Source organism: Actinomadura fulvescens (assembly GCF_039533225.1).
Classification (GTDB): Bacteria; Actinomycetota; Actinomycetes; order Streptosporangiales; family Streptosporangiaceae; genus Spirillospora; species Spirillospora fulvescens.
Map to the genome: position 1 here is coordinate 1 of NZ_BAAATD010000015.1, position 56,926 is coordinate 56,926.

50 protein-coding genes (1 of these 50 cut by a window edge) are annotated in these 56,926 nt (G+C 71.0%); 24 read left to right on the forward strand and 26 right to left on the reverse strand.

Annotated elements, in window-relative coordinates; genetic code table 11:
- The first annotated feature begins 186 nt into the window (after nt 1-186).
- Entirely contained in the window at nt 187-576 is a 390-nt protein-coding gene (locus ABD333_RS39220; RefSeq protein WP_344547688.1) for a helix-turn-helix domain-containing protein, read from the forward strand.
- On the opposite strand, the gene ABD333_RS39225 is transcribed toward ABD333_RS39220, so the two are convergent.
- A complete protein-coding gene (locus tag ABD333_RS39225) occupies nt 563-1,384 on the reverse strand; it encodes an IclR family transcriptional regulator (RefSeq protein WP_344547689.1) in 822 nt (273 codons plus the stop codon). The genes ABD333_RS39220 and ABD333_RS39225 overlap by 14 nt on opposite strands.
- Before the next feature lie 245 nt (nt 1,385-1,629).
- Between ABD333_RS39225 and ABD333_RS39230 the strand changes: the two genes are divergently transcribed.
- From ABD333_RS39230 to ABD333_RS39240, 3 genes are all read left to right on the forward strand, one after another.
- Complete coding sequence (locus ABD333_RS39230; RefSeq protein ID WP_344547690.1) at nt 1,630-3,579, forward strand: acyl-CoA dehydrogenase family protein; 1,950 nt, start codon at nt 1,630-1,632, stop codon at nt 3,577-3,579.
- A gap of 431 nt (nt 3,580-4,010) precedes the next feature.
- The gene (locus ABD333_RS39235; RefSeq protein WP_344547691.1) at nt 4,011-4,823 is read left to right on the forward strand and encodes a class I SAM-dependent methyltransferase; all 813 of its coding nucleotides are present in this window, start codon (nt 4,011-4,013) and stop codon (nt 4,821-4,823) included.
- Nucleotides 4,824-4,949: 126 nt separating this feature from the next.
- A complete protein-coding gene (locus tag ABD333_RS39240) occupies nt 4,950-7,283 on the forward strand; it encodes an ATP-binding protein (RefSeq protein ID WP_344547692.1) in 2,334 nt (777 codons plus the stop codon).
- Nucleotides 7,284-7,520: 237 nt separating this feature from the next.
- Here the strand turns inward: ABD333_RS39240 and ABD333_RS39245 are convergent, their stop codons facing one another.
- A complete protein-coding gene (locus tag ABD333_RS39245; protein WP_344547693.1) occupies nt 7,521-10,436 on the reverse strand; it encodes a helix-turn-helix transcriptional regulator in 2,916 nt (971 codons plus the stop codon).
- A gap of 92 nt (nt 10,437-10,528) precedes the next feature.
- On the reverse strand, nt 10,529-11,569 hold the full coding sequence (locus ABD333_RS39250) for a CaiB/BaiF CoA transferase family protein (RefSeq protein ID WP_344547694.1): 1,041 nt from the start codon (nt 11,567-11,569) through the stop codon (nt 10,529-10,531).
- A 184-nt stretch (nt 11,570-11,753) separates the two neighbouring features.
- Between ABD333_RS39250 and ABD333_RS39255 the strand changes: the two genes are divergently transcribed.
- From ABD333_RS39255 to ABD333_RS39275, 5 genes are all read left to right on the forward strand, one after another.
- Entirely contained in the window at nt 11,754-13,490 is a 1,737-nt protein-coding gene (locus ABD333_RS39255; protein WP_344547695.1) for an LLM class flavin-dependent oxidoreductase, read from the forward strand.
- Nucleotides 13,491-13,587: 97 nt separating this feature from the next.
- A complete protein-coding gene (locus tag ABD333_RS39260; RefSeq protein WP_344547696.1) occupies nt 13,588-13,911 on the forward strand; it encodes a DUF1330 domain-containing protein in 324 nt (107 codons plus the stop codon).
- 73 nt (nt 13,912-13,984) lie between these two features.
- On the forward strand, nt 13,985-14,620 hold the full coding sequence (locus ABD333_RS39265; RefSeq protein WP_344547697.1) for a maleylpyruvate isomerase family mycothiol-dependent enzyme: 636 nt from the start codon (nt 13,985-13,987) through the stop codon (nt 14,618-14,620).
- A gap of 101 nt (nt 14,621-14,721) precedes the next feature.
- On the forward strand, nt 14,722-15,375 hold the full coding sequence (locus tag ABD333_RS39270; RefSeq protein ID WP_344547698.1) for a hypothetical protein: 654 nt from the start codon (nt 14,722-14,724) through the stop codon (nt 15,373-15,375).
- Between the two features lie 7 nt (nt 15,376-15,382).
- On the forward strand, nt 15,383-15,511 hold the full coding sequence (locus ABD333_RS39275; RefSeq protein ID WP_344547699.1) for a hypothetical protein: 129 nt from the start codon (nt 15,383-15,385) through the stop codon (nt 15,509-15,511).
- Nucleotides 15,512-15,566: 55 nt separating this feature from the next.
- Here the strand turns inward: ABD333_RS39275 and ABD333_RS39280 are convergent, their stop codons facing one another.
- The 3 genes from ABD333_RS39280 to ABD333_RS39290 all read right to left on the reverse strand — a co-directional run bounded on the left by ABD333_RS39280 (nt 15,567) and on the right by ABD333_RS39290 (nt 18,059).
- On the reverse strand, nt 15,567-16,175 hold the full coding sequence (locus ABD333_RS39280; RefSeq protein ID WP_344547700.1) for a hypothetical protein: 609 nt from the start codon (nt 16,173-16,175) through the stop codon (nt 15,567-15,569).
- Between the two features lie 100 nt (nt 16,176-16,275).
- Nucleotides 16,276-17,172: a helix-turn-helix domain-containing protein gene (locus ABD333_RS39285; RefSeq protein ID WP_344547701.1), complete on the reverse strand. Its 897-nt coding sequence runs from the start codon at nt 17,170-17,172 to the stop codon at nt 16,276-16,278.
- A gap of 83 nt (nt 17,173-17,255) precedes the next feature.
- On the reverse strand, nt 17,256-18,059 hold the full coding sequence (locus ABD333_RS39290; RefSeq protein ID WP_344547702.1) for an SAM-dependent methyltransferase: 804 nt from the start codon (nt 18,057-18,059) through the stop codon (nt 17,256-17,258).
- A 198-nt stretch (nt 18,060-18,257) separates the two neighbouring features.
- Here ABD333_RS39290 and deoC point away from each other — a divergent pair, with 198 nt between their 5' ends.
- The 3 genes from deoC (at nt 18,258) to ABD333_RS39305 (ending at nt 21,629) form a co-directional block, all read left to right on the forward strand.
- Entirely contained in the window at nt 18,258-19,211 is a 954-nt protein-coding gene (deoC, locus tag ABD333_RS39295; RefSeq protein ID WP_344547703.1) for a deoxyribose-phosphate aldolase, read from the forward strand.
- Nucleotides 19,212-19,235: 24 nt separating this feature from the next.
- Entirely contained in the window at nt 19,236-20,666 is a 1,431-nt protein-coding gene (locus tag ABD333_RS39300; protein WP_344547704.1) for an aldehyde dehydrogenase family protein, read from the forward strand.
- Between the two features lie 96 nt (nt 20,667-20,762).
- Entirely contained in the window at nt 20,763-21,629 is an 867-nt protein-coding gene (locus tag ABD333_RS39305; RefSeq protein ID WP_344547705.1) for an aldehyde dehydrogenase family protein, read from the forward strand.
- Nucleotides 21,630-21,730: 101 nt separating this feature from the next.
- Here the strand turns inward: ABD333_RS39305 and ABD333_RS39310 are convergent, their stop codons facing one another.
- Nucleotides 21,731-23,002, reverse strand: coding sequence for a hypothetical protein (locus ABD333_RS39310; RefSeq protein WP_344547706.1), 1,272 nt, complete (start codon nt 23,000-23,002; stop codon nt 21,731-21,733).
- A 158-nt stretch (nt 23,003-23,160) separates the two neighbouring features.
- Here ABD333_RS39310 and ABD333_RS39315 point away from each other — a divergent pair, with 158 nt between their 5' ends.
- On the forward strand, nt 23,161-23,406 hold the full coding sequence (locus ABD333_RS39315) for a DUF2630 family protein (RefSeq protein WP_344547707.1): 246 nt from the start codon (nt 23,161-23,163) through the stop codon (nt 23,404-23,406).
- An 84-nt stretch (nt 23,407-23,490) separates the two neighbouring features.
- Here the strand turns inward: ABD333_RS39315 and argS are convergent, their stop codons facing one another.
- The 7 genes from argS to ABD333_RS39350 all read right to left on the reverse strand — a co-directional run bounded on the left by argS (nt 23,491) and on the right by ABD333_RS39350 (nt 31,622).
- A complete protein-coding gene (gene argS / locus ABD333_RS39320) occupies nt 23,491-25,254 on the reverse strand; it encodes an arginine--tRNA ligase (RefSeq protein WP_344547708.1) in 1,764 nt (587 codons plus the stop codon).
- 30 nt (nt 25,255-25,284) lie between these two features.
- Nucleotides 25,285-27,666, reverse strand: a complete 2,382-nt coding sequence (locus tag ABD333_RS39325) for an HAD-IC family P-type ATPase (RefSeq protein ID WP_344547709.1) — start codon at nt 27,664-27,666, stop codon at nt 25,285-25,287.
- Nucleotides 27,667-27,718: 52 nt separating this feature from the next.
- Entirely contained in the window at nt 27,719-28,933 is a 1,215-nt protein-coding gene (gene plsX / locus ABD333_RS39330; RefSeq protein ID WP_410558615.1) for a phosphate acyltransferase PlsX, read from the reverse strand.
- Between the two features lie 140 nt (nt 28,934-29,073).
- Nucleotides 29,074-29,517 carry a hypothetical protein gene (locus tag ABD333_RS39335; RefSeq protein WP_344547710.1) on the reverse strand — a complete coding sequence of 148 codons (444 nt, stop codon included), beginning with the start codon at nt 29,515-29,517 and terminating at the stop codon, nt 29,074-29,076.
- Nucleotides 29,518-29,599: 82 nt separating this feature from the next.
- Nucleotides 29,600-29,971 (reverse strand): hypothetical protein, encoded by a 372-nt coding sequence (locus ABD333_RS39340; RefSeq protein ID WP_344547711.1) that lies wholly within the window; start codon nt 29,969-29,971, stop codon nt 29,600-29,602.
- Nucleotides 29,968-30,897 carry an alpha/beta fold hydrolase gene (locus tag ABD333_RS39345; protein ID WP_344547712.1) on the reverse strand — a complete coding sequence of 310 codons (930 nt, stop codon included), beginning with the start codon at nt 30,895-30,897 and terminating at the stop codon, nt 29,968-29,970. Before ABD333_RS39345 ends, ABD333_RS39340 begins: the two co-directional genes overlap by 4 nt.
- Nucleotides 30,894-31,622 carry a DUF998 domain-containing protein gene (locus tag ABD333_RS39350; protein WP_344547713.1) on the reverse strand — a complete coding sequence of 243 codons (729 nt, stop codon included), beginning with the start codon at nt 31,620-31,622 and terminating at the stop codon, nt 30,894-30,896. The genes ABD333_RS39345 and ABD333_RS39350 overlap by 4 nt, the downstream gene beginning before the upstream one ends.
- A 308-nt stretch (nt 31,623-31,930) precedes the next feature.
- Between ABD333_RS39350 and ABD333_RS39355 the strand changes: the two genes are divergently transcribed.
- Nucleotides 31,931-33,247, forward strand: a complete 1,317-nt coding sequence (locus ABD333_RS39355; protein ID WP_344547714.1) for a KamA family radical SAM protein — start codon at nt 31,931-31,933, stop codon at nt 33,245-33,247.
- Nucleotides 33,248-33,304: 57 nt separating this feature from the next.
- Here ABD333_RS39355 and ABD333_RS39360 read toward each other — a convergent pair whose 3' ends face one another.
- From ABD333_RS39360 to ABD333_RS39395, 8 genes are all read right to left on the reverse strand, one after another.
- Nucleotides 33,305-35,281 carry an ABC1 kinase family protein gene (locus ABD333_RS39360; RefSeq protein WP_344547715.1) on the reverse strand — a complete coding sequence of 659 codons (1,977 nt, stop codon included), beginning with the start codon at nt 35,279-35,281 and terminating at the stop codon, nt 33,305-33,307.
- Between the two features lie 87 nt (nt 35,282-35,368).
- Nucleotides 35,369-35,884 carry a YbhB/YbcL family Raf kinase inhibitor-like protein gene (locus ABD333_RS39365; protein ID WP_344547716.1) on the reverse strand — a complete coding sequence of 172 codons (516 nt, stop codon included), beginning with the start codon at nt 35,882-35,884 and terminating at the stop codon, nt 35,369-35,371.
- Nucleotides 35,885-35,937: 53 nt separating this feature from the next.
- Nucleotides 35,938-36,840, reverse strand: coding sequence for a carbohydrate ABC transporter permease (locus tag ABD333_RS39370; RefSeq protein ID WP_344547717.1), 903 nt, complete (start codon nt 36,838-36,840; stop codon nt 35,938-35,940).
- Nucleotides 36,837-37,811, reverse strand: a complete 975-nt coding sequence (locus ABD333_RS39375; RefSeq protein ID WP_344547718.1) for a carbohydrate ABC transporter permease — start codon at nt 37,809-37,811, stop codon at nt 36,837-36,839. Before ABD333_RS39375 ends, ABD333_RS39370 begins: the two co-directional genes overlap by 4 nt.
- On the reverse strand, nt 37,808-38,887 hold the full coding sequence (locus ABD333_RS39380; protein ID WP_344547719.1) for an ABC transporter ATP-binding protein: 1,080 nt from the start codon (nt 38,885-38,887) through the stop codon (nt 37,808-37,810). Before ABD333_RS39380 ends, ABD333_RS39375 begins: the two co-directional genes overlap by 4 nt.
- Before the next feature lie 27 nt (nt 38,888-38,914).
- Nucleotides 38,915-40,312 (reverse strand): ABC transporter substrate-binding protein, encoded by a 1,398-nt coding sequence (locus ABD333_RS39385; RefSeq protein WP_344547720.1) that lies wholly within the window; start codon nt 40,310-40,312, stop codon nt 38,915-38,917.
- Nucleotides 40,313-40,446: 134 nt separating this feature from the next.
- Complete coding sequence (locus ABD333_RS39390; protein ID WP_344547854.1) at nt 40,447-41,238, reverse strand: ABC transporter ATP-binding protein; 792 nt, start codon at nt 41,236-41,238, stop codon at nt 40,447-40,449.
- A gap of 22 nt (nt 41,239-41,260) precedes the next feature.
- Nucleotides 41,261-42,235, reverse strand: coding sequence for an ABC transporter permease (locus tag ABD333_RS39395; RefSeq protein WP_344547721.1), 975 nt, complete (start codon nt 42,233-42,235; stop codon nt 41,261-41,263).
- A 151-nt stretch (nt 42,236-42,386) separates the two neighbouring features.
- On the opposite strand from ABD333_RS39395, the gene ABD333_RS39400 reads away from it, so the two are divergent.
- On the forward strand, nt 42,387-43,976 hold the full coding sequence (locus ABD333_RS39400; protein ID WP_344547722.1) for a bifunctional phosphatase PAP2/diacylglycerol kinase family protein: 1,590 nt from the start codon (nt 42,387-42,389) through the stop codon (nt 43,974-43,976).
- An 11-nt stretch (nt 43,977-43,987) separates the two neighbouring features.
- On the opposite strand, the gene ABD333_RS39405 is transcribed toward ABD333_RS39400, so the two are convergent.
- Nucleotides 43,988-45,187 carry a cytochrome P450 gene (locus ABD333_RS39405; RefSeq protein ID WP_344547723.1) on the reverse strand — a complete coding sequence of 400 codons (1,200 nt, stop codon included), beginning with the start codon at nt 45,185-45,187 and terminating at the stop codon, nt 43,988-43,990.
- A complete protein-coding gene (locus tag ABD333_RS39410; RefSeq protein ID WP_344547724.1) occupies nt 45,184-45,627 on the reverse strand; it encodes a 2,4'-dihydroxyacetophenone dioxygenase family protein in 444 nt (147 codons plus the stop codon). Before ABD333_RS39410 ends, ABD333_RS39405 begins: the two co-directional genes overlap by 4 nt.
- A 125-nt stretch (nt 45,628-45,752) precedes the next feature.
- Here ABD333_RS39410 and ABD333_RS39415 point away from each other — a divergent pair, with 125 nt between their 5' ends.
- Entirely contained in the window at nt 45,753-45,974 is a 222-nt protein-coding gene (locus tag ABD333_RS39415) for a DUF6158 family protein (protein WP_344547725.1), read from the forward strand.
- On the opposite strand, the gene ABD333_RS39420 is transcribed toward ABD333_RS39415, so the two are convergent.
- Nucleotides 45,971-46,588: a TetR/AcrR family transcriptional regulator gene (locus tag ABD333_RS39420; RefSeq protein WP_344547726.1), complete on the reverse strand. Its 618-nt coding sequence runs from the start codon at nt 46,586-46,588 to the stop codon at nt 45,971-45,973. The two genes, ABD333_RS39415 and ABD333_RS39420, sit on opposite strands and share 4 nt — an antisense overlap.
- Before the next feature lie 125 nt (nt 46,589-46,713).
- Between ABD333_RS39420 and ABD333_RS39425 the strand changes: the two genes are divergently transcribed.
- From ABD333_RS39425 to ABD333_RS39450, 6 genes are all read left to right on the forward strand, one after another.
- Nucleotides 46,714-47,496, forward strand: coding sequence for an acetoacetate decarboxylase family protein (locus tag ABD333_RS39425; protein WP_344547727.1), 783 nt, complete (start codon nt 46,714-46,716; stop codon nt 47,494-47,496).
- On the forward strand, nt 47,489-48,340 hold the full coding sequence (locus ABD333_RS39430; RefSeq protein ID WP_344547728.1) for an SDR family NAD(P)-dependent oxidoreductase: 852 nt from the start codon (nt 47,489-47,491) through the stop codon (nt 48,338-48,340). Before ABD333_RS39425 ends, ABD333_RS39430 begins: the two co-directional genes overlap by 8 nt.
- Before the next feature lie 14 nt (nt 48,341-48,354).
- Complete coding sequence (locus tag ABD333_RS39435) at nt 48,355-49,650, forward strand: amidohydrolase family protein (RefSeq protein WP_344547729.1); 1,296 nt, start codon at nt 48,355-48,357, stop codon at nt 49,648-49,650.
- Nucleotides 49,647-50,864: an amidohydrolase family protein gene (locus ABD333_RS39440; protein ID WP_344547730.1), complete on the forward strand. Its 1,218-nt coding sequence runs from the start codon at nt 49,647-49,649 to the stop codon at nt 50,862-50,864. Before ABD333_RS39435 ends, ABD333_RS39440 begins: the two co-directional genes overlap by 4 nt.
- 123 nt (nt 50,865-50,987) lie before the next feature.
- The gene (locus ABD333_RS39445; protein WP_344547731.1) at nt 50,988-51,968 is read left to right on the forward strand and encodes a VanW family protein; all 981 of its coding nucleotides are present in this window, start codon (nt 50,988-50,990) and stop codon (nt 51,966-51,968) included.
- A gap of 9 nt (nt 51,969-51,977) precedes the next feature.
- Nucleotides 51,978-52,514 carry a YceI family protein gene (locus ABD333_RS39450; RefSeq protein WP_344547732.1) on the forward strand — a complete coding sequence of 179 codons (537 nt, stop codon included), beginning with the start codon at nt 51,978-51,980 and terminating at the stop codon, nt 52,512-52,514.
- A 10-nt stretch (nt 52,515-52,524) separates the two neighbouring features.
- Here the strand turns inward: ABD333_RS39450 and ABD333_RS39455 are convergent, their stop codons facing one another.
- On the reverse strand, nt 52,525-54,222 hold the full coding sequence (locus tag ABD333_RS39455; protein ID WP_344547733.1) for a proline--tRNA ligase: 1,698 nt from the start codon (nt 54,220-54,222) through the stop codon (nt 52,525-52,527).
- Between the two features lie 76 nt (nt 54,223-54,298).
- Between ABD333_RS39455 and proS the strand changes: the two genes are divergently transcribed.
- On the forward strand, nt 54,299-55,747 hold the full coding sequence (gene proS, locus ABD333_RS39460; protein ID WP_344547734.1) for a proline--tRNA ligase: 1,449 nt from the start codon (nt 54,299-54,301) through the stop codon (nt 55,745-55,747).
- Between the two features lie 222 nt (nt 55,748-55,969).
- Nucleotides 55,970-56,926: the 5' portion of a S8 family peptidase gene (locus ABD333_RS39465; protein ID WP_344547735.1), read on the forward strand. 255 nt of this gene lie beyond the right edge of the window; 957 of the gene's 1,212 nt are visible here — the first part of the coding sequence; the start codon lies at nt 55,970-55,972; its stop codon lies off the right edge, out of view.

The window sequence follows — 56,926 nt, forward strand, 5'->3', positions numbered from 1 at the left end:
CCCAGGCACGCACCTCGCGGAGTTGTCGTCAGTCGACGGCCAAACCCGGGCCGACTCCCTCCTCCGCCCCCGCGATGCACGCACCTGGACGCCGCTCGCTACGGGCGCCGACTTCGAGACACGCCCTGGGCGACACCGTCTTCGCCTCCGGGACCTGCGCGGGTGCGCGTGGTTGAGTGATCGACCATGCCCGTGCTTGAGAGAAGAGCCGCGCTGCCCGTCGACGACGAGCACGCCCCGCTGTACTCCGTGGGCCAGGTCGCCGCGATGTTGCAGGTCCGGCAGGCGTTCCTGCGCCGGCTCGACGAGTACCAGGTGGTCTGCCCCCGCCGTACGGAGGGCGGACAGCGACGCTATTCGCGGTCCGAGATCAGCCTCGTGCAGTACGTCGTGGAGCTGGTCGGGGAGGGCATGACCCTGGCCGCGATCCGTCGTGTGCTGCAGCTGGAGCAGCGTGTCCGTGACCTGGAACGCCGCCGGGAGGACGACACGCGGCGCATCCGTGATCTCGAATCGCGCCTGCGGGGCCGCCGCGCCTCGGTGCCGCCGATGGAGGCGGCGGTCAGGTCAGGGTGAGGCTCAGGGTGCGCTGGATGCGGGCCGCGGTGGCCTGCATGCGGTGCACCGAAGCCTCGATCTTGGGCAGCTTGCTCGTCCGGCAGGAGATGGCGAGCGCGCCGACGACGCTGCCGGTCGCGTCGGTCACCGGGACGGCGGCGCAGCCGGTGCCGATCGCGTACTCCTCGTGGTCGAGGGAGAGCCCGGACGACTTGGCGAGCGTGCGCAGGAGCTGCTGCCGGTCGGTGATCGTGTGCGGGGTGAGGTCGACCAGCGGATGCCGGGCGAGGTAGTCGCGGCGGCGTTCGTCGTCGAGCTGGCCGAGCATGCACTTGCCGATGGCGGTGGCGTGGGCGGCGTCGTCGAAGCCCACCCAGAGGTCGACGCGGGGCGTGCGGGGGCCGTCGGCGATGTCGACGATGCGGATCTCGTCGTTCTCGTGGAGGCCGAAGTAGGCGGCGACGCCGAGCTCGTCGCGCAGGGCGGCCAGGGCGGGGCGGACGCGGGCGAGCAGCTGCTGGGTCTTGCTCTGGCCGTGCAGCGACTGCACCCGGTCGCCGAGCACCCAGACACCGTCGGACAGGCGCATCGCGTAGCCCTCGTGGGCGAGGGTGCGCAGGAGGTGGTAGGTCGTGGCGAGCGGCAACCCGGCCTCACGGGCCAGCTGCTTGGCGGGCGCCCCGTTGGGATGCGATGCCACTGCCTCCATCAGGTGCAAGGCACGTTGCACTGAGGCGATGAGAGTTGGTCTCCGTGTCTCATCCATCACGCACAGCGAACCCCTCTGGCCTCGTTGGGTCAAGGCCTTTGGCGATACTGGGCCCATTGGATCAGTTCTCGCGCGGTCACGTACCGGGTTCGCGCAACTCCGCTGCTCAATTGAGTAAGTGGAACGGTCCTTTATCGTCGCCTTTCCACATGGCGAGATCCTTGTTCCCACGGGCAGCGTAAGTGCACTCCAATCACATTGGCCTGGGCTTGACCCGCACGGCCGTTCGCTGGGCCTACTCAGGGGTACAACCCGGGAGTAACTTCGCAGGGGACACGCGGAAGCTACTCCGAGGAGCCGGTATGACCCAGCCGAGCCGCGTAGACGAGCGCACCGCCCGCAAGGTCGCCGAAGAGGCGCGCGAGACCGAATGGCGGCTTCCGAGCTTCGGAAAGCAGCTGTTCCTGGGCGACTTCCGTCTCGATCTCATCCACCCCCACCCGCGGCTCGACCCGGAGGCGGCGCGCAAGGGAGAGGAATTCCTGGCGCGGCTGCGGGAGTTCTGCGCGACGAAGGTCGACTCGGCCGCGATCGAGCGCGACGCGCGTATTCCGGACGAGGTCGTCAAGGGACTGCGCGCGCTGGGCGCGCTCGGCATGAAGATTCCGGAACGGTACGGCGGCCTCGGGCTCGGCCAGTACCACTACGGCCGGGCTCTTATGATCATCGGCTCGGTCAGCCCGGCGCTCGGCGCCCTCGTCTCGGCGCACCAGTCCATCGGCGTCCCGCAGCCGATCAAGCTCTTCGGCACCGACGAGCAGAAGAACACCTGGCTGCCGCGCTGCGCCAACGAGATCAGCGCGTTCCTGCTGACCGAGCCGGACGTCGGCTCGGACCCCGCGCGGCTGCGCACCACCGCGGTGCCCTCCGAGGACGGCGGCGAGTACGTGCTGAACGGCGTCAAGCTGTGGACCACCAACGGCGTCGTCGCCGACCTCGTGGTCGTGATGGCGCGGGTGCCGAAGTCCGAGGGGCATCGCGGCGGCATCTCCGCGTTCGTCGTCGAGGCGGGCTCGCCGGGCATCACCGTCGAGCACCGCAACGCCTTCATGGGCCTGCGCGGCATCGAGAACGGCGTGACGCGCTTCCACGACGTGCGCGTTCCCGCCGCGAACCTGATCGGCAAGGAGGGCGCCGGGCTCAAGATCGCGCTGACCACGCTCAACACCGGCCGCCTGTCACTGCCCGCGATGTGCGCGGCGGCCGGCAAGTGGTCGACCAAGATCGCGCGCGAGTGGTCCAAGGAGCGGGTCCAGTGGGGCCGCCCGGTCGGCGAGCACGAGGCGATCTCCAAGAAGCTCGCGTTCATCACCGCCACGTCGTACGCCCTGGAGGCCATGCTCGACCTGTCCGGCCGGCTGGCCGACGACGAGCGCAACGACATCCGCATCGAGGCGGCGCTGGCCAAGCTGTGGTCCTCCGAGATGGCCTGCAAGATCGCCGACGAGCTGATCCAGGTCCGCGGCGGCCGCGGCTACGAGACCGCGGCGTCACTGGCGGCCCGGGGCGAACGCGGCGTGCCCGCCGAGCAGGTCCTGCGCGATCTCCGGATCAACCGGATCTTCGAGGGCTCGACCGAGATCATGCATCTGCTGATCGCCCGCGAGGCCGTGGACGCGCACCTGTCGGTGGCCGGCGACATCATCGACCCGGACGCCTCGCGCGGGCAGAAGGCGCGTGCGGCGGCCCGCGCCGGCGGCTTCTACGCCCGGTGGCTGCCGACGCTGGTCACGGGCGCGGGCCAGCGGCCAGGCGCGTACGCCGAGTTCGGTCCGCTCGCGCGGCACCTGCGTTATGTCGAACGCGCCTCCCGCAAGCTGGCCCGTTCGACCTTCTACGCCGCGGGACGCTGGCAGGGCAAGCTGGAGTACAAGCAGGGCTTCCTCGGCCGCATGGTCGACATCGGCGCCGAGCTCTACGCGATGAGCGCCGTCTGCGTACGGGCCCTGGAAGACGGCGGGGAGACGGCCGGACGGCAGTCCGAGGGCGAGACGGCACGTCCGCCCGGGGTTTCCGCGATCAGGCTGGCCGACGCGTTCTGCAGGCAGGCCCGCGTACGGATCGAGGAGCTCTTCGAGGGGCTCTGGCGCAACACCGACGCCCTGGACGCCAAGCTCGCCAGGCACGTCCTCTCCGGCGACTTCACCTGGCTGGAGGAGGGCGTCCTCGACCCGTCCATCCCCGGTCCCTGGATCGCCGACGCGACGCCGGGCCCGTCCGACAAGGAGAACGTCCACCGTCCGGTCGGCTGACGAGCGCCCTGCTCCTGACCGGGGATCATCGCGCTGTGTCACCATCTGAAAACTGTCCGCCTGTGCCTTCGGCCAAGTGCGGATAGGTTGCACTCACCCGCTGTTACCGCCGTGATGACGGAGCCCCCGTTCCGGAGTGCGGCCCGACCTCGACGCGCTCGTGGCCCACGGCTGTCGAAGGTTCGGCCTCCCGGCCGCCGCACTCCGGGACGGGACCGACCGGCGGTCATGGAGCGGCAGGCGTGAGCGAGCTCACCCGGTGCCGTCGGCGCCGGAAAGCCCACGATCGGCTCATGGGCGGCAGCCGTCCACTAGACTGACCCGACCTTGCGCTAGAGATCGGCCCGCCTCGCAGTCCAGGTCGGCACGCCGGTCCGGCGAGCGCCAGCCGATTCCAGGCGACCGACAACGCACTCCAGCGAGCGGGAAGTATGCATTCACCAGGTCAGAAGAATTCCATTGCCGGCACGCTGCTCAAGCTCCTCAGCAGCAGGACGCGGCCCGCCGTTCCCACCGCCGGCGACGGCGAACTCGTCCAGCCCGCCGCGGGCGAGGGCGCCCTGGAAAACCACCTGGGCGGCGACGAGGCCCGCAACTACCGCAAGTACGAGTACGACATGGTGGCCCCGCACGTGGGCCGTTCCCTGCTGGAGATCGGCTCCGGCCTCGGGCACTTCTCCGAGCAGTTCGCCGGGCGGCTCGACTACCTGGCCGTGAGCGACAACGACCCCTACTGCGTGGGCGAGCTCCGCAACCGGTACGCCGACGACGACGACGTCGAGGTGCTCGACCTGGAGCTGCCGGCCGAGATCGACATCCGGCAGAAGGTCGACACCGTCGTGATGATGAACGTCCTGGAGCACATCAAGGACGACGTCCAGGCGCTGCGCGACCTCGCCTCGGTGACCAAGCCCGGCGGTCGCATCGTCATCTGGGTGCCCGGCTACATGCAGCTGTACGGCGACTTCGACCGCAAGGTCGGCCACGTGACCCGGTACACCCCGGCCACCCTGGAGGCCTCGGTCCGCGAGGCCGGGCTCGTCCCCGAGGTGCTCAAGCCGATCAACTTCCTGGGCGGCATCGCCTGGTGGGCGGCCGTCCGCCGCGGCGGCGCCGGTTACCCGGACCCGCGGCTGGTGAAGATCTACGACCGGACGGTCATCCCCGCCACCCGCGCCATCGAGCGCCTCGTGCGGCCGCCGTTCGGCCAGACCGTCTTCTGCGTGGCCCGCGTTCCCGGCTGAGGCGGCGAGGGCGACCGCGCTCGCGGTAGGTAATCGGGCCCTCTCAGGTCGTGGTCGGGCGGGTACGATGCCGGAAGACCCTCCGATACGCCGGTCGAGCACCGGCGATGCGACCCGAGGCGGCCCGTGGCGAGCGTTGCGCTGGAACGGCGGGCGGGCTGGCTGCCCGCAGAGGTGACCAGGTTCGTCGGACGAAAGCGTGAGCTCTCCGAGGGCAAACGGCTCCTGGAGGCGTCACGGCTGGTGACGCTGACCGGGGCGAGCGGGGTCGGCAAGACCCGGCTGGCGCTCCACCTGGCGGCGGAGGCCCGTCCCGGCTACGCCGACGGCGCGTGGTTCGTCGATCTGTCGGCGCTGCGTGACGCCGAACTGCTCGCGCACACCGTGGCCGAGGCGCTGCACGTGCCCGACCAGTCCACGCGCGACCGGCTCGACATGCTGGCCGACCATCTGGCCGACCGCCAGCTGCTGCTCGTGCTCGACACCTGCGAGCACCTGGTGGACGCCTGCGCGATGCTGGCGGAGGTGCTGCTGCGGGCGGCGCCGCGCCTGCACCTGCTGGCGACCAGCCGCGAGCCGCTCGACGTGCTGGGCGAGCACACGATGGTGCTGCCGCCGTTGAGCCTCCCCGACGCCGAGGGACCGGGCGCCGAGGGCGTCGCCGAGGCGATCGCGATGTCGGACGCGGTGGCGCTCTTCGCCGACCGCGCCGCGGCGGTCGTGCCGGGCTTCACGCTGAGTGAGAACGATCTGGGCGCCGTGGCCCGGCTGTGCCGGCGGCTGGACGGCATCCCGCTCGCGATCGAGCTGGCCGCCGTACGGCTCCGCGCGCTGTCGGTCGAGCAGCTCGTCGAGCGGCTGGACGACCGGTTCCGGTTGCTCGGCACCCATCGCGCGCAGCGGGCCGGGCGTTCCCGCCACCAGACCCTGCGGGCGGCGGTGCAGTGGAGCCACGAGCTGTGCACGCCGCGGGAGGCGTTGTTGTGGGCCCGGCTCACGGTCTTCCCCGGCGGGTTCGATCTCACCGCGGCCGAGCACGTGTGCGCCGACGCGGAGAACGCGGCGACCGGCCTGCCCGCCGACGCGGTCTACGAGACGCTCGCGCGCCTCGTCGAAAAGTCGATCGTGCTGCGCGAGGAGGGCGGCCGCCGTTACCGGATGCTCGACACGCTCCGCGAGTACGGCGGCGACCTGCTGGCGGGGCTGGGCGAGAAGGAACGGCTGCGGCGCAGTCACCGCGACTGGTTCCTGAGCCTCGCCATCCGCGCCGAGGCCGAGGCGTTCGGCGCCGACCAGCCCGAACGCCTCGACCGTCTGATGCGTGAGCACGCCAACCTCCGCGCCGCCCTCGACTACTCGGTCACCACGCCCGGCGAGGCCGCGCAGGCGAGGCGGATGACGGTGGCGCTGGCGCAGTTCTGGTTCTCCGCGGGGCTGCTCGGCGAGGGGCGCCTGTGGCTGGGCAAGGCCCTCGACGCGGACGGCGGCCACGACGCCACGTCCGATCGCGCCAAGGCGCTCTGCCTGGCCGGACTGCTGGCGGTGCTCCAGGGCGATCTTGAGGCGGCTGAGCGTTTCCAGGCCGCGGCGGTGCCGCTGGCGTCGGACGGCTTGGAGCGCGCCTACACGGTCGAGCTGGCCGGGCTCGTGGCGTTCTTCCGCGGCGATCTGGAGACGGCCCTGCCCCTCCTGGCGGAGCCCGCTCCGGACGGCGACATCTGGACGATGTTGCGGCTGCCGCTGCTCGCCGCGGTGCACTGCCTCACCGGCGAGATCGACCGGGCCCTGGAGTTCTGCGAGGAATGCCAGGTCGTCAGCTCCGAGTGCGGCGACCAGTGGTGCCTGGCGTACGCGACGTGGGTACGCGGGCTCGCGCACTGTCTCCGTGGTGACCCTGAGGCGGCGACGGTGGAGGCGCGGCGCACGCTGGGGCTCATGCGCGACCTCAACGATCGGCTCGGCGGCGCGATGGCGCTGGATCTGGCCGCGAGCTGCGCGGGCTTCACCGGATCGTACGAACGGTCGGCGCGGCTGTTCGGCGCCGCCGAGCGAATGTGGCGGATGGTGGGCGCGCCGATGTTCTTCGGCCCCGCCTACCTCTCGTTGCGCGAGGTCGTGCTCGCGGAGGTGCGCGGTTCGCTCGGGGAGCGCTGCTGGCAGGTCTTCCATGACGAGGGGCTCCGGCTCGGTCTCGACGAGGCCGTGGAGCACGCCATGGACGAGCGTCCCGGCGTCAACGCGCATGACGTCGATCCCTGGGAGCCCCTCACCCGCCGCGAACGTGAGATCGCGGCCCTGGTGGCGCAGGGGCTGTCCAACCGGGAGATCTCCGAACGCCTGGTCATCGCCAAGCGCACGGTCGACTCCCACTTGGAGCACATCCTCGCCAAGCTGGAGATGGCCTCCCGGACACAGATCGCCGCCTGGGTCACCGAACGTCGTCGTCCGGCCCGCGACTGATTTTTAGGTACGGCTATCGGGATGTCTCCCGATGCGTAGGCGGGCCCCTATCCGGAAGACTAAGTACTCGCTGAAAGGGCCACGTGCCGCCTCTCCGAGCGGAGAAGTGCCGCGTACTTCCGCGGACCGTGTCCTGGCAGGCAACCACTGAAGTTCCCGTGTGGTCCGACGGTTCGGCGGCTGGAGCCCGGGAGGGGAGGCTCCCGTCGCCGGATCCACACCGTGCGGCGCCTCGTCTCAGGCGCGACGGATCGGGAAGAGAGCCAGGCGGTGCGCGGTGGCCGCGGCTTCGCCGCGGCTGGCGACCTCCAGCTTGGTGAGAATGTTCGAGACGTGGACGCTCGCCGTCTTGGCCGAGATGAAGAGCACCTCGGCGATCTCGCGGTTGCTCTGGCCGTCGGCGACCAGGCGCAGCACTTCGAGCTCGCGCGGGGTCAGGCCGAGCGGCGGGCCGGCGGGGGCGGGCTCGGTGGCCGGCCCGGCCGCGCGGCCGAGGCGGGCGCGGCGGCGGAGATCGTCGAGATGCGCGGAGAGCGGCTTGGCTCCAAGCCGGTCGGCGAGGTCGGCGGCGCGCCGCAGACGGTCGGCGGCGGCGTCGCGGTCGCCGTCGAGGATCGCCGCCTCACCGGCGCGGGTCAGCGCGGTGGCGAGCGGATAGCGCTCGCCGAGCCTCTCCCACGCTGCCGCGGCGGTGTCCCAGGCCGCCAGGTCGTGCACGCCCCGGGCGCGGGCGGCCTCCGCGAGGAACGTGAGGCGGTGCGCCTCCTGGGCGGGGCCCAGCACCTTGAGATCGGCGGCGCGGGCCTCGATCTGCGGCAGCGCCGGCGTTCCGTCGATCGTCGCCTGGTCGCCGAGGGCGGCGCAGGCGGTGGCACCGAGCACCATGATCGGCCAGGCGTAGCGGCTGTCGTCCGGCAGGCCCGTGGTCGGGATCACCGGGCCGACGGCCTCCAGCGCCTCCTCGTACCGGCGGGCCGCGATCCGGAGCCGGGCCTTCAGCCGGAGCGTGGCGAAGTAGTCCTGGGTCTTCAGCCACTCCATCTTGAGATCCATGATCTCGTCCGAGGCGTCGAGCCAGGCCTGCGCGGCCGGCAGGTCGCCGCGCGCCGCCGCGACCTCGCCGAGCAGCACCAGCAGGGAGGTGCGGATCGTGATCGCCGGGTCCTGCTCCAGAGCCTGGCCGAGCACGGCGAACGCCTCGTCCCAGCGGCCGAGCGACACCAGCGGCTCGGCGAGGTTGATGCCGAGGAACGTGCCCTGCGTACGGGCGACGCCGAAGTCCTCGGCCCGCTCCATGCCGCGCCGGGCCACCTCGACGGCCTCCTCATGCCGCCCGCAGCCCTCCAGGAAGTGCGACTTGATCACGGCGAGGCGCAGCAGCACGCGGTGGCTTCCCGAGCGCAGCGCGGCCTCCTCGGCGGCGGCGAGCATCTCCTCGTCGCCGTCGTAGTCGATGTCGACGCAGAACAGCGTGATCAACGCATCGGCCTCGGCGATGACGTCGCCGAGCGCACGGGCGATCTCCATCGACTCGACGGCGGCGCTCCGGGCCTCCTGGGTGTCGGTCGTCAGCCGTACGTACTGCGCCAGCGTGGCGAGCGTACGGGCGCGGATCACCGAAGGCTCGGCCGGCAGGCAGCGCACCGCCTCGCGCAGGTCCTCGACGAACCCGGGCCGGGCCATCTGGTGGCGCATCCGGCCACGCAGCTCCAGCAGCGCGGCCCGCCGCGTGCTCGGGCCGCCGGACTCCTCGACCTCGCGCAGCGCCGCGGTGGCCAGCTTGATGCCGATCTCGTACTCGCCGGCAAGGTCGGCGGCGGCAGCGGCCTGCTCCAGCACGTCGGTGTGGTCGGCGCCGATCCGCTGGGCGGCGTCCGGTACCCGCTCCCACAGCTCCAGGACGCGCGACAACATCGCCAGCGACTCGGCGTAGGCCAGGGCCTTGTGGGCGTCACCGGCCGCGCGGCTGGAACTGACGAGCGCCCACGTGGCGTCGTGCGCGGCGTTCCAGTGGTGGCTGAGTTCGACCCACAGGCGACCCGGCGGCACCAGGCCGGGGTCGTCTTCGAGGGCCTGGGCGTAGCGCGTATGGAGCCGGGTGTGCTCGCCCGGCAGCAGGTCGTCGTGGAGCGCCTCGCGGATCAGGGCGTGCCGGAACGCGTAGCCGTCGCCGTCCACGACCAGGACATTGGCGGCCACGGCGGGCCGCAGGACGCGGGTCAGCGTGGTGTCGTCGAGCCCGGAGACGGCGGCGAGCAGGGCGTGCTCGATGCGGGTTCCGCCGCCGCTCGCGTCGCGCAGGACGTCCTGGGTCTCCTCCGGAAGCCGCTGCACGCCCGCGAGCAGCAGGTCGCGCAGCGACTCGGGGAGCTCGCTGGCGAGCGTCCCGTCGCTGTCGAGCAGCGCCTCGACGAACAGGGGGTTGCCCTCGCTGCGCGCGTGGATCCGGTCCACCAGCCGCGGCTGGGGCTCGGTCCCGAGGATCCGGGCGGCCTGCTCGGCGACCTCGGCGCGCGACAGCCGGGTCAGCTCGATCCGCCGGACCTTGTCGCTGCGGTCCAGCTCGGCCAGCAGCGGCCGCAGCGGATGGGTGCGGTGCAGCTCGTCGACGCGGTAGGTGACCACGATCAGCAGCGGTGCGGAGAAGGTGTTGCGGACCAGGAACGCCAGCAGGTCACGGGTGGACCGGTCGGCCCAGTGCGCGTCCTCGATCACCAGTACCAGCGGCTGCCGTTCGGCCAGCCGCTCCAGCAGGGTGAGCACCAGCTCGAACAGCCGGGCGCGTTCCTCGCCGGAGGGCGTGTCGCTCTCGGGCTCGCCGAACTCGGGCAGCAGGCGCGCCAGGCCCCGGGTGTCGCCGCGCGGCAGCAGCTCGGCGATCCCGTCGATGCCGATGTCGCGGACCAGCCCGCGCAGCACGGTGGTGAACGGGGCGAACGGCAGGCCGTCGGAGCCCAGCTCCAGGCAGCCGCCGACCAGCAGCCGGGCGCGGGGCGTCCCGTCCACGTCCTCCACCGTCCGGGCGAACTCCCGGACGAGCCGGGTCTTGCCGAGGCCCGCCTCACCGCCGACGAGCACGGCGCCCGGCGCGGCGGCCAGCGCCTCGTCAAGATCACCGAGCTCCGCCGAACGGCCCACCAGGACCGGACTCATCACGCGTACGCTCACGCACCAAGGATGCCCTATGAATACGACAAAACCATCCAAATATCACCCTGTGAGATCGCCCGGAGCCCACGGCGGGCTCAGGGGCGCCAGCCCTGGTCACGGTGCTGGTCGAGCTCGGCCACGGGACCGGCCGGGAGCGGCGGATGGGCCGCCGTCCGGACGGGGCTCCCCACCGTCTCGGCGTCGATCACTCCTCGTTCCCGGAAGTGCTCGTGGGCCATCATCTCGGCGCGCGCCAGCAGCGGGGCGACGGGGGCGCCGGCCGCTCCGAGCCGCTCGACCGCCTCGTCCCGGGTGAGCCCGGCGACCGCCGCCGCGACGGCCCCGTCGAGCTCGCGCACCCGCCCGAGGCGTTCGAGGAACGGCACGGCCGCGAGATCATCCAGCTCCAGGGCCTCGCACGTGGCGGCCCAGAGACGCTCCTCGGACACCACCCCCAGCGTGATCTTCTCGCCGTCCCTGGTCGGGTAGACCCCGTAACCGGGCACCGGCCCCGCGCCGCCGTTCCGGGTGATCGCCGTCGGCACGGTACCGACCCAGTTGGCCAGGACATCGGCCATGCCGAGGTCGATCCGGTCGCCGATCCCGGTCGCCCGTGCCTTGAGGCACGCGGCCGTGATGGCGAACGCGGCCATCGTCGCGGCGGCCATGTCGGCCACGGGCAGGTCGTCGGCGTCGGGAGAAACGGCCTCAGCCCCCAGAGCGGCCGCGTACGCCCGGTAGTTGACGTCATGGCCGGGCACCGCCGCCAGCGGCCCCTGCGCCCCGTACCCCGAGATCGAGCAGTACACCAGCCCCGCGTTGAGCGTCCGCAACGCCTCGTACCCGACTCCCAGCCTCTCGGCGACGCCGGGGCGGAACCCCTCCACGAAGACCTCGGCCCCGCTCGCCAGCTCCAGGCAGCGCGCCCGGTCCCCGTCGTCCTTGAGGTCGAGGACGAGGCTGCGCTTGTGCTGGTTGAGCAGGTCGAAGTGGCTCCGGAACCCGCGCATCGGCTCGCCGCCGGGCGGCTCCACCTTGATCACGTCCGCGCCGAGCTGGGCGAGCAGCTGCGTGGCGTACGGCCCGGGCCGCCACATGGTCAGATCCAGTACCCGCAACCCGTCCAGCAGCGCCATCCGTACCCGCTCCCCTCGATCGTGGTAGGCCCCACCGTGCCGCCGGGCCATCATCAAGTCAAGCGAGCGCTTGGTCGATGACTGGCGGTGTGTTGACTCGAAGTCCGGCAGGGGTGACGCTGGCCGGGTAGCGGGACACATCGTCGTCTGTTCTCCCTGGTCAGAGAGTGGAAGGAGCATAAAGGTGCGTTTCGGGATCTTCTACGAGCATCAGCTTCCGCGGCCTTGGGATCATGGGGAGGAGCACCGGCTCTACAAGGACGCGCTGGAGCAGATCGAGATCGCCGACCGCGTGGGGTTCGACTACGTGTGGGAGGTCGAACACCACTTCCTGGAGGAGTACAGCCACTCGTCGGCGCCGGAGGTCTTCCTCGCGGCGGCGTCGCAGCGCACCAAACGGATCCGGCTGGGGCACGGGATCGTCCAGCTGCCGCCCGACGTCAACCACCCGGCACGGGTGGCCGAGCGGATCGCGACGCTGGATCTGGTCTCGGACGGGCGGGTCGACTTCGGGACGGGGGAGGCCAGCTCCAGCGCCGAGCTGGGCGGCTTCGGGGTGCGGCGCGCCGGGAAGCGGGCCCAGTGGGAGGACGCGATCGACGCGATCACCCGGATGTTCGTGGAGGAGCCGTTCGCCGGGTGGGAGTCTCCGCACCTGCGGATGCCGCCCCGGAACGTCATTCCCAAGACCCTGCAGAAGCCGCATCCGCCGTTGTGGGTGGCGTGCTCACGGCGGGAGACCATTCATTTCGCGGCCCGGAACGGGATCGGGGCGCTGTCGTTCTCCTTCGTGGAGCCCGAGGACGCGGCCAAATGGACGGGCGAGTACTACCGGATCATCGAGTCGGACGAGTGCGTGCCGGCGGGGTTCGCGGTCAATCCGAACGTGACGGTCGTCCTGCCGATGATGCTGCACGAGGACGAGGCCACCGCGATCGACCGCGGGATCGACGGGGCGCACTTCTTCGGATTCGCGCTCGCGCACTACTACGGGACGACCCCGCACGATCCGGGGCGCACGGACGTCTGGGCCGAGTTCCAGGAGCGGCGGGCGCGCCAGGGGTTCGACCGGGAGCAGATCATCGCCAACGCCGAGGCGCTCAACGTGAACGTGGGGTCGCTGCGGGGCGCGGTCGGCACGCCCCAGCAGGTCGCCGATCTGGTGCGGCGGTACGAGACGGCGGGAGTCGACCAGATCGTCTTCGTGCTCCAGGCGGGCCCCAACAAGCATGAGCACATCTGCGAGAGCATCGAGCTCTTCGGCAAGGACGTGCTGCCTCGTTTCGCCGAGGGGCGGGAGGAGCGGGAGGCCGCCAAGGCCGAACGGCTCGCGCCCGCGGTCGAGGCGGCACTCGCCCGGCGGGCTCCGGCTCGGAAGTCGCCGCCCGGATACCGCATCGATGAGGACGCCGAGCTCGCCAGGGCGCGGCGCGCCCGCAGGTCGGGGCGTCCGGCGGGGCTCCGCCCGGCGTTGGCGTCGGTGCGGGACGAGGCGCGCGCGACGACGCGGCGGCGCGTCCAGCAGGGGTTCTCGCGGTTCGTCCGCGGTCGGTCGGACGCCGAGATCGAGCGAACGTTCGGGCCCCGGGCGCAGCGCGTCTTCTTCGCCGCGATGGCGCGGCAGTTCGACCCCTCGACGGCGGCGGGCTTCGAAGGCGAGCTGGAGTTCCGGCTGAACCGTACGGACGGCACCCAGACCGCGTGGACCGTCCACGTCCGCGGCGGGAAGGCCCGGGCAAGGCAGGGCGAGGCCCGCGAGCCCGCCATCACGATCCTCACGGGCACCGCCGACTTCCTGCGCACGTTCACGGGCGACGCCAACCCCGCGTCGCTGCTGATGGACGGCCGTCTGAAGATCCGCGGCAACCTTGAGCTGGCACCGAAGATCAGCGAGATGTTCGGCGGCCCGTCGCCGTACTGAGGTAGTCGCGCGCATTACCTGCCGCGTAATCGCCTCGGGTGGGTCCTGACCGGCATCGTTGGGGCGTCGGGAGAGACCCACTGATGGAGGGGACGTCATGTCTGCGTACGGCGTAGGGCACCTGCACGAGGTCACCATGGGGCCGGGGATCGTGGAGTACCTGGAGCGGATCGACGCGACGCTGGAGCCGTTCGGCGGGAAGTTCATCGTCCACGGGGCCAAGGCGGAGGTGAAGGAGGGGGACTTCCGGGGCGACCTGATCGTCATCGAGTTCCCCGATCTCGACCGGGCCCGGGAGTGGTACGACTCGGCGGCCTACCAGGCGATCATCCCGCTGCGGGCCGACAACTCGGTCGGCGACATCTTCCTGCTGGACGGCGTCGACGGTGATCATGTGGCGACCGACGTCCTGGCGACGTGAGAGCGCGAGGCGAGGAGCCTTGACGACTGGCCGCCGCGTGTCACGGTGGTAGAGACCTGGACGGGGGATCGTCATGGACCGTGACGAGATCTGGCGAACGATCGACGAGCAGCGGCGCGGCCTGGCCGACCTCTTCGACGATCTGACCGAGCGTGAGTGGGAGACGCCGTCCCTCTGCGCGGGCTGGCGCGTGCGCGACGTCGCCGCCCACCTCACGCTGGCCCAGACGGGGGTGTTCCCGGCTCTGCGAGCCCTGGTCCGGGCCCGTGGCAGCGTCAATCGCATGATCCGTGACTCGGCCCGGCGGCAGGCCGAGCTGCCGGTCGACGGCTACGCCCCGATGCTGCGCGCCATGGTCGGTTCGCGCGTGACGGCGCCCGGGCTTTCGGAGCTGGAGCCGCTCATCGACGTTCTCGTGCACGGTCAGGACATCGCCGTCCCGCTCTCACGTACCCGCCCCATGCCGACCGAGGCGGCGGCCGTCGCCGCGTCGCACGTCTGGCCCGCGCTCTGGCCCTTCCGTGCGGAACGCCGGCTGCGCGGGGTCAGGCTCGTGGCGACCGACCACACGTGGACCGCGGGAGAAGGGGCCTTGGTGGAGGGCCCGATCTCGGCGATCCTCCTGCTCATCACGGGCCGCCCTGTCGCGCTTCCGCTCCTCGCCGGTCCGGGCGTTCCCGAGCTGGAGGCCCGCCTGAGCGCACGCTGAGGTCCCCGAAGCGTGGCCATAGGGCCCATGGGCCCTATTTGCAGCAATGACAAATTCATAGCGTGCCGGGTGCCATCGCTCCTTTTCAGAGGGGAATCCTCATGAAGGTCCGCTATCTCGCATCCGGCGGAATCGCCACGGTCGTCGCGGCGGGAACGCTCGCGGGCGGCATCGCCCTGTCGGCGCAAGACTCCCAACCCGGCACCACCAGAGTCGCCGCCTCCGTTCAGGACGCCTCCACCGCCGCACCCAACCGCTACACCATCATCCAGACCTTCGCGGCAGGGGGTGCGGGGCGCAAGCTCCGCAAGGTTCCGCTGCGGCGCGGCTACTTCAAGCGCTCGGAACCGGCGAAGGGATTCGGCTTCGCCAAGATCGCGCTCAAGCACGGATTCACGAAGTACTCGCACATCGCGAAGATGACCAAGGTCGCGTCGTGGCGGCACACGACAGGGACCAACTACAACCTCTCCATCACCGCACGGGAGTTCACGTGCGGCAAGAGCGGCTGCCGGATCAAGCGCAAGCAGGTCGTCCGGCAGGTCGTCGACACCCGCATCACCCGGGGAAAGCCGTTCGGGCTCGTGACCATGTACTGCCCGGGGACCGGGGACCGCTGCCCGTCCTGGGTGATGAAGACCTTCAGCTGCCCGAAGATCGAAAAGGGCCTGCCCTGCAAGGCGCACGGCGCCGGGACGAAGGCCGCCCTCCTCGGCACGACGACCCGCTTCGACCTGGTCCCCGGCCGCGTCTGAGACGTTCATGCTGAAGGCGGAAGACGTCAAGCTGCGGGACCATCTCGTCGACCTGTCCGACATCCAGTACGACGGGACCCGGCTCGGCCTGCTGCTGAGCTGGGCCTCGTTCGTCAGGCTACGCCAACGCCTGTAAAACCAAGGAACCGGTCACCTCCTCTTTGCGAGGTGACCGGTTCTTCTGTTCGGGATCAGACTTGGCGTACCCGGGAGTCGAAGATCCAGAATTTGTAGGCGGTTCCGGTGCCGACCCAGTGATCGGGCTTCTGGTCCCAGACGCACCGGACGGCGGTCGGCGTGAAGAAGCGCACCTTTCCGCGCCTCTCGTACACGTTGAACTTGTAGGCCTTGTAAACGCGTCCCATCTGCAGCTGGTAATGCAGCTTCTTCTTCTTGGGGCCGTACGGAAGCTTCCCGCTGGAGGCGGTCATGGTGTCCTCCCATGACTTTTCCACGGAGAAGCCGACGGTGTTGCTGATCGCCTTGATGGTGACGCCGAAGGTGGCGGTCACGGAGTTCTTGACGCCGACCTTCTTGGAGATGTCCAGGCGCTGCCCGCTGTATCCGGCGATGCGGTGGACGGGGTCGTTGGGCCAGGTCTTCTTCGTTCCGACGAACTTGCGATACTTGGAGTAGCGTGCGAGAGAGCAGGGGCGTTCGGCCTTTTTGGCGGTGGCGGCGGAAACATTTCCGGCCTTGACCTCGCCGGAGTCCATGAGGGCCCAGCCGGCGGGCACCAAGGTTCCGGTTGCCAGCGTCGCCGCGATCGCGAGCCGCCCGGCTCGCGTGATACGTGCCATTGTGCGCTCCAATACCGTCGACCATTTTCGAACGACGGTATTGAGCGTGGTCACCGGCCCGACAGGGCCCTAGGGCCTTGCCAGGGGCCCCAGCCTGGAGTCACATTTCGTCGAGGACGTTTTGGAGGATCTTGGGCGTCGAGGTGGCGGGGGCCGAGTGCACGGCGAGCCGGTTCATCACGTCGGTGTAGTGGAAGACGTCGGCCGGCTTGTCGGGATAGAACGCGTTGGTGAGCTGCTCCAGGTAGATCACGTCGGGCAGGTCGGCGGCGGGCAGGCGCAGGATGCTGATCGGGCCGCCCGCACCGTGGCCGCCCGCGCTGAACGGGCTGATCTGCACCGTGACGTGCGGCAGCTCGTTGAGGGCGATGAGCTGCTTCAGCTGGGCGCGCATGGTGGCGCGGCCGCCGAAGGGACGGCGGATCGCGGCCTCGTCGAGGACGGCCCAGAACCGCACCGGGTCGGGCCGGGTGAGCACCTGGTGCCGCGCCATCCGCAGCTCGACGCGGCGTTCGATCTCGTTGTCGGACGCGCTCGGCATGCCGGCCCGGACCACGGCATGGGCGTAGGCCTCCGTTTGGAGGAGACCTGGCACGAACTGGACCTCGTAGCAGCGGATCATGCTGGCGCCCTGCTCCAGCCCGAGATAGGCCTCGAACCAGGGGGGCACCAGGTCGCTGTAGGCCTGCCACCAGCCCGCCGCGCTGGCCTGCTTGGCCATCTCCAGCAACGGCAGCCGGTCGGCCAGGTCGGTGACGCCGTACAACGTCAGCAGGTCGGAGACGTCACGGTCCTTGAACCGGACCCGTCCGAGCTCCATCCGGCTGATCTTCGACGCGGAACCGCGGATCTCGTAGGCGGCCTGCTCGGCGGAGATGCCGCTGAGCTCGCGCAGCCGTCGCAGCTGTGCCCCCACGACCAACCGCAGCACGGTCGGTCCCGCACGCCCGTGCGTCAGCGCACTGGGCGGCATGTCCTCGACACGTTCGGTGCCCACTCCCACTCCCGAAAAATCACAAGCGACGCCGAACCCCGGTCAAGACTGACATCCGCCACCGGCGGAGACAACCGTGCGGGGCTCTACGCCTGGCGTTTACGTGCGACGCCGCACAGAGTGGACGTCTTGGTGATGTCTTCGAACGGGGTGGGTTCGGGACGCCACGACTCGCAGGCCACCACGCCGGGCTCGACCAGGTCGAACCCGTCGAAGTAGCCGACGATCTGCTCCGGTGGGCGCAGCCGGTAAGGGACCGCGCCAGTGTCGTCATACCCCTGCTGGGCCTTGTTATGGGCGTCGTCGGTGTCGGTGTCGTCGTACAGGGCCAGGTAGCTGCCCTCGGGAAGCCCCGACATCAGGCTCCGGATGATGGACAGGACCTCTTCGTAGGAGTCGACGTGGCCGAGGACGCCCATGAGCATCAGGGCGATGGGACGGTCGAAGTCGAGCTTCTTCTGGGCGATGCTCAGGATGTCATCGGGCCTGCGCATGTCGGCCTCGATGTAGCTCGTCGCGCCCTCGGCCGAGCTTGTCAGCAGGGCGTGCGCGTGGACGAGCACGAGGGGGTCGTTGTCGACGTAGACGATGTGGGATTCGGGAGCCACCCGCTGGGCGACCTCGTGGGTGTTGTCGACCGTCGGCAGCCCGGTGCCGATGTCGAGGAACTGCCGGATGCCGGCCTCCTCGGCCAGGTGGCGGACGGCGCGGGCGAGGAAGTGCCGGCCGACGCGCGCGATGTCCACGATGCCCGGATAGACCTGGACGTAGGCGTCCCCGGCCTCGCGGTCGATCGGATAGTTGTCCTTGCCGCCGAGCCAGTAGTTCCAGATCCGGGCGGAGTGCGGCACTGTGGTGTCGATCTGCGGAGGCACCGGGTCGTCAGCCATGGCGCAGCGGGCTCCTCTACACGGTCCACGCCCCGGAGGGCGTGTCGGGGGGTGTGAGACGTCGTCCCCCGGGGGACGTCTCCGCGTGTTCAAATTTCCCGACCAAGATAGACGACTTGTAGGTTATTTGCACCCTCTGGCCGTTTTGTGCAGGTGCCGGGCGTGCGCGATGCTGGAGACGTGTCAACGGAGACTCTTGTGAGCGCCACTGAGCTGCGCGCCTTCCTGCACGGGCTGCCGGGCGTCGACCAGGTCGGGGCGGAGGAGCGGGCCGCGCGGCTCGCCACGCGTTCGATCAAGACCTCGGCCAAGGCCCAGGCCATCGACCTGGCGATCACCATGGTCGACCTCACCACGCTGGAGGGCGCGGACACGCCCGGGAAGGTGCGCGCCCTGTGCGCCAAGGGCCTGCGGCCCGATCCGGGTGACCCGGGAGTGCCCCGGGTGGCGGCCATCTGTGTCTATCCGGACATGGTCGCGACGGCGGTGGAGGCCCTCCGGGGCTCCGGGGTCGGGGTGGCGAGCGTGGCCACCGCGTTCCCCTCGGGACGGGCGCCGATGGAGGCCAAGCTGGCCGACACCCGGGCCGCGGTCGAGGCGGGCGCCACCGAGATCGACATGGTGATCGACCGCGGCGCGTTCCTGGCCGGCGACTACCTCAAGGTGTACGAGGAGATCGTCGCGACCAAGGAGGCCTGCGCCGCGACCTCCGTGGACGGCGGGAAACGTGCGAACGACGGGCACGGCGCGCACCTCAAGGTGATCTTCGAGACCGGCGAGCTCGTCACCTACGACAACGTGCGGCGTGCCTCCTGGCTCGCCATGCGGGCCGGTGCCGACTTCATCAAGACCTCCACCGGCAAGATCTCCCCGGCCGCCACGCTGCCGGTGACGCTGGTCATGCTGGAGGCCGTGCGCGACTACCGGGCCGAGACCGGGCGGATGGTCGGGGTCAAGCCCGCGGGCGGCATCCGCACCACCAAGGACGCGATCAAGTACCTGGTCCTGGTCAACGAGACGGCCGGGCCCGACTGGCTCACCCCGGACTGGTTCCGCCTCGGCGCCTCCAGCCTGCTGAACGATCTCCTCATGCAGCGCCGCAAGCTGGCCACGGGTGTCTACTCCGGCCCCGACTACTTCACGCTCGACTGACTCGACTCACTGGAATGGCTGATCATGGACTTCGAGTACGCGCCGGCACCCGAGTCGCGGGCCGTCGTCGACATCAGGCCCTCCTACGGGCTGTTCGTCGACGGTGAGTTCCGCGACGGGCACGGCGAGCCGTTCAAGAGCATCGACCCGTCGAACGAGGAGCCGCTCGCCGAGATCGCCGCCGCCGACGCGGCCGACGTGGACCGCGCGGTGGCGGCCGCCCGGCGCGCCCACGACAAGGTCTGGGGCCCGATGCCGGGCCGCGAGAGGGCCAAGTACCTCTACCGGATCGCGCGGATCGTCCAGGAACGGTCGCGCGAGCTGGCGGTGCTGGAGTCGATCGACAACGGCAAGCCGATCCGCGAGTCACGGGACGTCGACCTGCCGCTGGTCGCCGCGCATTTCTTCTACTACGCGGGCTGGGCCGACAAGCTGGCGTACGCGGGCCTCGGGCCGGATCCGAGGCCGCTGGGCGTGGCCGGTCAGGTCATCCCGTGGAACTTCCCGCTGCTGATGCTGGCCTGGAAGATCGCGCCGGCGCTGGCGTGCGGCAACACGGTGGTGCTCAAGCCCGCCGAGACCACGCCGCTGACCGCGCTGGCGTTCGCCGAGATCTGCCGCCAGGCCGACCTGCCGCCGGGCGTGGTCAACATCATCACCGGCGCGGGCGAGACCGGCCGGCTGCTGGTCGAGCACACCGGCATCGACAAGATCGCGTTCACCGGCTCCACCGAGGTCGGCAAGCAGATCGCGCGTGCCGCGGCCGGCACCACCAAGAGGCTGACGCTGGAGCTCGGCGGCAAGGCCGCCAACGTGATCTTCGATGACGCGGCGCTGGACCAGGCCGTCGAGGGCGTCGTCAACGGGATCTTCTTCAACCAGGGCCACGTGTGCTGCGCCGGGTCGCGGCTCCTCGTCCAGGAGTCGGTGGCGGAGGAGCTGCTCGACCGGCTCAAGCGGCGGATGGCCACGCTGCGCGTCGGTGACCCGCTCGACAAGAACACCGACATCGGCGCGATCAACTCCGGCGCCCAGCTGGAGAAGATCCGGATGCTGTCGGAAATCGGCGAGCAGGAGGGCGCCGGCCGCTGGTCGCCGCCGTGCGAGCTGCCGCAGCGCGGATTCTGGTTCGCGCCCACGATCTTCACCGACGTCGCCCAGTCGCACCGCATCGCCCGCGAGGAGATCTTCGGGCCGGTGCTGTCGGTGCTGACGTTCCGTACGCCCGCCGAGGCCGTCGAGAAGGCCAACAACACGCCGTACGGGCTGTCGGCCGGGGTCTGGACCGAGAAGGGCTCGCGCATCCTGTGGATGGCCGAGCGCCTGCGCGCGGGCGTCGTCTGGGCCAACACGTTCAACAAGTTCGACCCCGCGTCGCCGTTCGGCGGCTACAAGGAGTCCGGCTACGGCCGCGAGGGCGGCCGGCACGGGCTGGAGGCCTACCTCGATGTGTGAGCGGGCGCGCGGCGTCTGGACTGAGGAGCGAGGAACGAGCGACGAGGGAAGACGTCGCGTGAAGGCGGCCGTGAACCGCCGAACGGAGTGAGGCAAATGAGCACAGAGCGATCTGAGCGGCTCGCCGTGCGCAAGACCTACAAGCTGTTCATCGGGGGCGCGTTCCCCCGGTCCGAGTCCGGCAGGTCGTACGTGGTGAACGACGGCAAGGGCACCTTCCTCGCCAACGCCTCCCAGGCGTCCCGCAAGGACGTCCGGGACGCGGTGACCGCCGCTCGCAAGGCGTTCGGCGGCTGGGCCGGGCGTACCCCCTACAACCGGGGGCAGATCCTCTACCGGATCGCCGAGATGCTGGAGGGCCGGCGGGCGCAGTTCGTCGAGGAGCTGCGAGCCGCCGGGCTCGCCAAGGCCGCCGCCAACGCCGAGGTGGACGCGGCGATCGACCGCTGGGTCTGGTACGCGGGCTGGGCCGACAAGATCGGCGCGGTCGGCGGCTCCGCCAACCCCGTCGCCGGGCCGTTCTTCAACTTCTCCACGCCGGAACCGACCGGCGTCGTCGGCGTCGTCGCGCCGGACTCCCCGCTGCTCGGCCTGGTGTCGGTCGTCGCACCGGCGATCGTGGCGGGCAACACGTGCGTCGTCATCGCGTCCGAGCCGGCTCCGCTGCCGTCGATCACGTTCGCCGAGGTGCTGGCGACGTCCGATCTTCCGGGTGGTGTCGTCAACGTGCTGACCGGCCGCCGCGACGAGCTCGCGCCGTGGCTCGCCGCGCACATGGACGTGAACGCCATCGACCTGGCCGGGGTGGCCGAAGACCGCGTCAGGGCCCTGGAGGAGGCGGCCGCGGAGAACCTCAAGCGGGTGCTGCGACCCGGTATGGCCGACTGGTCCGCGGAGCCCGGAACGGAACGCATGACCGCCTTCTTGGAGACCAAGACGGTGTGGCATCCGGTGGGTCTCTGATCCGCTCAAGTAACAGAGCGTGTGTAGAGCGTCAACAAATGTGGAATAGATCTCCCCGTAACTGATCACACGGGGGGGAGATCAGTGGCTACCAAGACTGCTCAGCGCGCGACGTCCAGCCGAGGTACGGCTAGTCGCGCGAAAAGCTCGACCGCGAAGAAGACCACTGCGCGCAAGTCGGCCACGAAGAAGGCGGCGACCAAGAAGGCGACCACCAAGAAGGCGACCACGAGGAAGCCGGCCGCCAAACGTGTCAGCGCCGCCGCGAAGACCTCGTCGCCGCGTACCACGGTCAGCCGTTCGATGGCCAAGAAGGGCACCGCCAAGAAGTCCACGACCGGCAGGAAGTCCACGGCCGGCAAGCGGACGACGGGGACCAGGTCGGCGGCCAAGAAGACGACCACGCCCCGGAAGTCCACTTCCGCGGCGCGCAAGTCGTCCACCGGCAGGTCGACCGCCACGAAGTCGACGGCCAAGAAGTCGACGGCCAGGAAGTCGACGGCCAAGAAGTCGACCGCGAGGAAGTCGACGGCCAAGAAGTCGGCCGCCAAAAAGTCGACCAGCAGGTCGACGGCGAAGAAGTCCACCGCCAGGAAGACCACGGCGGGAGGCAGGGGCACGTCCGCCGCGCGGAAGTCGACGTCCCGCGCCACGGCCACCGCGAGCCGGTCGTCCTCGGGGGCGGCCACCAAGGCCAAGACCGCCGCCACCAAGGCGACATCGGCCGCCAAGCAGATGAAGTCGGCGACCAGCAAGGCCTCGGCGTCGGTCAAGGCCATGACCGCCATGACCAAGGCGATGGCGACCGCGACCAAGGCGATGAACGACGCCGCCAAGGCGATGAGCACCGCCGCCAAGGCCGTGTCCAAGGCCCCGAGCGGGTCCGGCACCGCCCGGAAGGCGAGCGGCTCCCGCAAGTCCACGTCGGCCAGGAAGTCGACGTCCTCGGGCCGCAAGTCGACGTCGTCGGCGAGGAAGTCGACCTCGGGGGCCCGCAAGTCGACCGCGAAGCGGACGACCGCGAGCAGGTCGCCCGCCCGCAAGTCGACCACGGCGGGCACCACCGGGGCGGGTTCGACGACCGGGCGGTCCACGACGGCCCGCAAGAGCACGGCTCGCAAGAGCACGGCCCGCAAGTCCACGACCGCGCGCAAGTCGACCGCCAGGAAATCGACCACGTCCGGGGCCAGGAAGTCGCCCACGCGTTCGGTGGCGGCACGCAAGTCCACCACCACCAGACCCAAGGCGACCAGGCCCAGGGCCACCACGACGCGGCCCCGCAAGTCCGCGGCCACGTCGAAGCGGTCGACCACACGTCCACCGGAGTCCTCGGGGGCCTCGTCCGCGGCTCTCGTCGAGCCGAAGACCGACATGGGCTCGTTGCAGCACTCGACCACCGGCGACGGCGGCTTCCTGTCCGGCGTGACGGGCAGCGGCGTTTCCCGCGGTTGACCGCCGGGTACCCGGCGGCGGAGCCCCTTCCCCGCGCGGGGACGGGGCTCCGCCGGATCACCGAGGGAGTGGAGGGTCCGTGGACGACGACACGATCCTGTCGAACATCGACGCGTACGTGGCCGAGGAGCACCGGCTGCGCGAGCGCCGCCAGCGCGGTGAGCTCACCGGCGAGGAGGAACGCCGGCGGCTGCGGGAGCTGGAGGTGGCCCTGGACCAGTGCTGGGACCTCCTCAGGCAGCGCAGGGCCCGTCACGACGCGGGCGAGGACCCCGAGGCCGCGAAGGCCCGGCCGCCGGACGAGGTGGAGGGCTACCTGCAGTAGGTTCGCACGCACGAGAGAGCCGGTCCCGGAACGCTCCGGGACCGGCTCTCCGTCATGCCGTGCGGACGACCGTGAGCCGCGGGACTACATCCGCTCGGGCACCGGGATGCCGAGCAGGTCGAGCCCAGTGGTCATGGTGCGCAAGGTGGCCGCGCTCAGTGCCAGCCGCGATCCTCGGGTCTCCTCGTCGGGAGCGTTCAGCACCGGGCAGTTCTCGAAGAACGACGTGAACGCCTGGGCCAGCTCGAACAGGTAGCCCGCCAGCCGGTGCGGCTCGCTCAGCTCACCGGACTGCTGGACGACGGCACCGAAGTCCAGGAGCTTCAGCGCCAGCGCACGCTCGGCCTCGTGCCCGATCTTGATCGGGTCGGTCGCCGTCTCGGGGTCCACCCCGCCCTTGCGGAAGATCGAGCGGATCCGGACGGTGGCGTACTGGAGGTAGGGACCGGTCTTGCCGTTGAACAGGGTCATCCGGTCGATGTCGAAGATGTACTCGCTGTCGAGGGCCACCGACAGGTCGGCGTACTTCACCGCGCCGATGCCGACCTTCTCGACGATCTCGTCGCGGGTCGCGGCGTCGAACTCCGCCTGGTGCTCGACCGCGTCGAACCGTTCACCGGCCCGTTCGACGGCCTCGTCCAGCAGTTCGGAGAGCTTGACGGTGCCGCCCGCCCGGGTGCGCAGCATCTTGCCGTCGGTGCCCAGCACGTTGCCGATCTGGGCGTGCTCGGCCCTGACGCCGTCGTTCAGCCAGCCGGCCATCCGGGCGACCGCGAACACCATCTGGAAGTGCAGCGCCTGCGGCGCGCCCACCACGTAGATCATGCGGTCGACGTGCTCGGTGTCGACCCGGTAGCGGACGGTCGCGAGGTCGCTGGTGGAGTAGTTGTAGCCGCCGTCGCTCTTGCGGATGATCACCGGCAGCGGCTCGCCCTCGCGGCCGGTGAAACCGGGCGGGAACGCGCACAGCGCGCCGTCGCTGAGGACCGCGATGCCCTTGTCCTCAAGCTCCTGGACGGTGGGCGCGAGCAGGTCGTTGTAGAAGCTCTCGCCCTTGATGTCGTCGTCGGTGAGCGTGACGCCCAGCCGCCTGTAGACGGTGTTGAAGTAGCGCTTGGACACGTCGACCAGGACCTGCCAGAGCCGCAGCGTCTCGGGGTCGCCCGCCTGCAGCTCCACGACCCGCCTCCGGGCGCGGTCGGCGAACTTCTCGTCGCTGTCGAACTTCTCGCGGGCGGCCTGGTAGAACGCGGTCAGGTCGCTGACGGAGGAGTCGTCGTCGGCGGCCTTCTCCTCGCCGATGTCGAGCAGGTGCTCGATGAGCATGCCGAACGGGGTGCCCCAGTCGCCGACGTGGTTGTCCTTGATCACCTCATGGCCGAGGAAACCCAGGATCCGGGCGAGCGCGTCGCCGACGATCGTGGTGCGCAGGTGCCCGACGTGCATCTCCTTGGCCACGTTGGGCGAGGAGTACTCCACGACGACGCGCTGCGGCGTCTCGGTCTCGGGTACCGCGAGCCGCGGCTCGGTCAGGACCCGCTGGGCCTGCGCCGCGATCCAGTCGTCCCGCAACGTGAGGTTGATGAAGCCGGGACCGCTGACCTCGATCTTGTCGATCAGGTCGCCCCGGTCGAGCTTCGCCACGATCTCCTGCGCGATGCCGCGCGGGTTCTGCTTCTCGCCTCGCTCCGCCGTCAGCGGCTTGACCAGCGACATGGCCACGTTGGCCTGCAGGTCGGCGAACTGGGACGGTCGGATGACCGGGTCGGTGCCGGCGTAGGACGGCCCGAAGGCGGCGGTCAGCGCCTCCTGGACCCGGGCGGTGAGTGCGAGTTGCGGATCGGGCATGTCCCAAGGTTATCGGGGCCACGGCGAGGATCAGGTATTGCTTTTCCCGTATTGCTGACCGGAAGGATCGCGGAGCCTGGTCAGCCACTTGTCCCAGCGCAGCGCGACCGTGAGCAGGACGCCGGCGCCGGCGGCGATCGCGAGCGCGGTCACGTCGTTGCGGACGTTGTCGGGCCGCAGCGCGAAGAACTCCCGCAGCCACGGGACCGCCAGAACGATCAAGAACGCCGCCCCCATCGCGGCCACGAGCCCGAGCCGCCACCAGTTCCACGGCCGGGCGATCAGGGCCAGCACCCAGAGGGTCAGGAGGAAGAGGGCGAGGGTGGCGGTGGAGCTGTTCTCGGCGAACGGGCTGCGGGTGTACTCGGTGGCGAGGTAGTACCCGGCGAACGTGGCGATGCCGCACGCGAGCCCGGCGGGCACCGCGAAGCGCAGCACCCGCGGGACGAAACCGGACCGGGCCCGCTCCAGGTTGGGCGCCAGCGCCAGGAAGAACGCGGGGATGCCGATGGTCAGGCTGCTGATCAGCGTGAGATGCCGGGGCAGGAACGGAAAGCGGATGTGCACGAGCCCCACCAGCACGGCCAGGATGATCGAATAGACCGTCTTGGTGAGGAACAGGTTGGCGACGCGTTCGATGTTGCCGAGCACCCGGCGGCCCTCGCCCACCACGTACGGCAGCGTCGCGAAGCTGTTGTCGAGCAGGACGATCTGCGCCACGGCCCGGGTGGCGCCGCTGCCCGAGCCCATCGACACGCCGAGGTCGGCGTCCTTGAGCGCGAGCACGTCGTTCACCCCGTCGCCGGTCATCGCGACCGTGTGGCCGCGCGACTGGAGCGCCTTGACCATGGCGCGCTTCTGCTGGGGGCCGACGCGGCCGAAGACCGAGTTGTCCTCCAGGACGTCCGCCATGGCGGCGAGGTCGCCCGGAAGCGTGCGGGCGTCCACCGGGCGCTCGGCCTTGGGCAGGTTCAGGGAACGGGCGATGGCGCCCACCGAGGCCGGGTTGTCGCCCGAGATCACCTTGACCGCGACGCCCTGCTCGGCGAAGTACTCCAGCGTCTTCGGGGCCTCGGCGCGGATCCGCTGCCGGAGCACGACCAGCGCGGCGGGCCGTACCGGTCCGGTCTTCCGGTCCGGCGAGGCCAGGGCGCCGTCGGGGACGCGGGCCAGGACCAGGACGCGCAGGCCGGTGGAGCCGAGCTCCTCCGCGCGCCGCCGGCCCGGCGCGCCGGGCTCCAGCAGCACGTCGGCGGCGCCGAAGAGCCAGGTGCCGTGCCCGTCGAACGCGACGCCGCTCCATTTGCGGGCCGAGGAGAACGGGACGGTCTCGGTGACCTCCCAGCCGGGCGCGGGCTCGTCCAGCCCCTCCCTGACCGCCAGCATGGTCGCGTTGGGGTCGGGATCGGCGTCCGCCGTCGCCGCCAGCGCCGGGCGGGCGGGCAGGTCGTCGTCGAGCACGATGATCTCGTCCAGGTCCATGCCGGGCTCGGTCAGCGTGCCGGTCTTGTCCACGCAGAGCACGTCCACCCGGGCCAGGCCCTCGATCGCGGGCAGCTCCTGGACCAGGCAGCGGCGCCGCCCGAGCCGCACCACGCCGACCGCGAAGGCGATGCTGGTCATCAGCACCAGCCCCTCGGGGATCATCGTGACCACGCCCGCCACCGCGCCCACGATCGCCTCGCCGGTGGTGTCGGCGCTGCCGAGCTGGCTGGCGAACAGCAGGACCGCGGTCGGAATGATCAGCCAGGTCACGTACTTGAGGAACCGGTTGATGCCCGCCATCAGCTCCGAGTGCGACAGCGAGAACTGGCTGGCCTCCTCGACCAGCCGCGCCGCGTAGGCCTCCCGGCCGACCTTCTCGGCGGTGAACGTGCCGCCGCCCGCGACCACGAAGCTGCCCGACATGACCTTGTCGCCGGGCGCCTTGTGCACCGGGTCGGCCTCGCCGGTGAGCAGCGACTCGTCGACCTCCAGGCCCTGGGACGCGGCGACCGTCCCGTCCACCACGATCCTGTCGCCGGTGCCGAGCACGATCAGGTCCCCGAGCACGACCTCCCGCTGCTCCAGCTCGGCGAGTTCGCCGTCCCGCCTGACCTTGACGGGCGTCTCGCCGACCACGGCCAGCCTGTCGAGCGTGCGCTTGGCGCGCAGTTCCTGGATCACGCCGATCGCGGAGTTGGCGAGGATGATGCCGCCGAACAGCCCGTCCTGCCACTCGCCGAAGATCATCACCAGCACGAACAGGGTGCCGATGAGCGCGTTGAACCGGGTGAGCACGTTCGCCCGGACGATGTCGGCCGCCGACCGGCTGGACCGCCGCGGCACGTCGTTGGTCTGGTGCGCCGCGACGCGTTCGCGGACCTGCGCCGCGGTCAGCCCCGGCGCGGGGCTCTGCCGTACATCCGTCACCTGGGCCCCCGTTGGACGCAGCATTCCCCAAGATCTTGCGGACAACCTCAGACTACGGGGCGGGGGGTTCGCCGCGGCCGGACGCGATGTCGGCCCCGTCCGGAGGCGTCGTGGCCGTGTCGTGCGGCCGTTCCTCGGCGGGGCGCTCGGCCGCCGGCCGGTCGACCGGCCGGTCGGGACTGGTTTCGGCGGGGTCGCGGTCGACGTGCATCAGGCGGCCGAACCTGGACGGTGTCCGCGTGGCCGCGATCTGATCCCTGGTCCGCTCGATGATCCGGCCCGCGGCGAGCTCGTGCGCGAGCCGGCACGCCGAGGTGACGGCCCGGGCCTGCGAGGCGCCGTGCGCGATCACCACGGTGCCGTTCAGGCCGAGCAGCACGCCGCCGCCGTAGGTCTCGGAATCGAGCCGGTCGCGCAGGTCGGTGAACTGGCGGCGCTGCAGGAAGCTGCCGAGCTTGGCGGTGCGGCTCCCGGTCATGGCCTCGCGGACCTCGGCGAGCGCCATCCGGACCGTGCCCTCCATGGTCTTGAGGGCGACATTGCCGGTGAAGCCGTCGGTCACCACCACGTCCACCACGCCCTCCAGCAGGTCGTGGCCCTCGACGTTCCCGGCGAAGTGGAGGCCGTGGCGGCCGTTCGCCAGCAGCTCGTGCGCGTTCCTGGTCACCTTGTCGCCCTTGGCGGGCTCGGCGCCGATGCTCAACAGGCCGACGCTCGGACGCTCCATCCCCAGCCGGATCTGGGCGTAGGCGGTGCCGAGCGCGGCGAACTGCACGAGTGTCTCGGGCTTGACGTCGGCGGTCGCCCCGGCGTCCAGCAGCACGGTGGGGCGCGGCCGAGTGGGCAAGGTCACAGCGATCGCCGGGCGCAGCACGCCCTGCTGGCCCTTGAGCCGCAGCCGCGCGGTGGCCACCACCCCGGCGGTGGAGCCCGCCGACACCAGTGCCGACGCCCGGCCCTGCTTGATCAGGTGGCAGGCGATCGCGACCGACGAACGGGGCTTGCGCCGGCTCGCCAGCGCGCCCTCGGCCATGTCCAGCGCCTCCTCGGCGTGGACGATCGGGATCTCGCCGGAGATGCCGAATCGGTCCAGCTCACGGCGGATCCGCGGGGCCTGCCCGACCAGCACGAGCCGGACGCCGTGGTCACGGACGGCCGCGACCGCCCCGGCGATGATCTCCGCCGGGGCGTGGTCGCCGCCCATGGTGTCCACCGCGATCGGCGCGGGCCGAGCCGGCGCCGCGCGCGACTCGCCTTTGCCGGTCATGGGGCTCCTGGTCGGGTCAGGGAACGATGGCCGCAAGAGTGCAGCTCATCGCATCGTATGGCGTCCCTTTACCCGTCCTGACGGCGGAGCCTCGCGGGCCGGCCGGCGGAGCCTCGCGGGCGGCCTCGTGATCCGGCGGTTCAGCCCCGTTTGCGGCAGTCGGGGCCGAGGCAGGGCGCGTTCTCCACGATGGGGCGCCCGTTCACGAGGATCGTGTAGTAGTGCTCCTTCTTCGCGCGCTCGCCCGAGGCGAAGACCTGGACGGCCTTCTTGTCGGCCGTGGTCCCGGTGCAGGACACGCGCATCTTGGCCTTGGTCCAGCCGGGCATGTGCCGGCAGCTGAGCGCGGTGCCCAGGGTCATGCCCCGGGTCTGGAGCTCGGCGCCCGCGATCGCGCCCGTCGAGGCCAGGAGCTTCGACTGCGACCGATAGCGGAGCTCCTTGGTGTCGACGAGGGTCGCGTAGGCGATGACGGCGGCGGCCGCGCCCGCGACGACGAGGGCGACGATGCCGAGGACGATCATCCTCACCCGGTTGTTCCTGGCGGCGGCCTTGAGCCGGTCGGTGTTCACAGCGGCGTTCACACGCGTAGCGTCACCGGGGACGGCCCCGTGTGCGCGCAGCGCGGGCCGGGTTTTCCCTGGCCCAGGCGAAAGCGTTGCCCGATCACGGGGATGCGGAGGGGCAGCCGAGGCCCAGGCACTCCTGCTCGACCACCGGCCTGCCGCCGACGGTGATCACGTACTGCTCGCGGGGGTGCTCGGTGTCGGCCCGGGTCGCCTCGCCCGACACCACGACCGGAGCGCCGTCGGTGGTCTCGCCCGTGCACCGCACGCGGACGAGCGCCTCGTTCCCGGTCGCCGGCATCTCGCACGACGGGCGGCCGTCCAGCCGGATGCCCCGCTCGCCCAGCTCGGCGACGGCGCCGTCGGCGACCGCGTTGCGGTACGCGCCGTCCGAGATCCGCTGCATGAGCTCGCATCCGCTCAGCGTGCAGACCAGCACCGCCGCCAGCAGACCGGCGCGGAGGGCCTTCACGACGTCTCCTGGGCGGCGCCCGGACCGCCCAGCACGGCCTCCACGGCGTCGGCTACGGCGTCGGGCCTGTCCAGCTGCACCATGTGCCGGGTGTCCGGGAGCACCACCTGGCGGCCGTAGGGGCTCATCTCTGCGAGACGCCGGTGCCCTTCGCTCCACTTCCGGCGATCGGCCTCGGACTGGCCCGGGTGGTCACCGAGCGCGGTCAGCACGACCAGCGGGACGGGCGGGAACGGCCTCCGCTCCCGCAGACGATCGAGGTCCTCGGCCACCTCCCGGTAGGCGAGCTCCTCGGAGAGGAACGTGCCGAGCACCGTGCCCCGCCCGTACACCGAGCGGACGGTCTCGGCCGGGACGGGCTCACCGCGGTCGCTCGTGCACCGCAGGACCAGCCGCCGTCCGGCCGGGCCGACGATCTTCGACAGCCGGGTGAACCCGAGCGCGGCGCCGAACGCCTTGGCCGCCGGGTCGAGCACGGAGGCGAGCCGGACACGGGCGCGGGGGTCGCGTTCACAACTCGGATCCACGAGGACGAGCCCGCGGACGAGCTCGGAGCGCAGCCGGGCGAACGCCTCCGCGTGGAAGCCGGCCATCGAGTGGGCGACGACGATCACCGGGGCGCCGGCCCGTTCGGCGAGCCCGGTCAGGATCGCGACCTCGCGGCGCAGGCTCGGCGCGCCGGCCGCCGGCGGGCTCAGCCCGAGCCCGGGCCGGTCGAAGTTGAACACCCGGTACGTGCCCGCCAGCAGGTCGACCGACGGCCGCCAGTCGAACCACGCTCCGCCGAGCCCGCCGCTGAGCAGCAGCGGCGGCCCGTCCGGCGGGCCGCTCGTGACCAGATGGATCTGCTCCCCGGCGACGTTCTCCAGGGCGATCCCCGGCTCTGGCGTGGTGGCCGGCGGCTCTGGCGTGATTCCCGGCGTCATAGGCGCGTCGTCTCCCGTTCGGGCCGGTCACCTGCGGCCGACCGGCGAGATCGCCGCCGCTCGTCGTACAGGGCCCAGGCGATGGTGCCGAGGCCGAGGACCAGGATGCTGATCTGCACGCGCTGGATGATGCCCAGCCAGCGGCCGAGGAGCATCGCCAGGACCGTGCTGAGCGCGAACGTGGTCTCCGCGACCGCGAGCGGCAGGCCCCAGCGCGCGAGCGCGGGCCACCGGCCGTACCGGCGGGCCGCGATCGAGAGGCTGAGCAGCGCCGCCACCCCGAAGCTGATCACCATGCTGCTCGTGACGGCGTGGAACTGGTGGGAGAACGAGACGTTCCCCGACCGTTCCCGCAGCGCGCACCACGTCTCCAGGCTGGGCGCGCAGTCGAGCGGGAAGACCGCGTCGCCGATGGCGCACAGCCCGAACAGGGCCAGGAAGGTCCAGCCGAGGACCGACCAGGGCCGCCGTGGCAGGGTCAGCAGGCAGATGGCGGCCACCGTGATCGAGAGCGCTCCGGCGATGAAGTCGCCGGCGCTGTAGATCTGGTGGAACGGCTGGTCAACGGCCGAGAGCTCGCTCACATAACCGTTGATGCGGTCCAGGTCAGGGCTCAGAAAATGTTCGAGCAGGAAGGTCGAATACGTGATCGTGGCGACCCCGGCGAGGACCACGGCGAAGGCCGGCACCGCTCCTGGCGCGTCGTCGCGCGGCTCCGGCTGCACCCGTCCCCCTTGCCCGTACGGTCCCGTGGTCGCATACCAGTATTTCGGTAGTCAGCATAAGGACGTGACACGGGCGCCACTTTCACGTGCCGTAATCGTTGTACAAGCGGTGGACCGCCGGGACCGGACATCCGGCGGTTCGTCTGGCTCGGGCTTGACCAGCTTCTTTGTACCCTGAGAGGGGTATGCATTCGGCATGAACGCGGATCAAAGGCTTCAATGGGGGTGAAACGGGGCTCATTGATCACTGTCCGTGACGACGCGCCCTGACGCGCGTGTCCCCGCTGACTTTCAAGGAGTACCAACACGTGACTTTGGTGAACGACGCGGCTCCCGCAGTGCGATCCACTGGTCGCAAGTTCCGCGCCTTCACGGCGAAGCACCTCGACGAGCTCACGGCTCGCGCGGGACTGTCGCCCGAACAGCAGCTCGCGACCCGGGCGGTGGCGACGGTCCTGCCTTTTCGGACCAACCAGTACGTGATCGACGAGCTCATCGACTGGTCGGCGGCACCCGAGGATCCGATCTACCGGCTGGTCTTCCCCATGGCGGACATGCTGCCCGCCGAGGACGTCGCGCGCCTGTCGGACCTGCTCCGCAGCGAGGCGCCCAAGGCCGAGGTGGACGCGGCGGCGCGCGCCGTCCGGATGAAGCTGAACCCCCATCCGGCCGGGCAGATGGAGCTCAACATCCCGAGCTTCGGGGACGGCAAGATCCCGGGCCTGCAGCACAAGTACGACGAGACCGTGCTGTACTTCCCCAAGCAGGGCCAGACATGCCACGCGTACTGCACGTACTGCTTCCGCTGGGCGCAGTTCGTCGGCGAGGCCGACCTCAAGATGGCCGGCGACGACACCCAGCAGCTGCGTGACTACGTGCTCGCCCACCCCGAGGTGACCAGCGTCCTGTTCACCGGCGGCGATGCGATGATCATGGGTGAGCCCGTGCTCCGCCGCTACCTCGAGCCGCTGCTCGACCTGGAGCAGTTGGAGTCGATCCGCATCGGCACCAAGTCGCTGGCCTACTGGCCGCAGAAGTTCGTGACCGACCCGGACGCCGACGCGATGCTGCGGCTGTTCGAGCAGGTCGTCGAGTCGGGCAAGAACCTCGCGTTCATGGCGCACTTCTCGCATCCCCGCGAGCTGGAGCCCCTGGTCGTCACCGAGGCGGTCCGCCGCATCCGCGACACCGGCGCGGTCATCCGCACCCAGGCGCCGCTGATCCGCACGATCAACGACGACCCGGCGGTCTGGGAGAGCATGTGGCGCACCCAGACGCGGATGGGCATGGTCCCGTACTACTTCTTCGTGGAGCGTGACACCGGGCCGCAGGACTACTTCGCGGTACCGCTGGCGCGGGCGTACGAGATCTTCCGCGACGCCTACCAGAACGTGTCGGGCCTCTCCCGCACCGTCCGCGGTCCGTCCATGTCGGCGACCCCCGGCAAGGTCTGCGTGGACGGCGTGCTGGACCTGATGGGCGAGAAGGTCTTCGCCCTGCACCTCATCCAGGCGCGCGACGCCGACCTGGTCGGCAAGCCGTTCTTCGCCAAGTACGACCCGGACGCCGTCTGGCTGGACGATCTCAAGCCGGCCTTCGCCGACCGCTTCCCCTTCGAGGCCTGACGGTCACGTGAGGCCGCGGCGAGCCGCCGGATGCTCCACCCGGCGGCTCGCCGCGGCTCACGGTGCCGGCCGGTGGTCGGCGCGGAAGATCGTGAACAGGACGCGCAGCACGAGGATCGAGCTGACTCCGAGCAGCCCGTAGCCGAGCAGCTCGAACAGCCCCACGTCCCGGGTGACGCGCGGCCCGTCCGGGGTGCCGAGCAGCATGGCGGCGACCACGGCGGTCGTGGCGCCGAGCACGGTCAGCAGCACCTGGTGCAGCATCCCGGTCACCACCCGGCGATCACGTTCGTCGGCGAAGAGCCGGACGTTGACGCCCAGCCGTCCCTGTTCCAGCGAGTGGGTGATCCGGTCGAACCGGCGCGGGAGCCTGCGCAGCACCGGCACCATGCCGAGCAGCTCGTCGGTGAGCGTGTCCCTCAGCGCGCCGGGCGCGAGCCGTTCGGTGAAGTGGGTGCCGGCGAACTCCTGCGCGGCGGCGACGATGCTGAACGCGGGGTCGAGCCGGGTCAGCGTCCCCTCGATGGTCGCCAGCGCCCGGAAGACCGCGGCGATCTCGGGATGGACCGCCAGCCGGAACGCCGCGATCAGCCGGAACAGATCCGTGAACATGTCCATCCCCGGTGCCAGGCCGGCGCTGAGATGCCGCGCCATGAACTGCCCGAGTGCCCGTTCCAGCCGTTCCTCGTCGATCTCCTCGGGCCGGGTCACGACCTCCAGGAGCGCGTCCGACAGCGCCGCCGGGTCGCCCCGGCCGACCGCGATGAGGATGTTCTGCAGCGAACCGCGCAACCGGGCGTCCAGGCGGCCGACCGATCCGAAGTCCAGCAGCGCGAGGCCGCCGTCGCGCATCAACAGGATGTTGCCGGGGTGCGGATCGGCGTGGAACGTGCCGTCCCGCATGATCTGATTGAGCAGGCCGGTCAGCAGGGTGCGGGCCAGCTTGCCCCGGTCGAGCCCGCGCTCCTCGATGAGCTCGTCGGCGGCGCCCAGCGGCACGCCGTCCAGCCATTCCTGGATCAGGACGCGGCCGGTGCTGCGCTCGGGGTGCAGCGCGGGCAGGCGCAGCTCGGTGGGGCCGCCCGCGCCGATCGCCGCGGTGTTGCGCGCCTCCACGTGGAAGTCCAGCTCCTCGCGGAGCGCGACGCCGAAGCCGTGCGCGAGCTCGGCCGCGCCGAGCGACCGGCCCCACCGGGTACGCCGTTCCAGCGTGGCCGCCAGCCGGTTGACGATGTCCAGGTCGCGTTCGACCAGCGGCCGGATGCCCGGCCGCTGGACCTTGACGACGACCTCGGTGCCCGACCGCAGCCTCGCCCGGTGCACCTGCGCGATCGACGCGGCCGCCAGCGGCACCGGGTCGAACTCGGCGAACACCGTGTACGGCGACTCCCCGAGCTCCTCGGCGAGCACCCGTTCCACCTCGGCGGCGGGCGCGGGCGGGACCTTGTCCTGCAGGTGGGACAGCTCGTCGATGAACGCCTGCGGCAGCAGGTCACGCCGGGTGGACAGCACCTGCCCGAACTTGACGAACGTGACGCCGCCGTCCTGCAACGCCAGCCGGAGCGAGCGCGCCAGGGACGCTCCGTCGCCCTTTCCCCGCCGCCCGCGCAGATAGGGCCCGAGGCCGTGGCGGACGGCGATCCTCGTGATCTGGTAGTAGCGCCGCGTCCGCGCGATCCGCCGCCGGGTGGCCATGACCAGCTCGTGCGGCCGGGGCAGCGAGCCCGTGGGCACCAGCGCCTCGGCCACCACGATGAACGTCATGGCGGCCAGGACCGCCGAGCCCAGGGAGGCGGCGAAGTACAGGCCCGGATTCTCCTTCTGGAGCTCGGTGGCCAGGAGCCCGGGCAGCGAGAACCCGATCAGCCCGCCGACGGCCGTCCGCGCCGTTCCGACGGGCAGGCCCAGCAGCCGGCGGCTGGCCCAGGCCAGGCCCGCGACGAGGAGGACGCCGCTCACCAGCGCCATGGCCCAGAGCCCGGGGCTCATGGACATGGCGGGGGCGGGGGGCTCGGAGGAGAGAGGAATGATCACAGGGGCCATTGTGACGCCCGCCCCGCGCGCCGCGGCTCCCGCACCGGGACGAGCCCGTTCCCCCGCGCGGGGGAGCGGCGTCCGAGGTCAGTGGCCGTACACCGGGACGACCGAGGCCCGGGCCAGGGTGTGGGCCGTGATGTTGAAGCCCGCCACGGCCGGGGAGACGCCGGAGTCGATGCCCAGCGTGTCGGCGTCCAGCGCGTGCACCGTGAAGACGTAGCGGTGCGGCGTCCCGGGCGGCGGGGCGGCGCCGCCGAACGCCTTGGCCCCGTAGTCGTTGCGCGCCTGGATGCCGATCTTGGAGTCCGCCGATCCGGCGCCCGTGGGCAGTTCGGTCACGTCGGCCGGGATGTCGAACACCACCCAGTGCCAGAAACCGCTGCCGGTCGGCGCGTCGGGGTCGAAGCAGGTCACCGCGAAGCTCCGGGTCTCCGCGGGGAAGCCCGACCAGCGCAGGTGCGGCGAGAGGTTGTCGCCGCTGAAGCCCCAGTCGTCGAAGACGTGCTTGTCCGGCAGCTGCTCGCCTTCGGTCACGTCGTCGCTCTCGACGGTGAACGACGGCACCTGCGGCAGATAATCGTGCGGCAGCGGGGCGGGCATGGCGGCCTCCTCGTCAGACGATCGTTGTCCCCTCCATCTCTATCAGTGGAGGGTCACGTCTTCACGGCGCCCATGGTGAACCCCGTCACGAAGCGGTCGAGGAAGAGGTTGAACACGAACGCGATCGGCACGGCCATCGTCACCGTGGCGGCCTGCAGCGACTGCCAGAAGAAGACGTCGCCGCGGATCAGCTGGGTCGGCACGCCCGTGCTGACGACCATCTCAGGGCTCGCCGACACGAACGCCAGCGCGTACACGAACTCGCTCGCCGTCAGCGTGAAGCTGAAGACGACGACCGCGACGATCCCGGGGAAGACGAGCGGGAGGACCGCCCGGCCGAACGCGCCGAGCCGGCTGTAGCCGTCGACCATCGCCTGCTCCTCGACGTCCTTGGGCACGGCTTTCAGAAACCCGATCAGCAGCCACACCGACACCGGCACGGTGATCGTCGGATAGACCACGACCATCGACCAGATCGTGTCCTCCAGGCCGAGCGCCACCACCACGCGGGTGAGCGAGAGGAACAGCAACGACGGCGGCACCAGGTAGACCAGGAAGATCGCGATGCCCATCGGAGTGCCCCACGGCCGGTTGAGGCGGGCCAGCGAGTACGCGGCGGGCAGCGCCAGCGCGAGGGTGAGCGCGACGACCAGGGCCCCGACCAGGAGCGTGTTGGCCACGAACGTGAGGTACGGCGTGTCGGTGAAGAGGAACGTCACGTGGTCGGGCGTGGCGGGCTCGTTGAAGAGGAACGGGCTGCTGTCGGGGTTGTAGAGGTCGCGGTTCTGCTTGAAGGCGCTGACCGTGCTCCACAGGAACGGCAGCGCGCACACCAGTGCCGCCAGCAGTGCCGCCCCGTACACCCCGCACCTGGCCAGAACGTGCCGGATCGTGTAGCGCCGCCGCAGCCGGGCGACCTCCTCCGCCGAGGTCCGCCGCTCGCGGTGGCCCTTCATTGCGACTCCAGACGGCGGACGGCGCGCAGGATGGCGATGGCGCCCGCGAGCAGGATCGGGAAGAGGAACAGCGCGATCGCCGCGCCCTGGCCGACGTCACCGCCCTCGATGCCGCGGAAGTAGGCCCACGACGCCAGCACGTCGGTGGAGTGCGTGGGACCGCCGCGCGTCAGCACGTACGACACGGTCATGTCGGTGAAGGTCATGATGGCGCCGAACAGCCCCGCGACCGCGATCACCGGCAGCGTGAGCGGGATCGTCACCTCGAACATCCGCCGCCAGAAGCCCGCGCCGTCGATGCGGGCCGCCTCGTCGATGTCGCGCGGGATGGCCACCAGCCCGGCCATCACGATCACCGCGGCCAGCGGGGTGAGCCGCCACACCTGGACCGCGATCACCGACGCCATGGCCGCCGAGGGCCGCCCGAGCCACACCACGTTGGTGTCGATCACGCCGAGCTGCCGGAGCACCCAGTCGACCGGCGAGTAGATCGAGTCCAGGAACCACAGCCACGAGATCGTCGACAGCGCGACCGGGGTCGTCCACGGAAGCAGCACCAGGAACCGCACGAACCACTTGCCGCGGAAGTCGGCGACCAGGAGGTTGGCCAGCACCTTCCCGAGCAGCACGATGAAGATCATGGTGATGACGGTGAAGACCACCGTGTTGACCAGCGACCGCCAGAACACCCGGTCGTCGAAGATCGCCTCGAAGTTGCGGAACCCGACGAAGTCGTAGGAGGGGTCGCCGGTCGTCACGTCCGAGAACGCGAACGCGATGGCCAGCAGGAACGGCACGCCCACCAGCGCGACGATGTAGACCACCGACGGCAGCAACATCGCCCAGGCCAGGAAGCCCTCCCGGTCGGCGAGCCCGGCCTTGGCGGCGCGGACCGGCCCGGACCCGCCGTCCGGCGCCCCGGCCGCCGACCCCGCCGGCGGACCGCCCCGCCGCGTCCGCCCGTGGGTCACGAGCCGCCCCCGTTTCCGACCGGCACCGGGGACGTGCGGCGGCCCGCCGCCGCGTCGAAGAACCGCAGCCGTCCCGCCACCACCGCGAACTCGTGGGTGTCGCCCGCCGCCAGCGGGGTCGTCACGGTCGCGGGCAGCCGCGCGATCACCCGCGTCTCCTCGCCCAGCCGGGTCACCGTGCCGTAGACGTGCCGGTCGCCGGACAGGTACTCCATCCGCTCGATCCGCATCGGCATCGTGACGCGCGCGTCGTACGGCACGTTCTCGGCGGGCAGCAGGTGCTCGGGACGGAAGCCGATCAGCCGGTCGTCGCGCCGCACCAGGTTCATCGGCGGCGACCCGATGAACGTGGCCACGAACGTGTCGGCGGGGTCGTCGTACACCTCCGCGGGGGTCCCGATCTGGCGCACGCGGCCCTTCTCCAGGACCGCGATCCGGTCGCCCAGCCCCATCGCCTCGGCCTGGTCGTGGGTGACGTAGATGGTCGTCGTCCCGATCCGCTCCTGGAAACGCCTGAGCTCGTCGCGCGCGGTCGCGCGCAGCTTGGCGTCCAGGTTGGACAACGGCTCGTCCAGCAGGAACACCGCCGGATCGCGGACGAGGGCACGCGCCAGCGCCACCCGCTGGCGTTCACCGCCCGACAGCTGCCGGGGCTTGCGGCCGAGCAGCGGCTCGATCCCGAGCCGCCCGGCCGCCTCCTTGGCCCTGCGCTCGCGCGGGCCGCGCGGCATCTTCTCGGCCTTCAACGGGAACACGATGTTGTCGAGCACCGACTTGTGCGGGTAGAGCGCGTACGACTGGAACACCATCGCGACGCGGCGAACCCGTGGCGGCAGCCCGTTGACCACGTTGCCGCCGATCAGCACCTCACCCCCGGTCGGCTGCTCCAGGCCCGCGATCGTGCGCAGCAGCGTGGTCTTGCCGCACCCGGAGGGGCCCAGCAGCACCAGGTACTCGCCGGGCTCGGCCGCGAGGTCGATCCCGGCCAGGGCGTGCACGTCGTCGTCCTTGCGGCGACGGCCCCGCAGGTGCCCGTCGAAGGTCTTGACCAGATCCCGTACCTCGACAGCGTTCATGGCTCGCTCCGCTCGCTCACGGCCCGATCAGCCGCCCACCAGGCCCCGCGCGCGCCAGCTCTTGAAGATCGCGTTGATCCGCCCGTCCGCCTCCGCGACCGCCTCCCTGGCACTGACCTGGCCGCGCGCCGCCCGCCCGAACATCGTCGGCAGCACGTTGGTGTTGAAGACCTCGCCGATCGCCGGGTTGGACGGCCCGGGATAGCCGATGTTGGCGCTCCACGACGCCGCGGTCTTGAGCAGCGCCAGCTTGCCGGCGGGCTTGGCGCCGAACGGGTCCTTGTCCAGCCAGCCGTTGAGCTGCGGCACGAGCGACGGCCAGGCGGGCAGGTCGTAGACCTCGGAGTGGTAGGTGACCGCCGGGAAGTTGGCGGTGTAGTGCAACAGGAACTCCTTGGCCGCGTCGGCGTTCTTGGCGTGCCTGGGGATGATCCACTGCTGGATGACGTGCTGGGCGGCCATCGCCGCCCGCGGGCCGCGCAGCGCCGGGACGAAGAAGATGTCGTCGCCTATCGCGGCGTTGGTGCCCATCGCGGTGCGCCAGGCCGAGATCGAGTTGAGGATGTAGGACGACCTGCCCGCGATCATCGCCTGGTTGTTGGACGCGGGCGTCCAGGAGAACACCTCGTTGGTCTCGGCCTGCTTCCACAGCCGGGTCATGAAGTCGACGGCCGCCACCGCGGCGTCGGAATTGAGCACGATCTTCTCGTGCCGGTCCTGCTCGGACGCCCCGAACGACCACAGCAGCGCCCGCGCCGCCATGTTGGAGTCGCTCTCCGGCGACAACCCGAGGCCGCACGGCACGCCCGTCGTCCGCTTGACCTCGGACGCTCCGCGCAGCAACTCGTCCCAGCTGCCCGGACCGTTGGGTAGGCCGACCTTCTCCCACATCGACTTGCGGTAGTTGCCGGGGTCGGGCGACCAGCCGGGGCAGTACGCGTAGAAGCGCTTGGTGTTGGGGTTGTAGCTGGACTTGCGGCACAGCTCCAGTTGCGGTCCCCACCGCCGGGTGGCCTCCTGCACCACGTCGGCCATGTCGAGCACGGACGGCTCGTACTGCGAGAACGGCGAGATGTGCTGGATGACGTCATGGCCCTGCCGGGCCTGGATCTCCGACGCCGCCCGGCGCGGAATGTCGACGGTGTTGACGTGGTCGACCCGCACCGTCACGCCGACCCGCTTGCCCCATTCGGCCGCGAACTTGTCGAACCACCTGTCGTGCCTGGGCACGAAGTGGCTCCACATCAGGACGCTCAGCGAGCCGCTCAGCTTCCGTGTGGGCGCGGCGAAGACCTCTTTGGGCGCCTGGCCGGGATCTCTGCCCTGCGGGCCGCCGCTCTCGCTCGCGCACCCCGCCGCAAGTCCCGCGGCCCCGGCGAGCGCGGTCGAACCGAGAAAGCCACGTCTGCTCAGCTGCCCGGACATCGGGGATCTCCCTCGCCGCTGAAGGTTTCCCTTCGAAGTTAGATCGGCAAGGGCCCCTCATCCAGAGGCGAACGGGTAACTCTATGTAACCGCCGTCACTCGCGACACAACAGCCTCGGCAGTCCCAGCGGTGACTACTTCCCGGTGGCGTCGGTGTAGGCCTTGAGGACTTCCTTGGGGTCGCCGTCCATCTTGATCCGGCCCTCGTCGAGCCAGATGACCCGGTTGCAGGTCTCCTCGATCACGTCCAGGTTGTGCGCGACCAGGAAGACCGCGCCCGCGTCCTGGCGCAGCTCGTCGATCTTGGCCTTGCTGCGCCGCTTGAACTTGGCGTCGCCGGTGGCGAGGGCCTCGTCGATGAGCATCACGTCGTGGGTGCGGGCCGCCGCGATCGCGAACCGCAGCCGGGCGCCCATGCCCGAGGAGTAGGTGGACATCGGGTAGTCGATGAAGCCCGGCTTGAGGTCGGCGAACTTGACGATCTCGTCGTACTTCTGCTTGGTCTCCTCGGCCGTGAGCCCCATGGCCAGGCAGCCCAGCGTGATGTTGCGGGAGCCGGTCAGGTCCTTCATCAGCGCCGCGTTGACACCCAGCAGCGACGGCTGGCCGTCGGTGTAGACGCCGCCCTTGGCCGGGGGCAGCAGGCCCGCGATGGCCTTCAGCAGCGTGGACTTGCCGGAGCCGTTGGTGCCGACGACGCCGATCGCGTCGCCCCGGTAGGCGATGAACGAGACGCCCCGGACGGCGTGGATCTCCTTCATCTGGGGGCGGTTCTCGCGCTTGACGACCCGCATCAGCGCGGTCGCGGCGTTGCCGCGCCCGCCGCCGCCCGAGCCGTAGACCCGGTAGATGATGTGAAGGTCGTCCACGACGACGATCGGCTCCCGGGTGGAATCGATCGTGACCGCGGGCTGCGCGTCGGACACCGGAGCCTTCTCCTTGAGCGCCTTAGCCACGCCCGTACCTCTCCTCCGCACGGTGGAAGTACCAGAATCCCGCCACGAGAGCGATCACGGCCCAGGCGATCGCGTACCACCACAGGTGGCTGTCGCTCCAGTGCCACTTGGGCAGGTCCCTGGTGCGATAGGACTCGATCAGCGTGCTGCGCGAGAGCTCCACGTAAACCGAACCCGGGTTGGCCTTCAGCAGCTCGCGCAGCCAGGGGTGGTCCGCGAGCCGCTGGTCGGCGATCTGCGGCATCGCGAAGATGACGCCGGAGGCGTAGAGCCAGGTGCGCAGGATGAACGGCAGCAGCTGCTGGATGTCGGGGGTGAACGCGCCGATCCGCGCCAGCACCAGGCTGAGCCCCATGTTGAAGCACAGCTGGAGCAGGAGCGTCGGCACGATCAGCAGCATGTACAGCGTCGGCGCCACGCCCCACGCGAACAGGAGCGCGAACAGCACCACCATGGAGATCAGCAGTTGCTGGAGCTCAACGATCACGTGCGCGAACGGGAGCGAGGCACGCGGGAAGTGCAGTGCCCGGATGAGCGACAGGTTGCCGCTGACGGACTTGGCGCCCGCCGTCACCGACCGCTGCGTGAACGTGAAGACGAAGACGCCCGTGATCAGGAACGGGACGAAGTCGGTGACGTCCTTCCCGGTCTGCAGGAGCAGACCGAAGATCAGGAAGTAGACGGCGACGTTCAGCAGCGGCGTCAGGACCTGCCAGACCTGCCCGAGCCGGGAGCTGCTGTACATCGACGACGTCTTGGCGGAGGCGAAGTTCCAGATGAACGTCCGCCGTTGCCAGACCTGCTGGACGTACGTGCGCAGCGGGGGGCGGGCCGCGCTCTGCTTCAGTCCATGCCGTGCGGCGAATCTGGCCAGCGACTCGCTGCTCTGCCCGTTCATGCGAGGAGACTCCGCGATCGTGCCGACCGGCTCGCCACCCGAGGAGCTGAGCCGTTCCGGGTGACTCATGCCGGGAAGCCTATTGCAGTCGACGTTGTGTGAGGGACGTTCGCCCACATGTGACCCCCGCATTGTGATCTTTGTGAATCATGTCCTGTTCCCTGGGGATACCCCCGTCATGCGTGCCTTTCACGGGAGACGAGCCCGGTGGTCACCGATCGTGATCACTGAACCGACGAGGGCCGGTCATGGCTTCGGGGTCCTGCGGCGGCTGGGCAAGATCGACCGGCAGGCGTTCGACAGCGTCGCCGCCGCCCGCCTGCCCGGGCTGGAATACGTCCTGCCCCGGTTGTCGCGTTTCGCCGACCACGGCGTGTTGTGGTTCACGCTGGCCGGCGCGATGGCCGTGTCCCGGCGGGCCCGGCTGCGGCGGGCCGCGCTGCGCGGCGCCATCGGGATCGCGGTGGCGAGCCCGGCCGTCAACATCATCGGCAAGCAGGCGTTCCGCCGCAAGCGACCGGTCGTGGACCTGGTCCCGCCGATCCGTATCCGCTGGAAACTGCCCACGTCGCACGCGTTCCCGTCGGGCCATTCGGCGTCGGCCGCCGCGTTCGCCGCCGGGGTGGCCATGGAGGCGCCGCGCGTGGTCGCGGCCCCGGTGGCGGTCACCGCCGGGGCGGTGGCCTTCTCCCGGGTCTACACGGGGGCGCACTATCCCGGGGACGTGCTGGCCGGGGTGGGGATCGGCGTGCTGGCGGGCATCGGCACCCGCCTGGTCTGGCCGGCCCGCCCGCCGGTGGCGCACGTCTCACGCCGGACCACCGTGCCCGTGGAGATCACCGAGGACGGGCGGGGCGTGGTCGTGGTGGTCAACGACAAGGCCGGGACGGCGGAGCCGGAGTCGAGGAAGAGCCGTTCCAAACGGGCCGGCCGGCCGGTCCCGCCCGGGCGCGGCCTCGTGCCGGGCCGGGCCGACCTGGACGTGGCGGTGCTGTCACGGGAGTTCCCCGCGGCGGAGATCATCCGGGCCGGACAGGACGAGGACCTGGACAAACTGCTCAACGAGGCGGCGGAGCGCGCCGCCGTGCTGGCCGTCGTCGGCGGGGACGGAACGATCAACGCCGGGGCGCGGGCGGCCTTGAAACACGACGTTCCCCTGCTGCCGATCCCCGGCGGGACGTTCGACCACTTCGCCCGCGCGCTCGGCATCGAGACGCCCATGGACGCGGTCACCGCGTACCGGCAGGGGTGCCTGGCCCGGGTGGATGTGGGATCCATCACATCGCGGGGCGACGGCGGCGACGGCGGCCTGATCTTCCTCAACACGGCGAGCTTCGGCGCGTACGCCGAGCTGCTCGAACGGCGCCGCCGACTGGAGACGCGGCTCGGCAAGTGGCCCGCGCTCGCGGTGGCGGCCGTCCGGACGCTCCGCCACTCCAGACCCCTGGACATGGTCGTGGACGGCAGGAAACGCCGGGTGTGGATGGCGTTCGTGGGCAACGGGATGTACGGCTCGCGCGGCGCCGCGCCCACGTGGCGCGACCGCCTGGACGACGGGCGGCTCGACGTCCGCATGATCACCACGGGCCGCCGGGTACCGCGCGTGCGCGCGCTCGCCGCCGTCCTCGCCGGGCACCTGCACATCACGCCGGGCTACCAGGCCTGGCACGGCGGCTCGCTCGAACTGATCGCCACGGAGGGTGACCTCCGGCTGGCGCACGACGGCGAGCTCTCGTCGGTCCGGGGCGTGGTGAAGTTCGCGAAGAAGGCCGGTTCGCTGTCGGTCTTCTGCCCCCGGACGCCGAGCTGAGAATTCGCCTTCTATTCACCTCCGTGCCGGAAGGAGAGGGGGCATCGGCGGAGCCCGGAGACCACGGAGGAGCCGTTGTACGCGGCGGCGCCCGCGGGCTCGATCCGCCCGTGGCGTTCCAGGAGTGCCTCCAGCACGAGCCGGATCTCCATCCGGGCGAGCGCCGCGCCGAGGCAGAAGTGCGGGCCGAACCCGAAGGCGAGCCCCGCCGCCGCGGGCCGCCGGGCGATGTCGAAACCGCCCGCGTCCGGGCCGAACGCCGCCGGATCGCGGTTGGCGGCCCCGTAGAGCAGCATGACCTTGTCGCCTTCGGAGATCTTCGACCCGCCCAGCGTGGCCGGGCGCGTCGCCGTCCGGAGGAAGTAGACGACGGGCGAGGTCCAGCGCAGGATCTCCTCGACCGCGGTCGCCAGCAGCTCGTCCGGCCGTGCCCGCAGCGCCGACCACTGGTCCGGGCGCTCGGCGAACGCGAGCAGCCCGCCCGAGAGCGAGTGCCGCGTCGTCTCGTTCCCCGCCACGAGGAGCTGGATGAGGAACATCACCAGTTCCAGGTCGGTGAGCTTGTCGCCGTCCAGTTCCAGCGTGGCGAGTTGGGAGATGACATCGCCGCGCGGATCGGCCCGCCGCGCGTGCGCTTCACCGATCAGATAGGTGCCGCACTCGATCCGCAGCCGGTTCCGATCCTCCTCGGACAGGTCGGGGTTCGCGCCCGGGACGATGGCCTCCGACCAGGTGTGGAAACGTTCCCAGTCCGTCTCCGGGATACCCAGCAGCAGGCAGATCACCTGCAACGGCAGGGGCACGGCGAGGCGTTCGACCACGTCGCAGGCCTCGCCGCCGCTTGGCAGCGCGTCCAGCAGCGCGGCGATCCGGTCGCGGACCGCGCCCTCCAGCCGCCGCAGCACCGAGGGCCGGAACGCGGGAGCCACCAGGCCGCGGTACCGGGTGTGATCGGGCGGGTCCGTGTGCATGATCGTCGGCGGCGCGTCGTAGGAGTGCCCGATCTCCGGGATGAGGATTCCGTCGCGGGACCGGTACGTCGCGGGGTCGGTCGCCGCCTCCAGCACTTCGGCGTGCGTGCCGACGACCCACAACGGCAGTTCCGGATGCCGTACGGGCGACCCGTGCGCGTGGAGGCGCTCGTAGAGCTCCGCCGGATGCCCTTCCCCGAACGATCCGTCCGGGAAGCCCGCCGGGATCAGGTCGGTCACCGGAGGATGCCCTCGGGGCGCGGGACGCCCGCGGCGTCGCACAGCGCGAAGTAGGCGTTCAGCGTCGACTCGCCGTCCACGACGCTGCTGATGGCGCCGTCGGCGTCGTACTCGATGAACGCGCCCTCGATGATGAAGAGGATGTCGCTGTCCTCCTCGATCATCAGCGTGTGGACCGATCCGGGCGGTTCGTGGATGAACGTCCCCGCCACATAGTCGATCCCGTACTCGGCGTACCTCCACCGTCCCGAGAAGGTGTAGGCGTGCACGCTGCCCGTGTGCTTGTGCCTGGGCAGCTGGAACGGCGCCTTGAAGCGGTTGCGGACCACCCAGGTGTCGGGCGACACCCGCAGCACCTGAAGGCCCACCGGCCCGGCGTTCACCCACGGAAGGTCATCGGCGTGCACGAACCCGACCAGCGGGCCGATCGTCTCATTCATGAGCAAACGCTAGGTAGGTAACGGTGCCGGCGCAAGAGTTGTGCGCTTTCGTCCCGGTTCATCGGCGTCCAGATCGGGTAGGGGAGGTTCGGCGATGTGGGGGCAGCCGATTCGAAAGGGTGAAGATGTCCACGGGAGTCGATCCGAGCGCGCTGAGTGACGAGGATCTTCTGCGGGAGCTGGGGAGCCTTTACGACACGAGACTCGACGCCTTGCGGCACGCCGCCGTCCAGGCGTTCGGCGAGCACACCAAGCGGATGAACATGCTTGAGGCGGAGTACGTACGGCGCCGGCCGGCCCGGGAGATCGATCCCGGACGCCTGCGCGCCGGCGCCCGCGCTCGCTAGCGCAACAGCCCGTCCACCAACGCGCGAAGGGAGAGTTCGAACAGCCGGTCCTCATCGACCGGCTCTCCGAGTTCGCTCGCGAGCCCCGGCTCGATGCCGGTCTCGTCCGCGGCCCGCCACAGCTCGGCCGCGGTCGGGTGCTGCTGCGGGCCGCGCCGCACCGCCCGTTCCAGCAGTACGTAGCCGACGACGTGGTGGAGTACGGCGCGCACCACGAGGGCGCCCCGGCGGCCGTCCAGGCCCGCGGCGCTCACCTCGCGCGCGAGCGCACGCTCGGCCGGCGCCATCATCAGCGCCGTCCTGCCGTGCTCGTGGACGAGCGCGATCACGTGCGGATGGTCATGGATCATCCGCCGCAGCGCCGTGCCCACCGCGATGATCCGCTGCCATGGGCTCTCCCCGGCCGGCGCCACGTCGCCGAGCCGCGCCGGCACCCGGTCCACCAGCTGCGCGATCAGGGCCTCGCGGTTGCCGACGTGCCAGTAGATGGCGGTCACCGCCACCCCGAGCTCGGCCGCGAGCCGCCGCATCGAGAGCCCTTCGAGTCCCTGCTCCTCGACCAGGCGCATCGCCGTGTCGAGCACCAGTTCCCGGCTCACCCGTGGCGTGTTCATCAGGGGCAACATTCTCGCCCACGCCCCGGCCCGCGAGCACCGTGACCGGATGCGGACAGGAGGGGTTGGCGGTTCCCGGTCTCTCTGTAACGGTGTTACAGAGACCTCACCGAGAGGGGTACCCCATGCCCCGTGTCCGCTACGGTCCGCGTACCGCCGACGAACTGCGTTCCGCGCGCGAGGCCCGCGCCCGGATTCCGGACATCTGGTCCACCGGGGTCATCGCGCTCTGGGAGACCGACCCGGACGCCGTCGCCCAGGTGCTGCCACCGCCGCTCAAGCCCGCCGCACGGCCGCTGGCGCGGGCCACGATCAGCCACGTCGACCTGCCCGGCGGCCAGGTGCTGGGCGCCGGATCGGTCGCCGTACGGGCCGTGCACAACGGGCAGGAGGGCGACTATCCGCTGGTCATGCCGATGACGACCGAACGAGCGCTGATCGGCGGCCGGGAGGTCTTCGGCGAGCCCAAGAAGCTCGGGGACGTGGTGGTGCGCAGGGACGGCGACCGGGTGAGCGCCGGGCTCACCCGGCACGGCGTCACGTTCGTGCTGGTGAGCGGCCAGGTGACCGAGGAGCTGCCGCCGCCGGGCGACCACGTGAACCTGGACTTCTACTTCAAGTTCCTGCCCGCCCCCGACGGGGACGGGCTGGACGGTGACGCCGCGCTCGTCCACTGCACCCGGCGGGGCAGGACGCGGTCCCTGCACCGGGTGGAGGGCGAGGTCGTCCTCAACGAGTCGCCGTACGACCCGGTGGCCGACCTGCCGGTGCGGCGGCTTCTGGAGATCACGCTGGGGGAGCGCACGTCCGTCCAGGAGGGCTGGATCGTCGAACGTGTGGCGGCGGAGGCGGTCCTGCCGTTCGCACACCAGCGCTACGACGACCCGATGCAGGTGCTCGATGCTTGACCTGCGCGGAAGGGTCGCCGTGGTCACCGGAGGCGCGGGCGGCATCGGGCTGGCGATGGGACGGGCGTTCACGGCCGAGGGCATGCGGGTGGTGCTCGCGGACGTGGAGGAGCCCGCGTTGTCCAAGGCCGCCGCGGAGCTCGGAGTGCCCGGCGTGGTGGCGGACGTGACCTCCGAGGCGTCCATGCGGGAGCTGGCCGCCCGGGTGTACGACACGTACGGCGCCGTCCATGTGCTGTGCAACAACGCGGGCGTCGGGCCTGCCGCCGCGCCGCCGCTCTGGGAGCAGGAGATCGGCGACTGGCGGTGGGGGCTCGACGTCAACGTGGTGGGCGTTCTGCACGGGCTCCGGGCGTTCCTGCCAAGGATGATCGCGTCGGGGGAGCCGGGACACGTCGTCAACACCGCCTCCGGGAACGGGGGCATCGCGCCGATCCCGTCGGCGGCCGTCTACGCGGTGACCAAGGCCGCCGTGGTGACGCTGTCCGAATGCCTCTACGGCCAGCTGGCCGCGGCCACGAGCGACATCGGGGTCTCCGTTCTCTTCCCCGGGCCGCACATGCTGCGCACCGGGATCTTCACCGCCGAGCGCAACCGGCCGCGGCGGTACGCGCGCACCGAGCCGGGCCCCGCCGCGCGAACCGCCGACGAGGTCGCCGAGGCCATGCGCGCGCACGGTCTGGAGCCGGAGTTCACGCCGGTCGAGGAGGTCGCCGGCCAGGTGGTCGACGGCGTGCGCGCGGGCCGCTTCTGGATCCTGCCGCCCAGCGCGCGCACCGACGACACGATCCGCGCCCGCGCCGAGTCGATGCGCGCCCGATCCGCCCCCACCTACCTCCGCTGAACGAGGAGAGCGGCATGACCCACGAGCCCTATCTGATCATTTCGGCGGACACGCACGCCGGGCTGCCGACCGAGCGGTACCGCGAGTATCTGGACGCCGCGCGGCACGCGGAGTTCGACGAGTTCCTCGCGCGGCAGGCGGCGATCGCCGACGCGCGCAAGCAGCTCGGCCTGCAGAACGAGGAGTTCGCCGGCGCCTGGTTCGAGGAGCACGAGGAGGAACTGCGGGCGGGATGGGACGCGGCCCGGCGCGACCACGAGCTCGACGAGGACGGCGTGGCCGGCGAGGTCATCTTCCCGGACGCCGACGCGGTGGCGGGCGGCACCGCCGCCCCGTTCGGGGCAGGACTGGGGATGGTCGGCGCGGACTACGAGCCGGAGCTGGCGCTCGCCGGGGCACGGGCGCACAACCGCTGGCTGGCCGGGCTGTGCCAGGACTCCCCGGCACGGCGGCGCGGTGTCATCGTCGCCCCGATCGTGGGGGACGTGCCGGGCGCCGTGGCGGAGATCCGGCGGGCGCACGCGGACGGGCTGCTCGGCGGCATCATGATCCCGTCGATGTGGGGCGAGGGGGAGAAGCCGTACCACGACCACGCGTACGACCCGGTGTGGGCGGTCTGCCAGGAACTCGGCCTGCCCGTCCACACGCATTCGGGCGCCGCGCCGCGCCACGAGCTCGGCACCCACCTGGGCCTGTACGTGACGGAGGTCGTGTGGTGGTCGGCGCGGCCGTTGTGGTTCCTTCTCTGGACGGGCGTCTTCGAACGTTTCCCGGGACTGCGCTTCGGGGTCACCGAGTCCGGTGCCTGGTGGGTCGGAAACCTGCTCTGGCAGATGGACGTCGCGTTCGACCGCGAGCACGGCACCCGCAAGCTCGCCTCGTTCGGCGCGCACATGAAGCGCAGGCCGTCGGAGTACTTCGACGCCCACTGCTTCATCGGCATGTCGACGCCGAAGCGCCGCGAGCTGTCGCACCGCTACGAGATCGGCGTCGGGAACCTGCTCTGGGGCAACGACTTCCCGCATCCCGAGGGCACCTGGCCGCATACCCGTGACTGGCTCGCACACGCGTTCGCCGACGTCCCGGTCGACGAGACACGCGCGATGCTCGGCCTCACCGCGGCGGGGGTCTACGGCTTCGACGCCGCCGGGCTCCAGCCGCTCGCCCGCCGTATCGGCCCCACACCACAGGACCTCGGCCAGGACAAGGCCGACACGTCGATCTGGAACCAGGCCCGCGAGTCCGGCCGGCACTGGCTGACCGGTCCCGATGTCCCGGCCGTCGTCGGAGCCGCCAGGAGGGCTCGATGAACCACCTTGTCATTTCCGCCGACTCGCACGCGGGCGCCGACCTGCTCGACTACCGGCCCTACCTGGAGTCCCGGCTGCACGACGAGTTCGACGCCTGGGCCAAGGGTTACGTCAATCCCTTCGCCGACCTCCAGGCACCCGAGGCCGCCCGCAACTGGGACTCCGACCGGCGGCTGCGCGAGCTGGAAGAGGACGGCATCGTCGCCGAAGTGCTCTTCCCCAACACGGTGCCGCCGTTCTTCCCCTCGGCCAACCTCACCGCGCCGCACCCGACCGCGCAGGAGTACGCGCTGCGGTGGGCGGGCCTGCGGGCGCACAACCGGTGGATGGCCGACTTCTGTGCGCTGGCGCCCGGCCGGCGTGCCGGGGTCGCGCAGATCATGCTGAACGACGTGGACGACGCCGTCGAGGAGATCCAGTGGGCGCACGAGGCCGGGCTGACCGGCGGCATCCTCGTCCCGGGCGTCGCCCCCGGCCGCGGTCCGGACATCCCGCCGCTGCACTCGGACGTCTACGACCCGATCTGGCGCACCTGCGCCGAGCTCGGCATGCCGGTCAACCACCACGGAGGCGCCGGTGCGCCCGGTCTGGAGCCCACCCCGGTCTCGCTCGCGGTCTTCATCGTCGAGGTCAGCTGGTACGCGCATCGCGCCCTCTGGCATCTCATCTTCGGCGGGGTCTTCGAACGCCACCCGGACCTGCGGTTCGTGCTGACCGAACAGGGCTGCGACTGGATTCCGGGGGTGCTGAAGACCCTCGACTACTACTTCTCGCGCTTCACGTCCGGCGACGCGACGGCCGAGGCGAAGTTCGGCGGCCCGGCGGCCGCGAAGCTCTCGCTCACGCCGAGCGAGTACTTCGCGCGCAACTGCCATGTCGGGGCCACGTTCATGAAGCCGTCGGAGACCCCGCTGCGGTACGAGATCGGGGTCGAACGGCTCATGTGGGGCAGCGACTTCCCCCATGACGAGGGCACGTTCCCCTACAGCCGCGAAGCGCTGCGCCGGACCTTCCACGGCGTACCGCCCGAGGAGAAGCACGCCGTCCTCGCGGGGAACGCGGCGCGCGTGTACGGCTTCGACCTCGACGCGCTGCGGCCCCACGCCGACCGCGTCGGCCCGTCCCGGCAGGAGCTCGACCAGCCGCTGACCGAGCTGCCCGAGGGCGCCACCAGCCCCGTCTTCAGCCCGGAGACGATCATCCGCGCCTGGTAAAGCTTCCTTAGATAGATCGCGCGTCGGAACCGCCGCTCCGGAGCGCCGTGCCACGCTGTGTGCCCTCCCCCCGAACGTGCAGGACCGTCACGGCCCGTCGCTACGGGGAGGTGTGGTCGCGCTGTGGGTAAGACGAGAAGGGGCAGACGCGCCAAACAAAGCGGACACGGCAGGCATCGCGGTGGTGAGGAGCCTCCGCGGGTCCACGGTGACCAACCCGGCCTGGCCGAGTGCGCGCTCCGCTGGTGGCCGTTCGTCGCGGGCACGCTCGCGGTGACGGCGATCCTGCTCGGCACCTATCTGGTGGCGGGCATAGCCCCGCGTTCGCCGGGCGCCTCCGCCGCCGAGCACTCCGTGCGCTCCGCGCCCGCCGCCCCGCCACTGGCACGGGGGCACCGATCCGCCGGCGGCGGTCCGGTGGTCGCCGGCAGCGCCGATCCCGTGGCCGCCGGCCGCCCGATCAGCTCCTACACCACCCGCTTCAAGGCCGGAGAGCCGCGCGTCCGCAACATCCAGCTCGGCGCCCAGGCGCTCGACGGCACGCTCGTCGGCCCCGGCGCCGTCTTCTCGTTCAACCGCGTCGTCGGGCCCCGCACCCGCAGCCGGGGCTACGTCCCGGCGCCCGCGATCATCGGCTCCCGGCTGGTGAACGACGTCGGCGGCGGCATCTGCCAGGTCTCGGCGACGCTGTTCAACGCGGTCTTCCAGGGCGGCATGGAGATCCGCAAGTGGCGCGCCCACTCGATGTGGATGCCGGAGTACCCGCAGGGCCGCGAGGCGGCGGTCGCCTACCCGCAGCTCGACCTCACCTGGCGCAACGACACCGGGCGGCCGGTGCTGATCCGCGCCTCGTACACCCGTGCCTCGCTGACCGTCAGCCTGTGGGGCACACGCCGGTACGACGTCGGGATCGAACGGTCCAAGGCCTACGCGTTCGTCCCGTTCACCTCGTCGATCGACCGCCGTCCCGGCTGCGTCGCGATGGCCGGAGGCCGCGGCTTCCAGGTCGACGTGTGGCGCGTTCTGAACAGCGACGGCCGCCGCGTGCGCCGCGAGAAGTTCCACACCGCCTACCAACCCCAGGCCCGCGTCCGCTGCGCCTAGGCTGAGCGCATGTCGCTGAACGAGGGCACCTACGGGCTGGGACCGGACAACGGGCGGCTGCTGCTCAGGACCAGCCGCAGCGGGTTGGGACGCCGCGCCGGGCACGACCTCACGATCGAGGCCACGCGGTGGTCGGGCACCGCCACGGTCGCCGGCACGGCCGGGTCTTCGGTGGAGGTGACGGTCGAGGTGGACGCGCTGGAGGTACGGGAAGGGACGGGCGGCGTGCTGCCGCTCTCCGAGTCCGACCGCAGCGAGATCAGCAAGAACCTGCGCAAGGTGCTCCAAGCCGACCGCCATCGGGCGATCACATTCCGGTCCACCGCCGTGGAGGGGTCGGCCGAGGAGTTCGCGGTGGAGGGCGGGCTGACCCTCCTCGGGAGGACCGAGCCGCTCACCGTGCGGGCCTCGGTGGCGGACGGGCGGGTGCGGGGCGGGGCGACCGTCCGGCAGACCCGCTGGGGCATCAAGCCCTACTCGGCCTTCTTCGGCGCGCTCAAGCTCGCCGACGAGGTCGAGGTCGCCTTCGACCTGGCCCTCGGCTGAGGCCGCGCGGTCAGGCCAGCAGGCCCTCGATGTGGGCGACGACCTCGGCGGGCGCGATCCGCACGGTCTCCCCGGTGGCGCGGGCGGTCACCTCGACCACGCCCTCGGCCAGTCCGCGCCGCCCCACGGTGACGCGGTACGGGATGCCGGTGAGCTCCACGTCCCGGAACTTGACCCCCGCCCGCTCCGCCCGGTCATCGATGATCACTTCGATCCCGGCGGCGCCCAGGCCGGTGTAGAGGTCCCCGGCGGCGGCCGCGGTCTCGGGGTCGTCGGGCTGGGCGACCACCACGGCCACCTGGAACGGCGCGACCGCCAGGGGCCAGACGATCCCCTTGTCGTCGTGGTGGACCTCGACGATGACGGCCATCGCCCGTTCGACCCCGATGCCGTAACTCCCCATGACCAGCGGCACTCGCTTGCCGTCCGGGTCCAGGACCTCGGCGCCCATCGCCCGGGCGTAGCGGTCGCCCAGCTTGAAGATGTGGCCGACCTCGATCGCGCGCTCGATCCGCAGGGGCTCGCCGCAGCGCGGGCAGGGCTCCCCGGCGGCCACCTCGCGAAGATCCGCCCACGTGCCGACCGGGATGTCGCGGTCGACGTCCACGCCGCGCAGGTGCACGTCGTCGGTGTTGGCGCCGGTGAACATGCCGCGGCGGCCGCGCAGGGCGCCGTCGGCGATCACTGGGTGCCCGGTGACGCCGACCGCGCCCAGGCTGCCCGGCAGCGCGCCGAGCGCGTCCTGGATCTCCTCGGGCCCGGCGGCCCGGATCGAGACGGCGCCGGTCGCGTCGGCCAGCTTCTGCTCGTTCAGCGGATGATCGCCGCGCAGCAGCACCAGTGTGAGGCGGCCGTCCAGCAGGTAGACCAGCGTCTTGATCTGCCGGTCGGCCGGCGCGTCATAGCCGGTGGCGAGGTCGTCGATCGTGCGGACGCCCGGCGTGTCGAACGGTTCGGGGGTGGGGTCGCCCGGCCCGTCGTCGGCCTCCGGCAGGCGGGACGTCGCTTTCTCGATGTTGGCCGCGTAGCCGCAGGCGGGGGAGTGCACGACGAGGTCTTCACCGACCTCCGCCGGGCACATGAACTCGGTCGAGCCCGAGCCGCCCATGGTGCCGCTGGACGCGTCGACCGCGAGCGCGGGGATGCCGAGCCGCTCGAAGATCCGCACGTAGGCGCCGTGATAGGCCTCGAACGAGGCGTCCAGCCCGGCCTGGTCGAGGTCGAAGCTGTAGGCGTCCTTCATCGTAAACTCGCGGACGCGTAGCAGGCCGCTCTTGGGGCGCGGCTCGTCCCGGAACTTCGTCTGGAACTGGTACCACTGCCGCGGCAGCTGTTTGTAGGAGCTCAGCTCCTGGGCGACCGTCGCGAAGATCTCCTCGTGCGTCATGCCGAGGGCGAGATCGGCGCCCCGCCGGTCCCGCAGCCGGAACATCTCCTGGCCCATGAGCTCCCAGCGCCCCGACCGCTGCCAGATCTCGGCCGGATGCAGGGCGGGCAGCAACATCTCCTGCGCCCCGATCCGGTCCATCTCCTCCCGGATGATCTGGATGATCTTGCTGCGCACCCGGACCGCCAGCGGGAGCAGCGAATAGTGGCCCGCTGTGAGCTGCCGCACGTACCCCGCGCGCAGCAGCAGCCGGTGACTCGGGGCGTCGGCCTCGGCCGGATCTTCGCGCAGGGTCGGGACGAAGCTCTGCGACCATCTCATCCGGGGACGATAACAGCGCGGCGCCGAAGGACCGTTGCGTCCTGGCCGGGCCTTGTGACTTAGTACCCTCGTTGCCGTGAGTCGAGAAGGTGTGACGCCGCAGAGCGAGGATTTCTCCGCCTGGTACAACGAGCTGGTCGTAGCGGCCCAGCTGGTCGACCGTGGTCCGGTGCGGGGCACGATGGTCATCAGGCCGTACGGGTACCGGATCTGGGAGCTGCTCCAGGCCGACCTGGACCGGCGGATCAAGGAGTCGGGGCACGACAACGCGTCCTTCCCGATGTTCATTCCCGAGTCCTATCTCAAGCGGGAGGCCGACCACGTCGAGGGCTTCTCGCCGGAGCTGGCCGTGGTGACGATCGCCGGCGGCAAGGAGCTGGAGGAGCCGCTGGTCGTGCGGCCGACCTCCGAGACGGTCATCGGCGAGTACATGGCCAAGTGGATCGACTCGCATCGTGATCTTCCGCTGCTGCTCAACCAGTGGGCCAACGTGGTCCGCTGGGAGATGCGGCCGCGGCTGTTCCTGCGCACCACCGAGTTCCTCTGGCAGGAGGGGCACACCGCGCACCTCGACGAGGCCGACGCGATGCGCGAGACCATGTGGGCGCTGGACGCCTACGCCCAGGTCGCGCGCGAGCTGGCCGCGATCCCCGTGGTGGCGGGGGAGAAGACGCCGGGCGAGCGGTTCGCCGGGGCCGTGCGCACCTACACGGTCGAGGGCATGATGCGCGACGGGCGGGCGCTGCAGTCCGGCACGTCCCACTATCTGGGCACCAACTTCGCCAAGGCCTTCGAGATCCAGTACCAGGACGAGGAGGGCAAGCTCCAGCTCGCCCACACCACGTCCTGGGGCATGAGCACCCGCATGATCGGCGGCGTGATCATGACGCACGGCGACGACAAGGGCCTGGTGCTGCCGCCGCGGCTGGCCCCGTACCAGGTCGTGATCGTCCCGATCGGACGCAAGGAGCAGGGCGAGCAGGCCGCCACCGAGGCGCGCAAGCTGGGCGCCGCGATCAAGGCGATGGGCATCCGGGTGCACGTGGACGACAACCGGCCGCAGCTGTCGCCCGGGTTCAAGTTCAACGAGTGGGAGATGCGCGGCGTCCCGGTCCGCATCGAGCTCGGCAAGCGCGACATCGAGGGCGGCGTGGCCACGCTCGCCCGGCGCCTCCCGACCGTGGAGGGCCAGGGCAAGGAGCAGATCCCGCTCGACAAGGTGCCGGAGCTGCTACCGGGCATCCTGGCCGACTTCCAGTCGTTCCTGCTGGCACGCGCGGAGGCCTTCCGCGACGAGCACACCGCTTCGGTCGGCTCGTGGGAGGCGTTCACCGCGCAGGTGGCCACCGGCTGGGCGAACGTCTTCCACTGCGGCCGCCCGGAGTGCGAGGACGAGATCAAGGCCGACACCGCCGCGACGCCGCGGGTCATCCCGGCCGACGCGCCGGAGGAGACCGGCGAGTGCGTGAAGTGCGGCCGGCCGTCGGCGTACGGAAAGCGCGTGATCTTCGGCAGGGCCTACTGACCCTGATCTCTGGCGGGCCCTTCCTCATCAGGTGAGGAAGGGCCCGCCTTCTTTTGTACCCAAGTGAGCACGTCGCCTGAGAGGGTGCATCGGTTTACCAGCAAGCGTGGCCGGATGTGGCCAAGCCGTCGTTTGTTCGCGTGAGAACTCTTGCCGGGTTTTGGGGCCTTATGCGCAACATGTGGTGCTTCAACCCCCCGCTCCCCCAGGAGGCACCCGCGAATGAGCAAGGCGTCCAAGTCCAGGCGATCCCTGGCAACGCCCGTCATCGCCATCACGGCACTGTCCATCGGTGTCGCGCTCCCCGCCCAGGCCCTCGCGCAGGCTCAGTCCTCTGAGCAGGGCACGATCCGCAACGCCGGCGCGCCCGGCGCCGTCCCCGGCGACTACATCGTGATCCTGAAGGACACCGCCAAGACCCGCGACAAGGGCGTGCCCGCCGTCGCCCGCACGCTGGCGGGCAAGCACGACGGCACCGTCCGCCGCGTCTTCCGGAGCGCCGTGCGCGGCTTCTCGATCCGGCTGGACGAGCGGCAAGCGCGTCGCATGGCCGCCCGCTCCGACGTCGCGTTCGTCGAGCAGAACCGCACGTTCACCATCAACGCCGAACCCGCCTCCTGGGGCCTGGACCGAGTCGACCAGCGCAAGCTCCCCCTCGACAAGGCCTACAACCCCACCGCCACCGGCAAGGGCGTCAACGCCTACGTCATCGACACCGGCGTCAGGCTCACCCACTCGACCTTCGAGGGGCGGGCCACCAGCGGCTACGACTTCGTCGACGACGACGGCGACGCCACCGACTGCCAGGGCCACGGCACGCACGTGGCCGGGACGATCGCCGGGAAGGAGTACGGCCTGGCCAAGGAGGCGAACGTCGTCGCCGTCCGGGTGCTCGGCTGCGAGGGCAGCGGCTCCACCGAGGGCGTCATCGCCGGGGTCGACTGGGTCACCCAGAACGCCAAGAAGCCGGCCGTGGCCAACATGAGCCTCGGGGGCGGGGCCTCGGCGGCCCTGGACGACGCGGTGCGCAAGTCGGTGGCGTCGGGCGTGACCTACGCCCTCGCCGCGGGCAACGACAACCGGGACGCGTGCGGCTCCTCGCCGGCCCGCGTGCCCGAGGCGATCACCGTCGGCGCCACCGACGCGCGGGACGCCCGCTCCTCGTTCTCCAACTTCGGC

Bases quoted from the DNA above. Each gene is read 5' to 3' on its own strand.
- ABD333_RS39365 (WP_344547716.1), bottom strand. From the start codon at position 35,884: ATGCCCGCCCCGCTGCCGCACGATTATCTGCCGCAGGTGCCGTCGTTC.
- ABD333_RS39450 (WP_344547732.1), top strand. From the start codon at position 51,978: ATGTCGCTGAACGAGGGCACCTACGGGCTGGGACCGGACAACGGGCGG.
- ABD333_RS39225 (WP_344547689.1), bottom strand. From the start codon at position 1,384: ATGGGCCCAGTATCGCCAAAGGCCTTGACCCAACGAGGCCAGAGGGGT.
- ABD333_RS39395 (WP_344547721.1), bottom strand. From the start codon at position 42,235: ATGAGTCACCCGGAACGGCTCAGCTCCTCGGGTGGCGAGCCGGTCGGC.
- ABD333_RS39280 (WP_344547700.1), bottom strand. From the start codon at position 16,175: ATGGCACGTATCACGCGAGCCGGGCGGCTCGCGATCGCGGCGACGCTG.
- ABD333_RS39300 (WP_344547704.1), top strand. From the start codon at position 19,236: ATGGACTTCGAGTACGCGCCGGCACCCGAGTCGCGGGCCGTCGTCGAC.
- ABD333_RS39440 (WP_344547730.1), top strand. From the start codon at position 49,647: ATGAACCACCTTGTCATTTCCGCCGACTCGCACGCGGGCGCCGACCTG.
- ABD333_RS39435 (WP_344547729.1), top strand. From the start codon at position 48,355: ATGACCCACGAGCCCTATCTGATCATTTCGGCGGACACGCACGCCGGG.
- ABD333_RS39455 (WP_344547733.1), bottom strand. From the start codon at position 54,222: ATGAGATGGTCGCAGAGCTTCGTCCCGACCCTGCGCGAAGATCCGGCC.
- ABD333_RS39275 (WP_344547699.1), top strand. From the start codon at position 15,383: ATGCTGAAGGCGGAAGACGTCAAGCTGCGGGACCATCTCGTCGACCTG.
- ABD333_RS39385 (WP_344547720.1), bottom strand. From the start codon at position 40,312: ATGTCCGGGCAGCTGAGCAGACGTGGCTTTCTCGGTTCGACCGCGCTC.
- ABD333_RS39245 (WP_344547693.1), bottom strand. From the start codon at position 10,436: ATGAGTCCGGTCCTGGTGGGCCGTTCGGCGGAGCTCGGTGATCTTGAC.
- ABD333_RS39290 (WP_344547702.1), bottom strand. From the start codon at position 18,059: ATGGCTGACGACCCGGTGCCTCCGCAGATCGACACCACAGTGCCGCAC.
- ABD333_RS39235 (WP_344547691.1), top strand. From the start codon at position 4,011: ATGCATTCACCAGGTCAGAAGAATTCCATTGCCGGCACGCTGCTCAAG.
- ABD333_RS39380 (WP_344547719.1), bottom strand. From the start codon at position 38,887: ATGAACGCTGTCGAGGTACGGGATCTGGTCAAGACCTTCGACGGGCAC.
- plsX (WP_410558615.1), bottom strand. From the start codon at position 28,933: ATGACCGGCAAAGGCGAGTCGCGCGCGGCGCCGGCTCGGCCCGCGCCG.
- ABD333_RS39250 (WP_344547694.1), bottom strand. From the start codon at position 11,569: ATGGCGCTGCTGGACGGGTTGCGGGTACTGGATCTGACCATGTGGCGG.
- ABD333_RS39370 (WP_344547717.1), bottom strand. From the start codon at position 36,840: ATGAAGGGCCACCGCGAGCGGCGGACCTCGGCGGAGGAGGTCGCCCGG.
- ABD333_RS39345 (WP_344547712.1), bottom strand. From the start codon at position 30,897: ATGACGCCGGGAATCACGCCAGAGCCGCCGGCCACCACGCCAGAGCCG.
- argS (WP_344547708.1), bottom strand. From the start codon at position 25,254: ATGCCCGATCCGCAACTCGCACTCACCGCCCGGGTCCAGGAGGCGCTG.
- ABD333_RS39260 (WP_344547696.1), top strand. From the start codon at position 13,588: ATGTCTGCGTACGGCGTAGGGCACCTGCACGAGGTCACCATGGGGCCG.
- ABD333_RS39220 (WP_344547688.1), top strand. From the start codon at position 187: ATGCCCGTGCTTGAGAGAAGAGCCGCGCTGCCCGTCGACGACGAGCAC.
- ABD333_RS39430 (WP_344547728.1), top strand. From the start codon at position 47,489: ATGCTTGACCTGCGCGGAAGGGTCGCCGTGGTCACCGGAGGCGCGGGC.
- ABD333_RS39310 (WP_344547706.1), bottom strand. From the start codon at position 23,002: ATGTCGGTCTTCGGCTCGACGAGAGCCGCGGACGAGGCCCCCGAGGAC.
- ABD333_RS39305 (WP_344547705.1), top strand. From the start codon at position 20,763: ATGAGCACAGAGCGATCTGAGCGGCTCGCCGTGCGCAAGACCTACAAG.
- ABD333_RS39270 (WP_344547698.1), top strand. From the start codon at position 14,722: ATGAAGGTCCGCTATCTCGCATCCGGCGGAATCGCCACGGTCGTCGCG.
- ABD333_RS39420 (WP_344547726.1), bottom strand. From the start codon at position 46,588: ATGAACACGCCACGGGTGAGCCGGGAACTGGTGCTCGACACGGCGATG.
- ABD333_RS39425 (WP_344547727.1), top strand. From the start codon at position 46,714: ATGCCCCGTGTCCGCTACGGTCCGCGTACCGCCGACGAACTGCGTTCC.
- ABD333_RS39410 (WP_344547724.1), bottom strand. From the start codon at position 45,627: ATGAATGAGACGATCGGCCCGCTGGTCGGGTTCGTGCACGCCGATGAC.
- ABD333_RS39230 (WP_344547690.1), top strand. From the start codon at position 1,630: ATGACCCAGCCGAGCCGCGTAGACGAGCGCACCGCCCGCAAGGTCGCC.
- ABD333_RS39415 (WP_344547725.1), top strand. From the start codon at position 45,753: ATGTCCACGGGAGTCGATCCGAGCGCGCTGAGTGACGAGGATCTTCTG.
- ABD333_RS39265 (WP_344547697.1), top strand. From the start codon at position 13,985: ATGGACCGTGACGAGATCTGGCGAACGATCGACGAGCAGCGGCGCGGC.